The organism is Micrococcus sp. MS-ASIII-49, assembly GCF_000946635.1.
Classification (GTDB): Bacteria; Actinomycetota; Actinomycetes; order Actinomycetales; family Micrococcaceae; genus Micrococcus; species Micrococcus luteus.
Window position 1 is genome coordinate 1 of sequence record NZ_JXSP01000028.1, and the last position, 43,759, is coordinate 43,759.

Sequence of the window (43,759 nt, forward strand, 5' to 3'; positions counted from 1 at the left end):
CTATTCTCAGACACGCCCTAGGTGTGGGTGCTGCTTCAGTCTTCATGGGCAGGGGTCGCCGGTGGATCGGTCGTGGTCTAGGTTTCTTTTGGCGTACTCGTAGAGCCCTCGTAGCTGGGCTCTCGTGCCCAACCCATCCGCCCTTGAGCTTCGGAGATCACCCGATGATCGAATCCACCCCAGCTGGCCGGGTCTCGGGGCGGTCCGCAGCGCAAGTGGTCCTGGGGCTCGTGCTGCTGGTGCTCATCGTTCCCGTGGCCATAGCCGTCTTCATGGCCGCCTACGCCGTCGCGGAGTTCGCCCAGGGCAGCCACGCTCCCGTGGGGGCGCCTTCCTTGCTCGTCAGCGTGGGGCAGCTCCTCGTCGTCGCATGCGCGGCCGTCTGCGGCGTCCGGTTCGCTCGATCCAGATCCCCTCGCTCTCGGTGAGGCTGGACGGCCGCGGTGGTTGCTCTGTTGGTGCTGGCCGCCTGGCCTGTCCTGGTGGGAGGGATCGGCCTGGTGGAGCGAGAGGCGTGTGAAGTCCGCCCGGCGCCGTTCTGGTGTGAGTGAGCCTGCAACCGCAAGGGGCCGGCGCCAGGGCGCAGCTGTCCCCAGGGGGGCTATCCGGGTACGAGGACTCGTTCCTACCCTGGGGCGATGACTGCACCGGATGCCCTGCCGCCCTCAGAGTTGCCGTCCACGCCTGAGGTGCGCCGGGTGATGTCCGCGCTGGTCCAGAGGTACTTCAGTCGTGAGACTCACGCGCGTCTCCTCGACGCCGACGTGACCGGGGAGGTGCTCACGGTGGTGGCCTGGCAGGCCGGACCTTCCCCGGAAGACCCGCGACGGGTGATCGCCCACCGCACGGACCTGGGGATGCGTCTGGCCGAGTGCGAGGGGGATCTGGAGGCGGTGCTCCTGGATGCATTGCAGTTCCAGGTATTCGAGCCGAGCGCGCCGGGCTGGGCGGCGTCCAGGCGGGTATACCCCAGCGGGGTGGCACAGAACGTCGTGCCGTCCCGCTGTTTGCTCATCGGACGACGGAGAGCTCGATCAGTTGCGGGCTGCTGCAGCAGGCGTCGCCGGCTGGGGCTGGGGCGTCGCAGCTGCCGCCGAGGTCGGTGGTGCATACGCCGGTCTCGGGTAGTTCGAGGTGGACTGCGTCGGCTGCTTTGCGGTCGCCGGCCAGGGCTGCTGCGATGGAGCGGACCTGTTCGTAGCCGGTGGCCATGAGGAAGGTGGGGGCGCGGCCGTAGCTCTTCATCCCCACGATGTAGAAGTTCGTCTCCGGGTGGGCGAGGACTCGCTCACCGTGAGGCTCGACGGATCCGCAGGAGTGGAACTCGGGATCGATCAGCGGCCCCAGCTGGGACGGTGCTTCGACGGCCGGGTCCAGGGCCAGGCGGAGTTCGGAGAGCATTCCGAGATCAGGGCGGAACCCGGTGGCGGGCACCAGCACATCGACGCTCACTTCTCGCTCCCCGTCCGGGGTCACAGCGTGGACGGTCAACGTGTCGTCGGCTCTGAAGCGAGTGATGGTGAAGGAGGTGAGGACCTCGATGCGTCCGGAGTCGACCAGCTGGCGCAGTCGCGAGCCGAGCGCTCCTCGGGCTGCGAGTTCGTCCTGGTCGCCGCCCCCGTAGACGCGGGTGAGGTCTGCGGTGCGAGCGGCCCAAATGATGGTGGTGTCGGCCTCCAGGCCTGCGAGGTCCAGCAGGGTATTGGCGGCTGAGTGGCCGGCACCGGTCACCATGACTCGCTTGCCGGCGAAGCGGTCACGGTCGCGGCCCTGCACGTCAGGCAGCGGCGCGGTGATGTGGCCCGCGGCGCGGGCCTGCTGCTCGCCGGGAGCAAGGAGCCCGGCCTGTCCGAGGGGGTTGGGCGTGGACCAGGTGCCGGAGGCGTCGATGACCGCGGAGGCGAGCACGTCTTCGCTGTGCCCGTCGGTGGTCTGGATCCGGACGAGGAAGGGGGTCTCCTCGCGGCGTGCGGTGCGGGTCTTGTCGATGCCGGCGCGGGAGACGGCGGTGACCCGCGCCCCGCAGCGGATCGACTCGGCGAGCTGGGGAAGCTGCGCGAGCGGTTCGAGGTAATGCTCGCGCAGTTCGTGACCGGTCGGGAGAACGTCGGCGTCGGGTGCGGTCCAGCCGGCAGCTTCGAGGAGACGCTGTGCGGCGGCGTCGAGGCTGTACTGCCACGGCGAGAAGAGCCGCGTGTGCCCCCACTCGGCGATCGCGGCTCCTGCCGCGGTCCCGGCCTCGAGGATCAGGAACGGCAGGCCGCGCTCAGAGAGGTGGGCAGCGGCGGCAAGGCCGATGGGGCCAGCGCCGATGACGACAATGGGATGTGAGTTCGTTGCGGTGGTCAAGATGATGAGTCTCCTTGCTGCGGGGCGGTCAGTTCGCGGTGCCGGTGAGGTCGGTCAGGAGCTTGCGGACGTGGGTGTCGATGTCGTCGCGGACCAAGCGCATCCGCTCCATCCCTTCGATGCCGCGCTGAGAGGGCTCATCGGTGTGCCAGGTCGTGACCGGCGCGGTCATGCCCTCGACGGGTTTGATGACGGCTTCGTCGCCGATGACGATCACGTGGTCGACGCTTCGCAGCAGCTCGGGGGTGACCGGCTGCGGGACGGCGGAGGACATGTCCGCGCCGACCTCGGCGATCGCCTCCGCGGACTGGGCGTTGATGGCGGTGCCCGGGCGGGTGCCGGCGGAATGCACGTCGACCTCATCCCCGGCGTGATGGCGCATGAGGGCGGCGGCCATCTGGGACTTGCCGCCGTTCTTCACGCAGACGAACAGGACTGAAGGGCGCTTCGTGGTCATGGCGAGGGGATCCTTCTGTGGGGTCATCGGGTGGGGGCGGTGGTGTCGCCGGGGAACAGGCGCCGCCCCATAGCGAGGGCGACGTAGACGAGGGCGACGAGGACGGGGACTTCGATCAGCGGGCCGACGACGCCGGCGAGGGCCTGGCCGGAGGTGACTCCGAAGGTGCCGATGGCGACGGCGATGGCGAGCTCGAAGTTGTTGCCCGAGGCCGTGAACGCGACGGTCGTGGACTTCGCGTAGTCGAGGCCGATCGCGCGGCCGAGCAGGAAGGACCCCAGGAACATGACGACGAAGTAGACCAGCAGCGGCAGGGCGATGCGGGCCACGTCTCCCGGTGCGGAGATGATCGCGTCGCCCTGGAGGGCGAACAGCAGCACGATGGTGAACAGCAGCCCGTACAGCGCCCAGGGACCGATCTTCGGGAGGAACCGCTCCTCGTACCAGGTCCGGCCCTTGGCTCGCTCACCGAGGATGCGGGTCAGGAACCCTGCGACCAGCGGGATCCCGAGGAAGATCAGCACGCTGAGGACGATCGCACCGATCGAGAACTCGGCCGACGTGGTCGGCAGCCCCAGCCAGGACGGCAGCGCCTGGAGGTAGAACCAGCCCAGGGCACCGAAGGCGATCACCTGGAAGACGGAGTTGATCGCGACCAGCACCGCGGCTGCTTCTCGGTCACCGCAGGCGAGGTCGTTCCAGATGAGGACCATCGCGATGCAGCGTGCGAGCCCGACGATGATCAGGCCGGTGCGGTACTCCGGAAGGTCGGCCAGGAAGATCCAGGCCAGGGCGAACATGAGTGCCGGGCCGACGATCCAGTTCAGCACCAGCGAGGTCACCAGCAGGCGTCGGTCCGCGCCGATACGCCGGGTCTCGTCGTAGCGGACCTTCGCCAGGACCGGGTACATCATCACCAACAGTCCGATCGCAATGGGCAGGGACACGGATCCGATCTTCACCGCCTCCAGCGCGGTGTTCAGGCCGGGGATGAACCGCCCCAGCAGGAGACCCACTGCCATGGCGGCCAGGATCCACACCGGGAGCCAGCGATCGAGGAAGGACATCTCCTTCATCACGCGGGGCTGCTCCACATCCTTGGTGGTCGTACTCATGAGGGGGGCCGAACCTTCCATCGACGGATATCGATGCGAACGCTATGCTTCACATCGATGACTGTCAATGTAAGGTGGGGGCATGTCCACGACGACCGCGATCACAGCTGCCGGGCTCGAGACGATGAACGGCCCTGAGGAGTGCTGCAGGCTCTCAGCGGGGCCCGTCGACAGCGTCGAGGCCGAGAGGATCGCGTCCTTGCTCAAGGCGCTTTCCGACCCGACCCGTCTCCGGCTTCTGTCCCATGTCGCTGCTCAGGGCTGCAATTCGGTCTGCGCCTGTGATCTCACCGAGCCGCTGGGCATCAGCCAGCCGACCGTGAGTCACCACATGAAGAAGCTCGTCGACGCTGGCCTGCTCACGCGCGAGCAGAAGGGCCGCTGGGCGCACTACTCCGTCGTGCCGTCGGCCTTCGCCGAGCTCCGTTCCTTCCTCGACATCGCCTGAACCCCCGCCGCCGACTTTGGAGATCCTCCTGACCGCACGGCCCAGTGTCCAGGTCGTCTGCGTCCACAACGCCGGTCGCTCGCAGTCCGGTTAGCCGGCGACGCGTTGGTCCGCTGCCACCGCCGGGTCCAGCAGGACCTGCATGGCCACCGAGTTGAGTCCCGCATAGTGGTGTAGCGCCCGGTGGTCGGGCACGTCGTCTCAGACGTGGACGCGGCCACCGTGTGATCCTTCGAGTGAACCTCTCACAGCACCCTCGAATGGAGTCATCACGATGACCGCTCCTCATATTCTCGACCCTGCCGGCCTGCTGAGCGAAGCCCTGTCCGAAGCGTCCCCGGACATGATGCGCCACTTGCTGCAGACCATGATCAACACCCTGCTCTCCGCCGATGCCGACGCGGTGGTCGGCGCCGAATGGGGCAAGCCCACCCCGACACGGTCCGCCCAGCGCAACGGGTACCGGCACCGGGACCTGGACACCCGGGTCGGCACGGTCGATGTAGCCATCCCGAAGCTGCGCTCTGGGACGTACTTCCCGGAGTGGCTGCTGGAACGCCGAAAGAGAGCGGAGTCGGCGCTGATCACCGTGGTGGCGGACTGCTACTTGGCCGGGGTGAGTACCCGGCGGATGGACAAGCTGGTCAAGACCCTGGGGATCAATGCCCTCTCCAAGTCCCAGGTCTCCAGGATGGCCGCGGACCTGGATGAACACGTGGAGTCCTTCCGCCACCGGCCCCTGGATGAGGCCGGTCCGTTCACGTTCGTGGCCGCGGACGCGCTGACGATGAAGGTCCGCGAGGGCGGGCGGGTGGTCAACGCGGTGGTGCTGCTGGCTACCGGGGTCAACGGTGACGGCCACCGCGAGGTCCTGGGGATGCGCGTGGCGACCAGTGAGACCGGTGCGGCGTGGAACGAGTTCTTCGCTGACCTCGTGGCCCGGGGCCTGGCCGGGGTCCGCCTGGTCACCAGTGACGCCCATGCCGGGCTCAAGGACGCCATCGCCGCCAACCTGCCCGGCGCCACCTGGCAGCGGTGCCGGACCCACTACGCGGCGAACCTGATGGGCATCACCCCGAAGTCCATGTGGCCGGCGGTGAAGGCCATGCTCCACTCGGTCTACGACCAGCCCGACGCCACGGCGGTGAACGCGCAGTTCGATCGGCTGCTGGACTACGTAAGCGAGAAGCTCCCGGCGGTGGCCGAGCACCTCGGTGATGCCCGGGCGGACATCCTGGCCTTCACGACGTTCCCGAAGGACGTCTGGACGCAGATCTGGTCGAACAACCCGGCCGAGCGGCTCAACCGGGAGATCCGCCGCCGCACCGACGCGGTGGGCATCTTCCCCAACCGGGCAGCCATCGTCAGGCTGGTCGGGGCGGTGCTGGCCGAGCAGACCGACGAATGGGCCGAAGGGCGCCGCTACCTCGGCCTCGAGGTCCTCGCCCGCTGCCGCCTCACCCCCGTCGAGGACACCGGAAGCGAGGTGGGCACCGACACCGACACTGCCCTCGAGCTCAGCGCCTGACAGCCCCAACGAAGGATCCAACCGCTACACCACCACAAGGGGCTTGACCGGCCACCGCGGCCGCACGGGCGACCCGCTCTACTCCGCCCGTCGAACCCTGCACGCCGGAACCGGGTTGCTCACCGACAAGCAGAGGGCCCGGCTCGAGGCCACTTGGGGGACCTGCCAGCGGATGATCAGCGCCTACCGCGAACCCGACAGGGCTCGAGGAAAGGAGTCGATGGATGGCGTGCACAGGTTCAGGAGGAGGTGACAGGCAGGTCCTTCGGAGACTTGCGCTGACCGGAGCGCTGCCCGGACTGCCCGGACCGCCCGGACCGACCGGGCTGCGCCCTTGGGCAGGGTCACAGCATTTCCAGTGGTCGCGGTCCGCTCGGGGGCGGAAACGCACGGTCCAGAGCATCCAGGTCTTCGCGGGTCAGCTGCACGTCCAGTGCTGTGGCGTTGTCGCGCACGTGCTGCGGGCTGCTCGCCTTGGGGATCGTGCAGAGCGAGTCGCGGCGCAGCACCCAGGCAAGGGCCGCCGCCGCGGGGCTGACGCTGTGACGGGCCGCGACGTCGTTCAGCGTCGTGTCGTCAAGGATGCGGCCCTGCTCGATCGGCGAGTACGCCATGACCGGCAGCTGGTGGTCGGCGCACCACGGCAGGAGGTCGTACTCCGGTCCTCGCCGCGACAGGTTGTACAGCACCTGATCCGTGGCCAGCCCGCTGCTGCCCGGCACGTCCTGCAGCTCGGCGAGGGCCCGGTGGTCGAAGTTGCTGACGCCCCAGTATCGGATTTTCCCGTCCTCGACGAGCTGGTGGAAGGCCGCGACGGTGTCCTCCAGCGGGTACCGGCCCTGCCAGTGCAGCAGGTAGAGGTCGATCCGATCGGTGCCCAGGCGTTTCAGGCTGCGTTCGCAGGCCGCGATCGTGCCGGAACGGGAGGCGTGGGACGGCAGGACCTTGCTGACCACGAACGCCTCGTCGCGGCGACCCGCCAATGCTTCACCGACCACCTCCTCCGCGCCGCCGTCGGCGTACATCTCGGCGGTGTCGACCAGCGTCATGCCCAGCTCGAGGCCGGCGTGCAGCGCGGCGACCTCGTCGCCGCGGCGGCCGGGGTCCTCACCCCAGCCCCAGGTGCCCTGGCCCAGCACAGGGATGGACTCCCCGCTCGGCAGCGTCATCCGTCGCATCCGCGATCACTTCCTTCTGGTTGTCCTGAGGTGGGACGTGGGCTGAGATCCTCGAAGGGCCGGCGCGTCCCCGGCCGGTGCTGGCTTATAGGAGGGTGGCGGGTACCGAGGTGCCGGGTGTCGAGCCGGTAGTCAGCCCCGCCTGTGCCATGTGGCGTACCGGGCTGCTCAGGAGCGGTTTCCGGCGCCGGTGGGCTGGACGGTACCACCACGGCGGAACAGAAGGCAGAGGTCATCGGGTGAGCGGCTGGTGGCCAGGTTCCCGTCTCGGGCGGCCTCTTGGTCCACCACGTTCACGCCGGCGTTGCGCAGGTCGGTGCGGATGCTGGGGAATGAGGTCAGGGCCCGGCCGGTCACGAGACGTCATGGCCCGGGCGTGTCAACTTGTCTGTGTAAGCGGGGTGGTCACAGGTAGGGGTTGATCCGGTCGGGGTAGGCCGCGGCGAGCTGGGCGAGGGCCTGCTTCCAGTTCGTGACGGCCTGACCTTCGACGAGCCGGCCCTGGGCTTTGCGCTGGCCGGCGGGTTTGCCCCGGTCCCGAGCGCGTTCGGCGGCGCGTTTGTCTTCGATGTTGCAGATCGCCAGCCAGAGCAGCTTCACCGCCGCCTCGGTCGAGGGGAAGTGGCCGCGGTTCTTGGTCACCTTCCGTAGCTGGAAGTTCAGCGACTCGATGCTGTTGGTCGTGTAGATGACCTTGCGGAGCATGGGTGGGAACTGCAGGAACGGGATGAACCGCTCCCAGGAGTTCGCCCAGGTCGCGGCTGCAGACGGGTACTTCGTGCCGAGCTCGGAGGCCTCGAACTCGGCCAGCGCCTTCCTCGCGGTCTCTTCGTTGGGGGCGGTGTAGATCGGCTTCAGCGCGGCGGCGACCTTCTTGCGGTCCTGGTAGGCCACGAACCGCATCGCGGCCCGGATCAGGTGAACCACGCAGGTCTGGACCATCGAGTCCGGCCACGTCGCCTCGACCGCCTCCGGCAGGCCCTTGAGCCCGTCGCAGCACACGATCAGCACGTCCTGCACGCCCCGGTTGGCGAGATCGGCGCAGACGTGGGCCCAGAACGCCGAGCCCTCGGTGTCCTGGACCCAGATCCCCAGCACGTGCTTGATGCCCTCGAGGTCCACGCCGACGGCGATGTAGGCGGCACGGTTGAGGACCTGGCTGTTCTCTCGGATCTTGATCCGGATTGCGTCGAGATAGATCACCGGATAGAACTCCTCCAGCGGCCGCGACTGCCACGCCAGGACCTCTTCGCTCACGGCGTCGGTGATGTTGGAGATCGTCTCGTGCGACAGGTCCGTGCCGATCGTGGAGGCCAGGTGGTGCTGGATGTCCCGGATCGTCATTCCGCCGGCATAGAGGCTGATGATCATGTCATCCAGGCCCCCGAGGCGCCGCTGGCCCTTGGGCACCAGGCGCGGGGTGAACGACCCGCCCCGGTCTCGCGGGACGTCCAGCTCGATCGGCCCGACCTCGGACTCCACGGTCTTCGGGGTGGTCCCGTTGCGGGAGTTGGCGTGCTTCAGCGCCTCGCTCGAGCCCTTCTCGTAGCCCAGATGGCTGGTCAGCTCGGCCTGCAGGCCCCGCTCGAGCGCGGCCTTGACCAGCGCGGGCACGAACCCGCCGTCACCGGTGAGCTCGACGCCGCCCGCGTCGATCTGCGCGAACAGGGCATCAAGCTGCCCTGAGGCTTTCAGCTGCTCGACCAGGTCCTGGCCCGAGGGCTCGCCTGGGTTCTTCTCGTCGATCATGGTCATGATTCTTACCGTTCCTCTCGGTACGGCTTACACAGACCATCTGACACGCCCCATGGCCCTGCCCGGACTGCCCGGCCACCCCGCCTTACGCCCCCGCTCGCCAGTACTGGCCGCGGTCCGCGAGATGCTCGGCGGGCCGCAGACCTCGTTCCTGCTGATCGCCGGTCAGCACAACGCCCAAGCCGACCGCTGCCTCGGTGTCGCCCCGGGAACGCACCCCGGCCGCCCACACCTCCGCCCCTGCAGTAGACTCCTGAACACTGTTCAACGTTCAACTCGTCGGGCACTCGCCATGCGCCCCGCGCCTCGGCTGAGCGCCCCCTCGCACTCGCTTCCGCACCAGGAGTCCCTCCATGAGCACTTCCGTGCCCTCGTCCCACGACGGCCACGTCCGCCCCGCGGCCACCACGACGGCGGACCGCCCCACCGACGCCGGCCGCCCCCGTCGCGGTTCCGCCGGCGGCAGCCTCGCGCGCATCGCCGTCATGACCGCGTTGATGGCCGTCCTCGGTCTGGTGCCGCCGATCGCCGTCGCCGGTGTGCCCGCCCCGATCGTGCTGCAGAACATCGCCGTGATCCTGGCCGGTGTGATCCTCGGCCCGTGGCGCGGGGCCGCCTCGATGGCGCTGTTCGCCGGCCTCGTGGCGCTCGGCCTGCCGCTGCTCAGCGGCGGCCGCGGCGGCCTGGGCGTGTTCGCCGGCCCGACGGCCGGCTTCATCCTCGGCTGGATCCCGTCCGCGCTGATCGTCGGCCTGATCTTCTGGGCCCTCACCTCCCGGGCCCGCCCCGGCCTCGGCGCCGGACGGGTCGCGCTCGGCGCGGCCGTCGCCGGGCTGATCGGCGGCGTCGTGATGGTCTACTTCTTCGGCGTGCTCGGCTTCGTCGGGATCGCCGGGATGGAGTTCGGCGCCGCCGTCCTCTCCATGGCCCCGTTCGTGCCCGGTGACCTGATCAAGCTCGTCGTGGCCGTCATCCTCATCGTCGGCCTGTGGAAGGCCTACCCCCGCGCCTTCCGATGAGCCCGGACCGTTCCGTCACCCTCACGGGCGTCCGCGTCGAGGCCGACGGCCCCGAGGGCGTCGTCGTGCTCCTCGACGGCGTGGACCTCACCCTCACAGCCCCGCGCGTGGCGGTGATCGGGGAGAACGGCTCCGGCAAGTCCACGCTGGCCCGCGCGATCGCCGGACTGGCCGACGTCGTCGCCGGGGAGGTGAGCGTGCACGGGGTGGACGCCGTCCGGGACGTGAAGGCGCTGCGCCGCACCGTCGGCTTCGTGTTCGCGAACCCGGCCGCGCAGGTGGTCATGCCCACCGTCCGGGAGGACGTGGAGCTGACCGTGAAGTCGCTCAGGGACGACGCCGGCCGCCGCCTGACCAAGGACGACGTCGCCGCGCGCGTGGCCGCGGCGCTTGAGGAGCACCGGCTCACCGCGCTCGCGGACCGGGCGTGCCTGTCCCTGTCCTCGGGGCAGGCGCAGCGGCTGGCGATGTGCTCGGTGCTGACCGCCGGGCCGTCCCTGGTGATCGCCGACGAGCCGACCTCCCTGCTGGACGGCCGGCACCGGCGGATCGTGGCCGACCGGCTGCTGGCCGCCGACCCCTCGGCCCCGGACGGGTTCCAGCTGCTGCTGGTGACCCACGACCTCGAGCTGGCCCGTGCGTGCGACGAGGCGGTGTGGATCCACGGCGGCCGTGTGGAGCGGACCGGCCCGGCCGAGGACGTGGTCGAGGCGTACGAGCGCTTTCTGGACCACGCCGTGGCGGCGGAGCTGCGCTGATGCTCTCCCTGTACATCCACGGCGACTCGCCCCTGCACCACGCCCGCGCCGGCCTCAAGACGGGCCTGTTCGCGGTGTGGGTGCTGGCCCTGACCCTGCTGCCGCTGTCCCTGTGGGCCGCGGGCGCCGCCGTCGTGGGTGCCGTGACCGCGTATCTCGTGGGCTTCGGGCTGCGGCGCGGTGCGGCGATGATCGCCTCCGACCTGCGCGCTCTGTGGCTGTTCTACGTGGTCCTGTTCGCGGCGCAGTGGATCTTCACCGACGCGTTCGCCGCCGGACTCATGGTGGCGCGCGTGCTCGGGCTCGTGCTCACCGCGCAGGTGCTGACGCGCACCACCCGGATCGCGGACATGACCGGGGTGGCCGAGGCGGTGCTGCGGCCGGTCGAGCGGATCCCGTGGGCGGGGCCACGCCTGGCACGGGCGGGGTTCCGCGCCGACCGCGTGGGCCTGGCGATGGGCCTGGTGCTCTCCTCGATCGGCCACCTGCGCGCCCTGGCTGAGCAGATCCGGCATGCGCAGGCCGCCCGCGGGGTGCGGATGGCGCCGTGGGCCTGGGCGCTGCCGCTGCTGGTGCTCAGCTTCAAGCACGCCGACGACGTCGGGGACGCCCTGGCCGCCCGCGGCATCGACTAGAGCCGCCCGCCCTCCCGCGTGGGGTGGCGGGCCGGCTCAGAGGGGGCCGTCCAGGGGCAGACGGTCGCGGTCGTAGGTGATCTCGGTGAAGCCGTGGGGCACGGGCTTGCCGTCCTCGCCCAGGGACACGAACACGATCTTGTCGATGGTCAGGATCATCTCGCCGGTCACGATGTTCCGCACCTTCGCCCGCATGGTCAGGGACGTGCGCCCGAACTCGGTGGCGCGCAGGCCCATCTCGATCATGTCGCCCTGCTTCGCCGAGGCCAGGAAGTTGATCTCCGAGATCAGCTTCGTCACGCACCGCGGGTTGCCCAGCTGCAGGGTCGCGTAGATGGCCGCCTCCTCGTCGACCCAGCGCAGCAGCGACCCGCCGAAGAGGGTGTTGTTCGCGTTGAGGTCCTCCGGCTTGACCCACTTGCGGGTGCGGAAGTTGACGTCGTCGTGGGCGGCGCGGTCGGCCGAACGGGTGAAGAGCGTGGAGTCCATGGCCCCACGGTAGAGCGACGCCGACGCCGGCACGAGGGAGGGCGCCCGATGCGGAGACGTGCTCGACCGGGCCGTAGGGTCGCCGGCAGGGATCCGCAACGGACCACACAGGAGGGACCCGACCGATGACCATCCGCCCCCACCCCGACCCCGCCACACCCGACGCCACCTGGCGCGATGTGCCGGTGGTCGGCTTCACGGTCGCCGCCGGCATCGCCGTCCTGTTCTGCCTGGTCTGGCTGCTCCGGGACGGGCTCACCACCGACTACACGTGGGGGCTGCTGCTGGCCCCGGTGCTCATGGGCATGGCCGGGGTGGCGGTGATGGTCCTCTGGGAGCGGCTCCTCGTCCGCGTCCCGCGGCTGGCCGCCACGCTGGTGGCCGGCGACGCCCTCCTGGCCTTCGTGCTGGTGCTCGCCTGGTGGCTCGTGGAGGTGAACGCGCAGACGCACCTGTTCACCGGGAGCACGTTCTGGCTGCTCGCCGTCGCCCCGGTCTGCGCGGGCCTCGCCTGGCTCGCGCACCGGCTGCTCCCGGCGGCCCGCCGGCCCGTGGGGGAGCCCCCCGCCGCCCTCGACGACGACGCCTGGGCCCGCCGCCTCGCCGGCGTCCTGCGGCTGCGCAAGGACCTGCCCGACGCGCGGGTGGCCGAGATCGTCCGTGACGCGCGGGTACGTGGGGCCGCGGCCGGGCGCCCGCTGGCCGAGGAGCTCGGCTCCCCGGAGTCGTACGCCGCGGGCGTCCAGAAGGACCTGGTCATCGCGCCGCGCCGGCGGGCCTGGGCGGTCACCGCGCTCGTGCTGCTCATCCTGGCCACCCGTCTCCCGGGCGTGGTGGCCGGGGAGCGGCTCAGCGTGTGGGACGTCGCGTACCTGCTGCTCGCCGTCGTCGTGCTGGTGTCGGAGTGGCGCGACTACCGGGCCGCGGTGCGTCGCGCCCGCCGCTGAGGGGTCTCAGACCCCCGCGGCGGCCAGCACCCTCGCCACGTGGCGGCGGTGCACCTGGTGGATGATTTCGATCAGTCCGCACCCGACGGCCGCGATCACCAGCGCGGCCACGAGCACGTCCGTGGGCGGGACCTCCATCCGGTGGTACCAGCGAGAGGCCGGCACCAGCACGACGGCGGCCAGCACCGCGTACATCGCCAGGATCAGCAGCGCCACGCGCGCGTTCAGCGGGCGGGACATCACGCTGAGCACCCACAGGCCCAGCAGGGTCAGGGTGATCATGAACGCGGCCTGCTGGCGGGCCAGGTCGACGTCGCCGGCGGTGAGGCGCACGTACGTCTGCAGGGCCACCATGGACAGCAGGATCACCGCGCCGGAGGGGATCGCGAACCGCAGCGCCCGCCCCAGGAAGCCGGGCACATAGCGGCGCGGGTTCGGCAGCAGGGCGAGGAAGAACGTGGGCGCGCCGATCATGATGAAGTCCACGGTGGAGGCCTGCCGCGGCAGCAGCGGGAACTGCCACGCGAACAGGGAGAACACCACGCCGAACAGCAGCGCGTACGTCGTCTTCGTCAGGTAGATGTGGGCGAGCCGCTCCATGTTCGCGATCACCTGGCGGCCCTCGCCGAGCACGCGCGGCAGGCGGTCGAAGCGCCCGTCCAGCAGCACCATCCGGGACACCGCCTTGGTGGCCGGGGCCGCGTTGCCCATGGCGATGCCCAGGTCCGCGGTCTTCAGGGCCAGGGCGTCGTTCACGCCGTCGCCGGTCATGGCCACCACGTGCCCGCGCGACTGCAGCGCCTGCACCATCGCCTTCTTCTGGTCCGGGCTGACGCGGCCGAACACGTCGTGCTCGGCCATCACGTCGGCGAGCGCGCCGGGGTCCTCCGGCAGGGTGCGCCCGTCGTAGGCCTGGCCCGCCACCTCGAGACCCACCTCGCGCGCCACGGCGGCCACGGTGCGCGGGCTGTCCCCGGAGATCACCACGGTCCGCACGCCCTGCGCGTGGAAGTAGTCGAGGGTCTCGGCGGCGTCCGGGCGCACGTTCTCGCGGAACGTCACGACGGCGACCGGGACGCCTCCGGCGGGCAACGCATCCCCGATCAGGGGCTCGTCCGTGCGGGCCAGCAGCAGCACGCGGCGGCCGGCGTCCGCGTCGGCGTGGACCTGGGCGCGGACGGCCTCGGCGGCGTCGGGGCCCAGGAGCCGCTCGTCCACGAGGGCCTCGGGCGCACCGAGCAGCCACGTGCCGGCCGCGGCCCCGGCCTCCGGGCCGAACGCGACCGCCGACCACCGGCGCGCGGAGGAGAACGCCACCTGGGCCGCGGGGTCCACCGCCGGGACGGCCGTGAAGGGCTCGCGCAGGGCCGCCGCGGTGGGGTTCACGTCCGGGTCCGCGCCGAACCAGGCGAGCACGGCCCGAGCCCCGTCGCCGACCTCGGCCGGGGCGCCGTCGTCGTGGGCGTCCGGGGACGCGTCCACCGAGGCGGGCGCGGTGAGCCGGTCGAACCGGACGCCGCCCTCGGTGAGGGTGCCGGTCTTGTCCAGGCAGACGGTGTCCACGCGGGCCAGGACCTCCACGGCGGGCTGCTCCTGGATGAGGACCTCCTGCTGGGCCAGCTTGAGCGCGGCCACGGCGAACGCGATGGTCGTCATGAGCGCCAGGCCCTGCGGGATCATGCTGGTCACCGCCGCCACGGACGCGATCAACGCGGGCTCCAGGGCGGCCTCGCGCGGCTGGGAGAGGGCGAGGGACCAGCCGCCGACCGCCGTCATCTGGCCGTGCACGATGACCGCGATGATCGGCACCAGGGCGATCGTCAGCCAGCGGGCCACCTTCTCCAGGGCGCCGCGCAGCTCCGAGTGGATGGCGGAGTAGCGGCGGGCCTCGGCGCTCAGCCGGGCCGCGTGCGAGGCCGAGCCCACCGCCGTCGCGCGCACCAGGCCCGCGCCGGCCACGACGGCCGAGCCCGAGAGCACGGCGTCCCCGGGGGTCTTGGGCACGGGGTCGTTCTCGCCGGTGAGCAGCGCCTCGTCCATGTCCAGGCCGTCCGAGACGAGGACCTCGCCGTCCACGGACACCTGGTCGCCGCGGCGCAGCACCACGACGTCGTCCCGCACGATCTGCGCCATCGGCAGGGGCACGCGCGCCCCGTCCCGGATGACGACGACGTCGTCCTGGTGCAGCAGCGCGATCCGGTCCAGCTTCCGCTTGGCCGAGTACTCCTGGACCACGCCGATCACCACGTTGGCCACGGCCGCCAGCGAGAACAGCAGGTCCAGCCAGCGGCCCATCAGGATCACGACGACGGCACACAGCGCGATCGCCAGGTTGAACAGCGTGAACACGTGCACGCGCAGGATCTCCCCCAGCGAGCGAGACGTGTCCCGCGACTGGACGTTGACCAGGCCCGCGCCCTCCCGCTCGGCGACCTCGGCGGCGGTGAGCCCGGTGATCCCCTCCACCCCGGTGAACCCCAGGCCCGTCCCGCTCTCGGGGGCGGACGGGTGCGCGGACGCAGGGGAGGGGGAGGCCATGGCACAGAATCTACCCAGCCGGTGCGGGGCCGGGCATCCGACGAGGGGATGAACCCGGGTGCGACCGCAGGAGGGACTGCGGGTGGGGCGGGCTCACTCGCCGGTCTGGCCGTCGATCCCCTCGCGCAGCAGGTCGGCGTGGCCGGCGTGGCGGCCGTACTCCTCGATCATGTGGGTGAGGATCCACCGCAGCGAGACCGGGTCCCGCCCCTCCCGGATCCGGTGGGCGCGGGCCAGGGCCGCGGCGCCGTCGTCGCCGTCCGCCGCGAGCAGGTCCACCACGATCTGCCGGGACCGCTCCACCTGGCCCTGCCAGAGGGCGCGCAGGTCCGCCGCGGAGTCCTGCGCCGCGCTGTGCCAGTCCCAGTCGGGGTCGGCGTCGAAGTCCGCGCCCACCCAGGGGGCCGAGGTGGGCTCGCCGAGGGCGACGGCCTCGAACCACCAGAACTCGACGAACGCGAGGTGCTTGAGCAGGCCGCCGAGCGTCATCGCGGACGGGTGCCCCGGCAGCCGACGGTGCAGCGCGGCCGTGTCCAGGTCCGCCGTCTTCCACTCGATCGTGGCGCGCAGGAAGTCGAGGAAGCCCAGCAGGGTGGCGGCCTCGCCCGCGGCGAAGGGCGGCTCGGGGCGGCCCTGGTCGTCGTAGAACACGGTGGTCATGGCGGCCAGGCTACGCCCCACCCGCGTTTTCGTTCGGGAAACGGCGCGTCCGGGGACGGGGCGGGGGCGGGTGGGAGCGGGGCGCCAGCGGACCTGGAACGTGTGCAGTCGCTCTGAGCCTGAAAAGTGCGCCCATACCGACCGCAGGCGTTCCCGGAAGGGGCGGGCCGGCGTCGTGGCCACCCAGGAGGACCCGGAGGAGCTCGTCGGGGTCAGCGAGGACTGGGCGGCGCAGGCGTACGCGGACGCCGCCGCGGTGGGCGGCGATCCTGCTCACCGCGGCGGATCCACCACGAGCCGCACCCGCGGGCTCGCCTGTTCGGCGGCGCCCTCCTGGGTCTCGGCGATCCGGCGCCAGATGCGGTCCGCCGACGGGTCGACCATCAGGTGCCCCATCTGCCGGATGACGGTGCCGAACACGGACGTCGGCATGCTGCGCCGCGGGGCGAAGCCGGACCGGCGCAGGCGCTCGGTCTGTTCCGTGGTCAGGTCCACGAGGCGCTCCAGCAGGGACTCGGTCTCCCCGCCGGCCTCCAGCAGCGAGCGGCGCACGTAGGCCCCCACCACCGGGTGGTCGGCCAGCAGGTCCGCGAACGCCGCGTCGCGGGCCGCGGACACCTCCTGTGGGGTGCCCACGAGCGGGACCTCGTCGAGGGTCGCGGCGATCAGGCGCAGCACGTCGTCGTCGACGGCGCGGGTCAGCCCCGCCTTGCTGCCGAAGTGGTGCCGCACCAGCCCGGGGGCGACGCCGGCCCGTTGCGCTATCTCGCGGACGCTGGCCATCTCGACCCCCCGCTCGGCATACAGCTCGAGGGCCGCCAGGCGCAGGCGCGCGGGGGAGGAGAGATCGTCCTGGTCGAAGGGCAGGGGGGTGTTCATCGGGTCCTCGGGGCTGGGTCGGCGGATGGGATGGCCCGTGGTCGGGAGATGAGGATGCGGGGGCTCGCTGAACCCTACGGCAGGGATCGAAACGCCCCCCGCACCCTTCTTGCACGCTAGTGCAACATCGTGCTTGAGTGTGCAACATCAGCTCAGTGAGGCATGTCACAGACGACTGCCGCCCGCCTCCGCGACCACCACACCTCCCAGGGGGACCCATGCAGACCACCGACACCGTCCTCGGCACCCCGTCCACCATGGGCGACGACGAGCAGCTCACCACCACCCGCCTCCTGCGGGACGCCGCCCGGACCTTCGGGGATCAGCAGATCATCCACACCCGCGGCGGCGGCTCCCCGTGGCAGACCACCACCTACGCGGCCGTGTGGGAGCGGGTGCGCCGCATGGCCGCGGCCCTGCACGCCGAGGGCGTCGGGCCGGGGGACCGGGTCGGCCTGCTGCTGTGGAACGACGTCCGTCACCTCGAGTCCTACTTCTCCGTCCCGCTGCTGGGCGCGACCATGGTGCAGCTCAACCTGCGCCTGGCGCCCATGGACCTGGCCTACGTGATCACCCACGCGCAGGTGGGGACGATCATCGTGGACGAGACCCTTCTGGAGCTGGCCACCGCGCTCGAACCGCACCTGCCCGACGGCATCCGCTGGATCATGGCCGGCGACGGTGAGCTCCCCGCCGACTGGGCCGGTCGCGACGACGTCCTCTCCTACGAGGCCCTCCTCGACGGGCACGAGCCGCTCGAGACAGCGGGGCTGCCGAACGTGAGTGAGCGCTCCGCCTCCGGCGCCTGCTACACCACGGGCACCACCGGCCGTCCCAAGGGCGTCTTCTACTCGCACCGGGCCACCTGGCTGCACGCGCACGCCGTGGTGTCCACCCTGGGCATGACCATGGCGGACACCGCCCTGCTGCTGACCCCCATGTTCCACGCGCAGTGCTGGGGCCTGCCGTTCGCGGCCGTCGCCGTGGGCGCGCGCCTGGTGCTGCCGGGCCGGTTCAACCTCACGGACACTCCGTGGCTGACCTCCACCCTCGTGGACCACGGCGTCACCGTGGCCCCGGCATCCCCCGCGATCCTCATGCCGATGCTCCACCACCTCCGCACCCTCGAGACGCCCCCACGGATGGACGGCGTGCGCCTGCTGTGCGGCGCGACCGAGCCCCCCGTGGCCATGATGCGCGGCTTCGACGAGCTCACCGGCGCGGAGGTCATCCACGCCTACGGCGCCACGGAGACCTCGCCCATCGTCTCCCTCAACCGCATGAAGCCGAGCCTCATGGACACCCTCTCCGAGGATGAGCGGTGGAACCTCAAGCGGTTCCAGGGCCTCGTCGTCGTCGGGGTGGACGTGAAGATCACCGACCCCCTGGGCGAGCTGCTGCCGCCCGGCGAGGAGAACGTGGGCGAGATCCGCCTGCGCGGGCCCTGGGTGACCACCTCCTACGCGGACAACGCCGAGGCCACCGAGGCCGGCTTCGACGACGAGGGCTACTGGCGCTCCGGGGACCTGGGCTACCTCTCCCCGGAGGGCTACCTCAAGGTCACCGACCGCCTGAAGGACGTGGTCAAGTCCGGTGGCGAGTGGATCTCCTCGATCGACCTGGAGAACCACATCATGACCGTCCCCGGGGTCCGCGACGCCGCCGTGATCGGCGTCCCCCACCCCCAGTGGGAGGAGCGTCCTCTGGCCCTCGTGGTGCGGGACGAGGACTCCGACGTCGACCAGGACGCCGTCCTCGCCGCACTCGCCGAGCGCTTCGCCACCTGGCAGCTGCCGGACGAGGTCCGCTTCGTGACGGAGATCGACCGGACCGGCGTCGGGAAGGTCAACAAGCGCAAGCTGCGCGCCGACTACGCCGACGCCCTCACCTCCGGCCGCTGACCGGCCCGCCACCTCCCCAGACCCACCCCGACCCCAGGAGACCCCGTGACCCAGGACGCCTTCCTCTACGACGCCCTCCGCACGCCGCGCGGTGCCGGCAAGCCCTCCGGCTCCCTCCACGAGGTCAAGCCGATCGACCTCGTCGTCGGCCTGACCCACGCGCTGCGCGACCGCCATGAGGGGCTCGACCCCGCCGACATCGAGGACATGATCCTCGGCTGCGTCAGCCCGGTGGGCGACCAGGGCGCGGTCCTGCCCCGGGTGGCCGCCCTCAAGGCGGGCCTGCCGCAGACCGTGGCCGGCGTGCAGCTGAACCGGTTCTGCGCCTCCGGGCTCGAGGCCGTGAACCAGGCCGCCGCCCGCATCCGCTCCGGCTGGGAGTCTCTGCTCGTGGCCGGCGGCGTGGAGTCCATGTCCCGCGTGCCCATGGGCTCCGACGGCGGCGCGTGGGCCATGGACCCGGCCACCTCCCTGGCCACCGACTTCGTCCCGCAGGGCGTCTCCGCGGACCTGATCGCCACCCGTGAGGGATTCAGCCGCGCAGAGCTGGACCGCTTCGCCGCGCAGAGCCACCGCCGTGCTGCGGCGGCGTGGCAGGAGGGCCGGTTCGCCCGCTCCGTGGTCCCGGTGACGGACATGAACGGGATGACCGTGCTGGACCGGGACGAGACCATCCGCCCCGACTCGTCCGTGGAGACCCTGGCCACGCTCAAGCCCTCCTTCGAGGCGCTGGGCCGGGAGGCGGGCTTCGACGCCGTGGCGCTGGAGAAGTACAGCTCGCTGGCGGGGATCGAGCACCTGCACCACCCCGGCAACTCCTCGGGCATCGTCGACGGCGCCGCGCTGACGCTGATCGGCTCCGAGGAGGCCGGCCGGCGGGCCGGGATGAGTCCGCGGGCCCGGATCGTCTCCGCCGCCGTCGTCGGCTCCGAGCCCACCATCATGCTCACCGGCCCCACCCCGGCGTGCCGCAAGGCCCTCGAGGTGGCCGGCATGACCGCCGCGGACATCGACCTCGTGGAGATCAACGAGGCGTTCGCGGCCGTGCCGCTGCTGCTGATGAAGGAGATGGGCTGGACCGAGGAGCAGACCAACGTCAACGGCGGCGCGATCGCCATGGGCCACCCCCTGGGGGCCACCGGCGCCATGATCCTCGGCACCCTCGTGGACGAACTCGAGCGGCGCGACCTGCGGACCGGCATCGCCACGCTCTGCATCGGCGCCGGCATGGGCGTCGCCACGATCGTCGAGCGCGTCTGAGCGCCCCACCCACCCGACCGACCAGCACGGCAGGAAGAGCACCGGCATGAGTGAGCACATGATCACCTGGGACCAGGACGCCGACGGCGTCGTCACGCTGACCATGGACGACCCGCAGGCGCGGGTCAACACGATGAACGAGCGGTACCAGGACGCGATGGACGCCGTCGTGGACCGCCTGGAGGCGGAGCGGGACACGGTGACCGGCGTCGTCCTGACCAGCGCGAAGAAGACCTTCTTCGCCGGCGGCGACCTGGACTCCCTGGCCCAGGCCGGCCCCGAGGACGTGGAGTCCGTGTTCGCGCTGACGCAGCGGGTCAAGGGCCAGCTGCGCCGCCTCGAGACCCTCGGCCGCCCCGTGGTCGCCGCGATCAACGGCACGGCGCTCGGCGGCGGCCTGGAGATCGCCCTGGCCTGCCACCGGCGCATCGCCGTGGACGACCCGGGGCTGAAGGTCGGCCTCCCGGAGGTCACCCTGGGCCTGCTGCCCGGAGGCGGCGGCATCACCCGCCTGGTGCGCATGGTGGGCGTGGAGCGCGCCCTGATGGAGTGGCTGCTGCAGGGCACCGCCCGCGACGCCCGGGCCGCGATGGAGAAGGGGATCATCGACGAGGTCGTGACCGACCCCGCGGACCTGGTGCCCGCCGCCAAGCGCTGGATCCTGGAGCACCGCGACGACGCCGACGCCGCCGCGAAGCCCTGGGACGTCAAGGGCTTCAGGATCCCCGGCGGCACCCCCGCCCAGGCCTCCTTCGCCTCCCGCCTGCCCGCGTTCGCCGCCACCCTGCGCCGGCAGCTCCACGGCGCGGACCTGCCCGCCCCGAAGGCGATCCTCAGCGCCGCGGTGGAGGGCTCGCAGGTGGACTTCGACACCGCCTCGCGCATCGAGACCCGGTACTTCGTGTCCCTCGTGACGGGCCACACCTCCTCCGCCATGATCCAGGCGTTCCACTCGGACATGCAGGCGCTGCGCTCCGGCGCGGCCCTGGGCGGTCCCTCCCGCGAGCGCAGCACGATCACCACGGCGGCGGTGCTGGGCGCCGGGATGATGGGCGTGGGCATCGCCCACGCGCTCGCGCTCAACGGCGTGGACGTGATGCTCAAGGACGTCAGCCTGGAGGCCGCCGAGCGCGGCCGTGAGCGGGTGGGCGCCCTCCTCGAGGGGCGCGTGGCGAAGGGGCGCATGAGCCGCGAGGACGCCGACGCCGTCCTGGCCCGCGTGCAGCCCACCGAGGACTATCAGGACCTCGCGCACGTGGACGCGGTGATCGAGGCCGTGTTCGAGGACGTCGAGCTCAAGGACTCGGTGTTCGCCGAGGTGGAGAAGGTGGTCGGCCCGGACACCCTGCTGTGCAGCAACACCTCCACGCTGCCGATCACCCTGCTGCAGGGCCCGCGGGAGCGCTCCCAGGACTTCATCGGCCTGCACTTCTTCTCCCCGGTGGACCGGATGAAGCTCGTGGAGATCATCCGTGGTGAGCAGACCTCCCCGCGCACGGTGGAGCGCGCCTACGACCTGGTGCAGCAGATCCGCAAGCTGCCCATCCTGGTCAACGACGGGCGCGGCTTCTACACCTCCCGCGTCTACGGCACGCTCGTGCTCGAGGCCGCGGCCCTCGTGGAGGAGGGCGTGGACGCGCAGCGGATCGAGCGGGCGGCCCGCCACGCCGGCTTCCCGGCCTCCCCGCTGGCCATGATGGACGAGGTCTCCCTGACCCTGATCCAGCACATCCGCCGCGAGGAGGAGAAGGCCGTCGCCGAGGCCGGCGGTGAGCGTCCGGTGCGTCCGGGCGAGCGCGTGGTGGAGCGCATGGTGGACGAGTTCGGCCGCCCGGGCCGCGCTCAGGGCGCCGGCTTCTACGAGTACCCGGAACAGGGCCCCAAGCACCTGTGGCCAGGCCTGGCCGAGCACTTCGCCACCGGGGCGGACGTGCCCGAGCAGGACCTGCAGGACCGCCTGCTGTACCGCATGGCCATCGAGACGGCCCGCTGCTTCGACGACGGCGTCCTCACCGACGCCCCCTCGGCGAACCTCGGCGGCGTGTTCGGCATCGGCTTCCCGCCGCACACCGGTGGGCCAGTGACGTTCATGACGCACCGCGAGGGCGGACCGGCCGCGTTCGTGGCCCGCGCCGACGAGCTGGCCGACCGCTACGGCGAGCGGTTCCGTCCCGGCGGCACCCTCCGGCAGCTGGCCGAGCGAGGCGAGGGGCCGGGCCGATGAGCGCCGCACCGCTGGCCGGGGTGCGCGTGGTGACCATCGCGCTGAACCTGCCCGGGCCCGTCGCCGCGGCCCGCCTGCAGGAGCTGGGCGCCGACATCGTCACGGTGCTCCCGCCCAGCGGGGACCCCGTGGCCACCCTGGTGCCGGCCCTCTACGAGGAGCTGCACCGCGGGCAGTCGGTGCGCACCGTGGACATGAAGTCCCAGGCCGGGGCTGCCGAGATGGAGCAGATCCTGGCCGAGGCGGACGTGTTCCTCACCTCCCACCGCTCCGGGGCGCTGCGCCGGCTGGGCCTGGACGCCGACGCCGTCCGCGCCCGCCACCGGCGGATCTGCCAGGTGGACATCACCGGATACGACGGGGACCGCACGGACGTGCCAGGCCATGACATCAACTACCAGGCCGCGGCGGGCCTGCTGGCGCCGGGGGCTCCACCGCGGATCCTCGCGGCGGATCTGCACGGTGCCGAGCGGGCCGTCTCCGCCGCGCTGGCCCTGCTGTGGGCCCGCGGCGCGGACGGGGACGGCGGGCATGCCACGGTGGCGCTCGCCGATGCGGCGCACGCCCTGGCCCTGCCCAACCGGCACCGCATGACGGGCCCGCGCAGCCCCCTGGGCGGGGCCCTGCCCCACTACGGGGTGTATCCGGCGGCCGAGGGCCATGTGGCCGTCGGCGCGCTCGAGCCGCACTTCGCGGCCGCGCTTGTCGAGGGCCTCGGGCTGGACGCGGACGGGGACGTCCGCGCGCAGCTCACCGAGGCCCTCTCCCGGCACGACGCCGCCCACTGGCAGGCATGGGGGGAGGAGCGGGGCATCCCGCTCACCGCCCTGGCCAGCCCCACCGCCTGACCCCCACGACTCAGCACCCCCCTCGAACGACCTCCAGGAGCCCCTCATGACCACCACGGATTCCCGCACCCGCTCGCTGATCGACGTCGACGTCCTCGAGTACCACCGCCTCCTGACGCCCGAGCAGCAGGAGGAGCTCACGGAGATCCGCGCCGCCCTGGCCGAGATCGTCACCCCGCACGTGGCGGAGGCCTGGAGCCGGGACGAGTTCCCGCACGAGATCGCCCGCCGCGTCGGGGAGCTGGGCTACAACCACATCAGCGGCATGACCGAGGACCCGTTGTTCCGCGGGCACCTGATGGCCGAGCTGGCCCGCGCGGACATCTCCCTCAGCGTGTACTTCGCCCTGCACAACGACCTCGTCGGGGCCACCCTGGAGGCCCTGGGCTCGGAGGAGCAGAAGCAGACGTGGCTGCCGGGCCTGTACGCGATGGAGTACACCGGCTGCTTCGCGCTGACCGAGCCGGAGCACGGCTCCGACGTCGCCGGCGGCATGGCCACCACGGCCCGCCGGGAGGGGGACGAGTGGGTGATCAACGGGGCCAAGCGGTGGATCGGCAACGGCACCATGTCCCGCATCGCGATCGTGTGGGCCCGGGACGAGGAGGACGACCAGGTCAAGGGCTTCATCGTGGAGACCGACACCCCCGGCTACGAGGCCACCAAGATCGAGCACAAGACCGCGGTGAAGATCGTCCAGAACGCGGACATCACCTTCACGGACGTCCGCATCCCGGCGGGGAACAAGCTGGAGAAGGCCGACACCTTCGCGGACACCAACGTGATCCTGCTGGGCTCCCGCAACGGCCTGGGCTGGCAGGCCGCGGGCGCGCAGCAGGGCATCCTCGACGCCGCCCGCCGCTACGCGCTGGAGCGCACCCAGTTCGGCCGTCCGATCGCCGGGCACCAGCTGGTGCAGTCCCTGCTCGTGCAGATCGCGGCCAACCTGGCGGCCACCCTGGGCATGGCGCACCGGGCGGTGCAGCTGGAGGCCGCCGGCGAGGTGTCCATGACGCAGGCCTCCCTGGTGAAGCTGAAGACCTCCCAGATGTGCCGCGAGTCGGCCGCGCTGGGCCGGCAGATGATGGGCGGCAACGGCATCCTCGCCGACGTCGGGCTCGGCCGGTTCTTCTGCGACGTCGAGGCGATCTTCACGTACGAGGGCACCTACGAGGTGAACTCGCTGATCGTGGGCCGCGGCCTCACCGGTCACTCCGCCTTCCTCTGACCCTCCCCTCCGACGACCGCCCCACCAGATCAGGAGCCACCGTGACCACCTCCGAGACCACCTCCGAGACCCATGACACCTCCACGACCACCCCCGGCCGGCCCACCGAGCGCCGGGGCCATGTGGCCGAGCTGCTCTCGGCCACCGTGGCCCGGCAGCCGGATGCCACGGCCCTGCGGATCGGCGAGGCCCGCATGACCTACCGCGAACTGGACCAGGTCACGGCCGCGACGGCCGGCTGGCTGCGCCACCGCGGGGTGGGTCCGGGGGACCGGGTGGCCGTGCTGCTGCCCAACGTCCCGGCCTTCGTGGCGGTCTACGAGGCGCTCATGCGTCTGGGTGCGGTGATGGTGCCGCTCAACCCGCTGTTCACCGCCCGAGAGCTGGAGTACTTCCTCGAGGACTCCGGGGCGCGCATGCTCTGGGCCATGCCCGGGCTGCCGGCCGTGGACGAGGTGGCCAGGAACGTCGACGTCGAGGTGGTCACCCTGGACCTCGAAGCGGTCGGGCGGGAGTGCGCCGCCGAGGGCATCGCCCCGGTCACGGAGATCACCCCGCGGGACCCCGACGACGACGCCGTCCTGCTCTACACCTCGGGCACCACGGGGCGGCCCAAGGGTGCCCGACTGACGCACACGAACCTGCGTTCCAACGCCATGGCGACGGCGACCGGCCTGGGCCGGCTCGGCCCGGACGACGTCGTGTTCGCGGCGCTGCCGATGTTCCACGTGTTCGGGCTCTCGGTGGTGCTCAACGGCGCGGTGTTCGCCGGGTCCACCCTGTCCCTGATGCCGCGGTTCGTGCCGGAGGCCGCCTACGACCAGCTGCAGGACCACGGCATCACGTTCCTGCCCGGCGTGCCCACCATGCACGGGGCGTTCCTCTCCGTGGCCCGGGCCCGCCGTGAGGCCGGGGCCGAGCCGGCGGACTTCTCTCGGCTGCGCATGCCCCTCTCCGGCGGTGCGAGCCTGCCGGTGGAGACGCTGCACGCCGCCGAGAAGCTGTACGGCGTGCCCGTGTTGGAGGGCTATGGGCTGTCCGAGAACGCGGGTGCGTGCTTCTTCAACCCCGTGGACGCGCCGACCCGCCCGGGCACCGTGGGCCGGCCGGTGGACGGCTTCGAGTTCCGGATCGTCGCGATGGACGGCACGGAGGTGCCCGAGGAGGACCTCGAGACCTCCGGTGAGCTGCGCATCCGGGGCGAGGGCATCATGGCCGGCTACTGGGGCCGCCCGGAGGACACGGAGGCGGCGTTCGACGAGGACGGCTGGTTCCGCACCGGGGACATCGCCCGCCGGGACGAGGCCGGGTACGTGATGATCGTGGACCGGCTCAAGGACGTGATCATCCGCGGCGGCATGAACGTGTACCCCCGCGAGGTGGAGGAGGTCCTCTACGAGCACCCGGATGTGGTCGAGGCCGCCGTGGTGGGTGTGCCGGACGAGCGGCTGGGCGAGGAGATCGCCGCCTTCGTCTCGCTGGCCCCGGGCAGCGCCGTCACGGGGGAGGAGCTCCAGGCGTTCGCGGCCGAGCGGCTGGCCCGCTACAAGCAGCCGCGGGAGGTGACCGTCCTGGACGGGCTGCCGAAGAACGCCACGGGCAAGATCCTGCGCCGCGAGCTGCGCCAGGGGTGAAGGGCGCCGGGCGGTCCGGGCGCAGGTCGTCTGGCCTGAGCGAGAGGAACGACGGACAGATGGCCTCTCGCTACGCTCCCGGTATGACTCAGCCGCTCGTCCACCCGCCCAAGGCCCAGCCGGGCGACAGGATCGCCGTCGTCTCGCCGTCGTTCGCGGCTCCCGGCTTCGCGCCCGCGGTGCATGAGCAGGCGATGCGGCGCCTGCCCGAGGTGACCGGACTGGAGCCGGTCGAGTACCCCACCACCCGGCAGCTCGGGGCGAGTCCTGAGAGCCGGGCGCGGGACCTGAACGCGGCGTTCGCGGACCCGCAGATCCGGGCGGTGATCGCCACGGTGGGCGGGGAGGACCAGATCACCGTGATCGGCCACCTGGACGCGGACGCAGTGCGCGCGGACCCCAAGCCGTTCCTCGGCTACAGCGACAACACCAACCTGCACCAGTGGCTGTGGGGCAACGGGGTGGCGAGCTTCTACGGCGGCTCCACCCAGGTGCACCTGGGGCCGGGGCCGGCTGTGGACGAGGTGCACGCCGCGTCCCTGCGGGCCGCCCTCCTGACAGGAGGGCGGCTGGAGATCACGGAGCCGGGGGAGTCGGAGGACCACGGCGTCGACTGGCTGGACCCGCGGGCGCTCACCGAGTTCGGGACGCGCGAGCCGGTGCCGGGCCCGCACGACGACGGCGCGCCCGGCGTCGGCGGCGGCGCCTCACCCTGGCGCTGGGCCGGGCCGCGGCGCGCGGTGACCGGCCGGACATGGGGCGGCTGCCTCGAGGTGCTGCCGTGGGTGATGGCGGCCGGGCGTGGTCCGTCCGATCTGAGCGCGCTGGAGGGCGGGGTGCTGCTGATCGAGACGAGCGAGGAGCTGCCGTCGGCGGGGGACGTGCGGCGGCTGCTGCGCATCCTGGGTGAGCGGGGCGTGCTCGGTGCCGTGGACGCCGTGTTGGCGGCCCGCCCGCCGACGTGCTCCTTCGAGGTCCCGCGCGAGGCGGACGAGCGGGCGCGGCTGCGCGCGGAGCAGGCCGATGTGGTGGTGGAGGAGGTCGGGCGCTACAACCCGGACGCAGTGGTGTGCGTGGGCGTCCCGTTCGGCCACACCCGGCCGCAGTGGGTGCTGCCGCACGGCGGCGTGATGACCGTGGACGGCGTGGAGAAGCGGGTGTGGGCGGGGTTCGGGTGAGCGGGCCACCTCACGATGACCCGCTCCCGAAGGGCATGTGGAGTCGTCAGAGGCCCGTGTCTTCTTCTCCCTCCTTGTAAGTGGCCTTATCGTCGTCCCCCTTCACCTTCGCGGTGAAGGCGATGCGCCCGCTTGGCGCGGACTTGTACGGCATGGCCAGGGAGAACAGCGATGCGATGTCGCCCGCGGGCACCGGGTCCGGCAGATCCTTCGGCTCGGTTCCGGCCCCGTCGTCGGCTGCGAACGTCAGTAGGAGCGCCCCACGCGTGCCGGCGCCCGAGATCAGCTCGTGCTTCATGAAGGCGAATTCGCTATGGGTCTTCAGCAGTTCCTTCACCTGGTTCCGCCGTGAGTGCGTCGGGGCCATCGCTCCTCCGGAGATGATCTCCAAAGCGAGGCGCTGGCGAGGGGACGAGCCGGAGAACATGTCGTCGCGCTCTTCCCGGCGCGTACGGCGCAAGACGTCGACCTTGCGACCGTCGACATATCTGGTCGCCACCGATGTGTTCCCTGGGCTGGCCAAGTCGGGGACGATCACGGCCCAGTCCTGCAGTGTCTCCTCCGCCATGGCGTGTTGGATGAAGTCCAGTGTCGGTTCGAAGGAGAAGTTCTTGCCCCAGGAGAACCTGGCGAGGATCTGCAGCATCGTCTCGGTGTCGACGATGCCGTAGCGCCCGGACCATCGGCTGACTCGATCGGTGGCGGATGCTGTGGGCTTCGGTGGATTGATGGTGAAGAAGGTCCCGCGGGCCACGGCCGCGTCCAGCAGAGGGGACACGGCGTGGAAGTGACGCGCGTTGATGTCGGGGTCGCGTCGCGGGTGCTGGAAGAAGTCACGCACCTTCCCGCCTTCGCCCTTCATCGTCAGCTCGGCGTTGAACATCTTGTTCCGGCCGGTCGGGGTCAGCCAAGGCAGGCTCTGGAAGACCAAAGGTGGGACGTCGATCGGGCGGACACGGGGCCGGCCGTCGGCATCGAGCCCCCGATATTGCCTGAGCTGCTCCCGGAAGTCCTCCTCGTCCCGCACGACGGCCTCGAAAGCCTTGTACAGGTCCACTGTCGTCCCCTTCCTCGGCCCGGGGACGTTGCGACCGATGTACAAACGGACGAGGTCACCGTAACCCGGCCGATAGCCGAACCAGCGACCCATCTGCATCAACGTGTCCGCAGTCGTGGTGCGTCGGGTGTAGTACGTCGTGGTCAGGCCCTCCACGGTGAACCCGCGGCTCAACTTGGCGCCTCCCACAAGGACTTTCCAGACGTCGTCCGCTTGGAAGTCGAGGTCGGGCTGCGTGTAGTCCTTCTCAGCGGCACCGTTGACGATGATCACGGGGCGGGTTCCGCCGTTGATCCGAGTGACGGATTCCCCGATGAATGGAAGGAGTTCCCTGAAGTCCGCCGGCGTCGGTGCCTGGGGCGCACGGGCCGCCGTCACAGGGGCGAAATCGTCCTTGTACAGCTGGTGGAGGCGGCGCATTCCTTCGGGCGTCGAGTAGCCCGCGGACTTCCACACGTCTTCGACGGTGTCCGCGAGCTCCTTGTGGTCCTGCTGCCGGACGGACTCGTGGACGAGCATCGTGTGGTGTCGATAGTCACCGGGATGCCCGACCGAACGTCGGTGGAGCTTCAAAGCACCGCTCAGGACGAAGGAGTCCAGGGCCGAGCGGAGCTCGTCGCGTCGCTTCTGGTGGTCATTGTCCAGGTCGGCGGTCAGGTCCCTGATGTAGGCGCGTTCGTTGGACAGCGCCAAGCTGTTCTCCGGAGCCGAGACATCGACCTCGTCGAGGCCGTCGGGATCCCGATCCAAGTCGTGGAATGCCTTCCCACCCATGTATGCCGTCGGCGGCTCGAGGCTGACGATGAAGTCCTTCGGGAAAATGTCATCCACATCGTCCGGGTCGACGAAGACATTGGCGAACGGTGTCGCGGTGTAGGCGACGTATTGTGCCCGCGGCAGTTCATGGAGCAGTTCGGCGATCAACCTGTTGATGGTGGTCCTCGCCCGGTCTTCAGGCGACTTCTTCCGGTTGTCCTTGGTGTTGACCGAGGCCTGGTCGGCCTCGTCGTCGATGATCAAGGTGGGGATCTCGGCGAGTTTTACGCGCGTCGCCTTCAGGTCCTTGATCAGCTTCTCCAGGACGTTCTTCTGCTTCTTGACGACTGCCAGCCGGATGTCCGTGCCGAAGAGGTTTGAGGAATCGTGAAGCGGTAGCTCCGGATGCACCAGATGGTCACTGTCCCGGAAATCCAGGTACCCGAGGCCGTTCCTGAGGCTCTTGTAGTCTCCCTTGGCATTGGTGAGCCTGCGGATGCCGGGCTTGCCGAGGTCCTTCGGATGTTTGCCATGACGGAGGAACTTCCCGTCACGCCAGTCCTTGTCCCCGATACCGGCGTAGTCGACGTCCTGGATCTGCTCGGGGTCGTCCTTGTCCCGTCCCCCGAGGATGTTCTCCTCACCCACCAGTTCCATGTCGATACGCCGCTGGGTCTGTCCACGCAGGAGCTCGATGGTGCCGGTCAAGACGATGACGAGGCGGTACCCGGCGTCGACGGCCTTCGCCAAGACTCCTGTGAAGTTGGCCGTTTTACCGGACTGGACATGACCGACGACCAGGCCCTTGGACTGGTACGGCTCCTTGCGAGTGGGATCCGCCAGCCGACGGACGACCTCATAGGTCACGCGGTCCAGTTCATTGGTAGCCGCGCCGCCGATCTTCTTCTCGACGACCTTTCGGTAGGCGGTCCAGTAGAACGCCCGTTCTGCGGCGACCTCTTCGGTGTACCAGGGGTCCCACTCCGCCGCCTTGGCGATCACCACCGCACCGACGTCGAGCGGATAGGCGGTGTCGATGCGTGCACGGGATTCCTCACCCAGCCCCAGCAGAGACATGATCAGGGCCCTCCGCTGCTCACCGTAGGGAGCAGTGCCGTCGACCCAGTTTTCGTCGTCGGAAGCGTCCCATCGACTGAGTTGCACGTGGAACGCGAGTCGGGCCTTGTCGTTCGGATCTGCGACGGTCACCATCTCGACCAGTTCCGACTCGGACACGGACTGGCCCGTCCTGCGCAGGTAGTGGTCCACGTCCTCCAGCAGCGGAGAGGGGCCGAACCCCTCCATCGCCCGCAGGGTCCTGACGATCGCCTCGGTGTAGCTGTCGTTCATCGCTCGATGCCTTCGATCTGGAGGAATGAATGGAGTTCGCGGCCTGGGTCGCCTGCAGTTCGATCGGAGACGTCAACCCGGTAGGTGATGTCACTGATCAGCTCCGGATGGGGGACGCCGGAACGGACCCGTTCGCTGGTGATGGCGGGGAAGTCGTCGTCCACGAGATAGGCTCTGGGCGTGGACCGGAGCATGTGGCCGCGGGTGTAGAGGTCTGCGTCCTCGTCCCGCCAGCCCACCTCCTGCAGCGCGGCGAGCAGCCGGTCGTCACCGGACGCGAGGCTGCGGACGCGGGCGACGAGCTCGGCGAGGGTGCGCCCTTCCGCTCCGCCGGCCCGGGTGACTTGGATGGAGACGAGCCAGAGGGGGCGCCCCGGGTTGGGCTTCAGCTGGTCGACCCCGGAGATGGTATGGCGTCGCTTCTCGCCGCTGGTGGTCTTCACCTCCAGGTCATAGGAGGGGCAGGCGAAGTCGTGTTGCTCGGCTGCCGGGCCCAGCCACCACTCGAGGGCCGTCGGCCCGTGCTCCAGGAGCAGCCTCTCCAGCAGGAGCAGTTCGCCCAGGAGCCCCCGCTGCTGTTCCTCACTCAACCGCGTGCGGGCAGCCAGGAGGTTGCGGAGGTTGGCGACCGCGGCGTTGACGGCACCTGCGAACGAGGCCCCGCCTCTGAGGGCGTCGACCACCGACATGGTGACGCCGTACGCCTCGTAACGCATCTCAAGCGTGTCGATGTGGACCAGGGACCACGTGGTGCCGTCCTCGTGGTCCTCCACATCCACCGACACGTGGCGGAGTTCCCGGAGGTCCGGGACGGACCCGTCGGCCGGCGTGCGCAGTGTGAAACGCTCGGCGGCCGGGTCGATGGTGAGGACCACCTCCGGATCCGTGCACTGGAGGTGCTGGCTTGGGACACCCGTGGCGAAGTACTCGTCCAGGGACTCTTGGCTCAGCCTGTCGTCGTTGAGGGCCATGCTGTCCTTCCGTCAGGCTTCGGCCGTCGGCTCAGGCAGTGTCCGCACCGCGGCCACGAGGATCGTCTGCCAGGCGGCCTGAAGACGGCGCTCTCGTGCACCCGTCACGCTACCTGAGAGATGGCTGTTCAGCAGCAGGAAGAGGAGTGACTTCACGAGCGCGGCGTCCCTGGGGTCCATGCTCTTCGTCCGCCCGACGACGACGGACCGGTACCTCAAGTTCAGGGTGAGACACCGTCCTTCGAGGTCGACCTCGAAGAACTCGTCCTCGGGTAGGGAGCGCCACCGGATGTCGAACGGGTCGGCGTGTTCGATGAAGCCGGTGGCCTCTTCGAACGCCTGGTGCACCGTGGCGGGCAGACCCCCGCGAGGCTCGACCACGGAGATGGGGCGGGGTCTCCTGCTGCGGGTGTCCTGTGCATGGCCGCTGGCAGCGTCGAGGAAGTCCTGGATGCTGCGACCCTCCGAGTCCTGGGCTGCCAGCATGGCGTCGGCCAGGGTCGCGTCGACGACGATGCCGGTCTTCTCCGGGTTGATGGTCGTGTGTGAAGCGAGGGGGCCGTCGACGTCCACTGAGATCCGGGCATAGGCGAGGTCCGGGTCTGCCCGGACGAGGTCACACCAACCGCCGGCTTGAAGCAGCCTGTCGTGGCGATAGACGTACAGCCCCTGCGTTTTGAGGGGGCCGCCGCCGTCGAGCACGAACTGCCGCAACGAGACCCCCGTCGACGGCCAGACATGCGCGCGCATCGAGGCGTGCCCTCCCGGGACGGTCAGAGCGAGGTCGGAGGGGAAGCCCGGAGCTCCGGTGTTCGGGTAATCGAAGGGGTCGAGGGCGTGAACGGGCCGGGGGGCGCCCGACGTGCCGCCTTCTGCGACTTCCACCGTGATGTCCACCGTGCCCCGTTCGAGGAGACGATGGAAGACCACCCCGAGGTGGCGGAGGACGGTCTCCACGGTCTTCTCGAGCCACCTGGTCTGCTCGGTCGGGTCGTCGTCGTGGAGGAAGGTGCGGACGTCCTCCCATTCGACGAGCGTCCCGGTCTGGGAATCGGGAAGGCCGTCCGTAGACGCGAGTCTGCGTTCGGCATCCTGTGTGGAGAAGGACTCGACGACCGGTCCCGAGTCCAGCGTGGACCGGCGGAGCCGTCTGCCCACCGCGGGGGCCCCGAACCGTCGGGACCAGACCAGGAGGGTCTCCGCCTGGCTGAGGGAGGCGGCCTTGAGGCCCACTCCGAAGTGGCCCAGGGCGGACTCGGCACGTTTGTGACGATGGGCATATCGCATGGCGGCGTCCACAGCCGTGGTGTCCATGCCGCAGCCGTCGTCCAGGACCTGCAGGCCGGCCGCCACGCCGCCCTCGAGCAGGAACCGGACCTGAACGGTCCGGGCTCCTGCGTCGATGCTGTTGTCCACCAGGTCCGCGATCGCCGTCTCCAACGAGTGGTGGCGGCCGATCGCCGAGGTGATCGCCGGGTCGGGCGGCACCTGGACGCTGGAGACGGGGACGGCGGTGCGCATGGCGGGTCAGCCCTCCTGGAAGTGGGTCTTGATGAACCCCAGCTGTCGGGCGTTCTCACTGACGGTGCGGGACGTCGCGGTGCTGAACCCGGAGAACTTCTCCGCCTGGACCTCCACCAGGATCTCGAGGGTGTCGGGGTCGGCGTTCTGGAGATGGGACAGGACCTCGTCGATGAGGGTCTGGAAGGTCGACGGCAGATCCGCGTCACCCGCGACCTCCACCCGTCCGGAATAGCGCGCATTGGGCACAGCCCGGGCAGAGGGCGCCGGCGCCTCACGAAGGGGCGTCCCGCCTGGTCCGGCGGGTGACGGTCCCTCCGTGGGGGAGGGCTGATCGCCGGGGCTTTGGCCCGGGGCGTCCGCCGGCGGCTCGGAGCGGTGTTGCCTCTCCTTCTCGCGCTGGGCGGCGGCGAGGTCCGGGCGCACCAACAACGTGCCGTCGAGGATCTCGCCGAATTCCAGGTCCTCCAGAGGGACGGCGAGCCCCTTGTAGAGGCCAGTCTCCTCGTCATATCCGGTGGCCAGGGCGAAGCCCTGCTGCATGAACGCGGGGTCATAGAGGGCCGAGGCGACGGCCTTGGCCAGGACGTCGCGGTCCCTGAGCCGGGACATGTAGGGGAAGCGGGTGTGGATGTCCCACAGCTCGCCGAAGCGAATGTGCCCGCTGTTCCACCGGGGGAGCAGGAACTCCTGCACATCCATGCGGACCAACGCCGCCGCGGATTCCACACGCAGCAGGTCCTCCTTCACGAACTTCCCACCCGTGCGCTCGGCCAGGGACTTCTTCATCTGCCCGTCGCACTTGACGTGGGCGACGTCGAAGGGGAGGCGGGGATCGGGCTGGACGGCGTGGAGTCCCCAGGTCCAGGTCGACGTGATCTGGTCCTCGATCGTCCTGTTGGTGGTCTCCACCTGACGCTGGGCCTGAGCCTCGTTCGTCGGCGTGAGGTCCAGTGCGGTTCGCTCCTCGTGGATCGAACGCCACGCCAGATGGGACCGGGCGGTCGACTCCAGGTCCTTCCAGCGCCCGGCGTCACCGGCCAGCATGATCAGCGTGTTCGGCATGGCCCGTGCCGAGGATCCCCGGGAGGTCAGCAGCTGCCGGGAGAACTCCGTGGCGGGGCTCGACGTGTCCTTGGCCTGGTGCAGATGTTCGGGGTGCAAGACGACGAGGCGGACGGAGTCGTCCTCCGGAACGTCCGCGGTGGAACGTGGGGCGACCACGACCGCGCCGAACTCGGGGGTGTTCCGCGGACTGGACCGTTTCAGCCGCCCGACGACCTCGTCCCAGACGAGGCTGATGTCCAGCTGCCTTGCCCGATCGGCCGCGGTCCGGTTGAGGGACGGCTGCGTGTCGTACCAGAAGCGGTCGTCGGCGGAGTAGAAGTACGACGATGCGTCGTGCAGGGCGTTCAGCGCCGACGACACGTTGCCCACCACGTCCTTCGGCATGGCCAGGGACAGCAGGAGCTGCTTTCTGGGCACACCCTTGTGGGTGGTCGTCACGGTCGGGGCGGACTCGATCAGCACTGCTCGGGAGACGCGCACGGTGAGGGACCGGTTCCCGAGGTTCGGGCGTTCCCGATCCACGCGGCGGGCCACCGACTCGTCGCCGTCCACGTCGTTCTGGACGACCGAGTCCCATCCGTGGGGGAGGTACTGCACCAGTTCGCGGCGGACGACGGCCGAGTCCAGCGGGACCGTGCCGGCGGTGATCAGCGGTGAGGGGTCCTCGGCCGTCCACAGCTGGTGGACCACCGTGCTCATCAGGCGGAGCACGCCCCGGGTGCGCTGGAACTTCTCCAACGTCGACCACTCGGCGTACAGGCGGTCCAGGAGCTCGGGGTGGACGGGGTAGGAGGCGCGGATCCGGGCCTCGTAGGCGCCGTCCAGGACGTTGGACGGGAACTCCCCGGGATGGCGCCGGTAGAACTCGCGGAAGGTCCTGGCGGTGGCCGCGATCTGCTCCAGCTGGTCCGCCGTCGGCTGCTCGAAGAGCCGGCGCCGCACGATCTCGTAGGACTCGTCCCGAGCCGCGGGGGCCCATTGGTAGGCGACGCGGCGGACCACGTTGTCGAGGCGGGAGAGCGCCTCGTGGCCGAAGTCGCCGCCGACCTCGAGGTCCGAGGCGTGTGAGGCGCCGTCCTCCGTCCCGTCACCCTTGCGGGTGCTCGCGGGGATGGAGACGAGGAGCAGGATCCCCGGCACGGCCGCGGCCGCTTGGGTGAGCGCCTGGGCGAAGGTGAACTGCGTCTCGAAGTCACCGGCCGGCAGGGGGGAGCGGGTGCCGTCGTCGTGGACTCGGTGGGTGTTGAGCTGCCGCGCGTAGGCCACCCACTCGTCGATCAGGACGACGGCGGGCCCGAAGGCGGTGAAAAGGTCGCGGAGGGCTCCGCCCGGGTTGGTCCCGCTACGGTCCGCCTCGGCCACGTGGGCGTAGGCGGCGGCGCCGTCTCCGGTGGCGTCGCCCAGCTGCCAGGCGATCTCGCCCCACAGCGTGTTGACCACTGTGCCGTCCGGCTTGGTGACCGGCTGCCCCGGAGCGATCTCGTTGCCCACGACGGTGACCCGGCGGATAGGCGTCCCGACGGCCTCCTCGTGATGGCCCGCCAGGACGTCTTGGACGTCCTGGGGGAACTCGTGCAGCGGGCGCCCGGAGAACAGGTGCCACACGGCCAGCATGGAGTGGGTCTTGCCGCCGCCGAAAGTGGTCTGGAGGTTGATGACGGCGTCCGCGTTCCTGTCCCCGGACAGTCGGGCGGCCGCACGCTGCAGGAGCTCCCTCAGCCCTTCGGTGAGATAGGTGCGCCGGAAGAACTCGACGGCGTCGGTGTACTCGGTCGCCGGTTCATCGGGGGTCCCACGGGTGTCCTTGACGGCCACCCGGTACAGGTCGGCCGCGAACTCGGAGGAGGCGAAGTCCCCGCTGCGGACGTCCGGGTGGGGACGGAGCACCTCACGCCAGGGGCGGAGACCCGTGTCGTCCGTCCGCACCATGGTGGACTGGGCGCGGGTGGCCTGCCGGCTCTCCTTCTCGAACTCCGCCCGTTCGATCTCCCGCCGGATGAGGCGCACCCGGTCCGCCTCCGGGGCGGCGCCGACCGCGCGGAGCAGCAGTTCGATGGTCTCCAACGCCCGACGCGCCTGGTCCGCGGTGAACGGCTTGTGGTGGGCGACGGCATTGCGCACCTCCCTCAGCTCGCCTGCGTACCCCTGCTCGGTCCGCGAGAGCACTCCGTTGAAGGCGTAGCCGAGCGTGGGGAGGGGCTCCGTGAGGACACGGAACTGGCTCTGCGGGTCGGTGCGTTCGTGGATCGCGCCCGTGCGGCCGTTCTCCGCGTCCTTGGCTGTCAGGACGACCGTCCAATCATGCGCCCCGGCGGGGAGCTTGGGCAGGAGCACCTTGGTGATGAAGGGGTCCAGAGCGCCGGCGAGGACGCCGAGGGCCTTGTCGACGTGTTCCCGGTTACTGGCGGCCATCATTCTCCTCCGAGGTCGAACGTCCCCTGGGACGGGGTGACGGGGGTGGTGTGTGTTTCGTCCTGGATCTCCGTCCAGGTGCCGCCGAGGGCATTGAAAAGACGGGCATCCTCGGGGCGCCTGTCCTGCATCAGCTCATAGAGGCGATAGGCGAGGAGCTGGACTGCGTCCATGTCCACGTCGCCGCGTTCCTGCACAGCGGCGCTGAGCCGGGCGGCCGCGGCGACGCCGCCGTCCTCAGCGGAGAGGACCCGCGCGAGCTGGCACGTGACCTCCCAGACCGAGATGCGGTCGTCCTCTGCCGGGTTCCAAGTCTCGGGGAGTGCCGACGGACGCACCAGGCCCACCTTCCCCGAACCCGAGGTCAGGACGCCGGCGGACCGGAGCCCGTCCACGGAGGTGTTGGTGGCCGTGGCCAGGACGTCCGCGGCCCCGTAGGGGGCCGCTTCCCAGCCGTACTGGAGGTACCACTTGAGGCAGAAGCGGCTGTCCGCGTCAAGGTCGCTGTCGTTCTCCGAGAGGACCTCGTCCAAGACCTGGTTGATGAGGCCGAGGGCGGTCTTCACGGTCATCGGGGTCCCGTCGTTCTCCAGCACGGAGCTGTACCGGGAGAAGATCGCCATGCCCGGGCCGATGGTGGCCTGGGCCAGGTCCACGGGGGCGATGGCCCCCTGCTGCATCTCCACCAGGGCGGCCGGCAGCTCGGACTTGAGGGCGGAGATGAAGCCGCGCCGGCTGGTCGGTGCGGCGGTGACCGCACGGGGGCGGAGGGATAGCACGATGGACGACGCGAGGGCGTTGGTCCCCACGCTGACCATGCGGCCCGCTCGCTCTGAACGCACAGGCCAGGTGGCGGTGATGGTCCAGCCGGCGCCGATCATACCCTCGAGGAGGGTGGCCCAGCCGGTGGAGGTCACACCCTCGGACGCGAGCTCCTGCTGTTTGAACGCGTAGTAGACGGTGATGGGGAAGTCCTCAGAGGCGCCCTCACGGGCGCGTGCGAAGACGCGCTGGAAGCCCTCCTCGAAGAATTTCGACGCACCTTCCTTCCCGTCGTGGCGGTAGGGGTTCGCGACGAGCTCCTCCGTCTTCGGCACCAGCATGGTTGAGAACAGCCCGGGGTGGACGTCCCGGATGGAACGGCGTAGCCAGACGTAGAAGAAGTCTGACAGGTCGGAATAGCCGATGTTGTCGTAGTAGGGAGGATCCGTGGCCACGAGGACGTCCGAGTAGGACCGGCTGGACGCGTCGGCCTGGGTCACTTCCGCATGACCTGCTCCAACCGGACTGAGGCGGTCCACGGCAGATGCCACCCAGACAACATGTGACTCGAAATTCCCGACCGATGAGGAGAACGGATTGATCTCGGTGTAGTCCCACACCATCGGTATTGCCTGGCGGGCGAAGGTGCTGCGCACACCCTCTATCGGGGAGATCCATGAGCAAATGGTCGATGACCAATCCGCCAGTTTGGAAATCGCGAACGCGAGGTACGTGGTGACGGCGTCCGCGTAGGCGGCGGCGTCGGACCCGCCGTCGGCGAGGCGTTCACCTTCGGGCCTGCCGCTTTCGAGTGCATCTGCGAGCACCTGTTCACGGGCCTCAGTGACAAGGTCACTGAAGGTCGTCAGCGCGACCAGCTGCCGGTTGGTGAACAGGTCGGGCCATTCCTTCATCCCATAATTCGGTGTCTTGAAGTCCCTGGGATGGGCGGGCAAGGACCCTTGGGGCGAGCGGGGAGGGCGGCTGACGTCAGCAGCCTTGGACTGGAGCTCATGCGGTGCCAAGTAGAGACGTCGGCGATTCCCTGACCCGACCACTGCCATCAGTACTTGACGCATTCGCCCTGATTTGCCTTCGGCGCGGATGTACTTCAAAGGGACTGCCGTCCCGCAAGCAATGCACTGAGCGCCGGTTCGCCCCACAGTCCCGTCGGTCTCCGTCGTCGGGCCCGTGCTCGGATCATGCCCGATGGAGAACTGCACGCTACGACCCGAGGGGGCATCGGGGTCATCCACGACACTAGGGACCACGTACGCCTGCTTACCCTTCTTCTTACCCAGCCACCAGGAGCGGACCAGGGGCATCTCGATGCCACAGGCGGGGTTGGGACAGGTGACCGTCCGCGCCCAGATCCAGGCGATGGCCGTGGTCTCCGACGTCGCCCCCGTGCGCTCATCGGTGACCGTGACCGTGGGGTAGAGATGCCCGATGCGTTCGAGTGCGCGCTCACGCATCCAGGCGCCGTAGCGGCGTACGTCCTCCGCCAGGCCGCCGGCCCCGGGCCAGTCGCCCAGACGTTCCTCGGCGGCGCCGGGGTGGACAGGGGGAAGGCCTGCGAATCTTGGGGGGATCTCGACCTGGGCCTTATTGATCAGCACGGCCACGGGGTTGAGGTCGCTCGCGTGGGCCTCCAAGCCCAGTCGCTGCGCCTCAAGGGGGATCGTGCCACCGCCGGCGAACGGGTCCAGAATCGCCGGGGGGTTCCCATCCGTCGAGGCGAGGATCTCCGCGTGGGCCTCGCTCATGAGCTCGTGGTCGTCGATGTTCTCCCAGCGCACCAAGCGTCGGATGATGTCGTGGAGCCGCTCCCGTTCCCGGCGCTGGTCCTCCTCCGTGGGGAAGCGGTCCGGATGGGAGGAAGGGTCGTCCACGAGCTGGGCGAACAGTATGGCGCGGGCAGAAGCCAACGGGCGGCGCGCCCACCAGAGGTGCATGGTCGCCGGATGTCCCTTGCGGGGCACGGATTTCTCATGCGCGGAGGCCTGATTGACGTCCTCGAGGGGGAGGGAGACCTCGATGAGCTTCCGCCGCGGGACGGCTCCTGCTCCGGCGGGGAACGTGTCCGTGGTCATCGAAGGGCTCCAGACGAATCGTGCTCGGGCGCCGCCGGCCGGCGACGCTCCGAACCACTATAGAAGTCCTGTGCCGGGGTCCTTCGGGGTGGGCTGGATGTCAGTGGTCGGCCCAGTGGGGCAGCAGCAGTCTGCCGATCGCGGCTCCGAGCGGGATCGGCACGGCATTGCCGATCTGCTTGACGATCTGCGTCACCGACCCGACGAACAGGTACTCCTCCGTGAACCCCTGGAGCAGTGCCCCTTCCCGCGGGGTGATGGCCCTGTCCAGTACGGGGTGGAGATAACGCCCCTTCTCCGGCTTGGTGAACTCGGTCCGGATGGTCACCGAGGGCTGGTCCCAGTGGAGGCGCCCCATGACGTCACCGCTGCCCGTGGTGTGTTTCTTCCAGGCTTCGCATTGGAGTTCCGTGGGTAGTTGGAATCGGTTGCCCCCCTCTTTAATTTTTTTGAAACGTTTACGAGATAGGTCGCTGTAGTTGCGGTCCACGTGCAGCTCGGAGGTCTGGAAGGGTCCACGGAAGGTCTTCCCCTCGAACTCGTAGGTCCGCCCCTCGGGGAGGGGCGTCGTCGCCGGGAGCCCGCCGATGACGTTCCGGACGGTCCTGTACGTGGCCCGTGCGGTGGGACCGTGCGTCACGACCGGCCGTCCAGGGTCCCCCACGTCCTTCCTATATCCGATGACGATGGCGCGACGCCGCTTCTGTGCAGCCCCGTAGTCGGCGGCGTTCACGACCTCCGCCGTGAAGTCGTACTCCTTCAGCGGGCCATCCTCCTCCACTAGCTCCTTGAACAACGCATACTCCGGGGAGGTCATGAACTGGGGGACGTTCTCCATGACGAAGAAGCGGGGCCTCGCCGCGGCGACCGCCGCGGCGTAGTGACGCCACATCGAGTTCCGCTCATCGTCGAGCGCCTGTTTCCCCAGCGCGGAGAACCCCTGGCACGGTGGCCCCCCGACCACCAGATCGACCTGGGGGACACTCTCCTCCTGCAGCCAGTCCTCGATGCGGCCGCAGTGGACGTGCGCGCCGGGGTGGTTGGCCTGGAACGTCGCGGCAGCCCGCGGCTCCATCTCCACGGCGGTGACGGTCCGGAACCGCTTGGACGCCGACTCGAGACCCGCACTCAGCCCGCCTGCCCCGGCGAACAGATCCAGGACGGTGATGATCGACCTGTCCTCTGGCGTGGGCGAGGAGTCGGAAGAGGGGGCCACAGGCATGCGGAATACCTTAGCCGGCCCGTGGCGTCCCGTCGGCGAACGCCCGTGCCGACGGCGTGCCGGCTACCATCTCCGGTATGACTTCGACTTGGGCGTCGACTCCTGGCGTGCGGGCATCGATGCAGTCGAACAAGGGCCGCGACACCAAGCCCGAGCTCCTCGTCCGGCGGCTCGTCCACGCAGCCGGCCTCAGGTACCGCGTCAACGCTCGCCCGGAAAAAGATCTCCGTCGCACGGCCGACCTCCTCTTCCGCCCGGTGAAGATCGCGGTGTTCATCGACGGCTGCTTCTGGCACGGTTGTCCCGCGCACTACACGCGGCCGAAAGCGAACAACGCCTACTGGGCCGAGAAAGTGCAACGCAACCGGGATCGCGACACCGAGACCACACGCGTCCTCACTGAGCGCGGCTGGCTGGTCCTCCGGTTCTGGGAACACGAAGACCCGGCCGATGTCGCCGCCCGCGTCATCAGTTCTGTGGAAGCCAGGAGGCTCCGACGCATCGCAGGGGCCACCTGAACCGCTCTCCCGGGGCCAGGGGCTTCTCCTGGCCCGTTTCGCGAACGAAATCGCCTCTGCAGCCCCCGTTTCGTCAACGGGAGTGTTCTCCGGAGGCTCCCGTCTGCTTCGGGGACGGTCCTTCCTCAAGAACTCCGGCCCATTGTCACGGGCACCCGTGGGCTCGCGGGACCGACTCGCCCACGGGCTGCTGCACCGCAGACGCTATTCGTCCGGCGGCAACTCAGTCGGACGCCCACCCTGGCCAAGCCCCGGCCACGGGGGATGGACTGAAGCAACTGGCATCCCCGCCGAACCGCAGCACCCAGGGAGGGCTCCCATGAAGACCACTGCCGCCGTCGCCACCGCCGCCGAGACCCCGCTGACCCTCATGGAGGTGGAGATCGACGAGCTTCGCCCCGATGAACTCCGCGTTCGCATGGTCGCTTCGGGCGTCTGCCACACAGACGCCATCGTCCGCGACCAGTGGTATCCCACTCCGCTGCCGGCCGTCCTCGGACACGAAGGTGCTGGCGTCGTCGAGGAGGTGGGGGCCGGCGTCGTCGACTTCGCCCCCGGAGACCGGGTGCTTTTGTCCTACAGCACCTGTGGTCACTGCCGCGCATGCATGGAGGGCGCGCCGGCTTACTGCAAGGATTTCTTCAGCCTCAACTTCGGGGGGGCGGCGCACCGACGGTTCGTCCGCCTTCACGCGCGACGACGAGCAGGTCTCCTCCCACTTCTTCGGTCAGAGCTCGTTCGCGGCCCTGGCCAACGTGCCGGTTCGCTGCGCGGTCAAGGTCGGCGCGGACGCCCCTCTCGAGACCCTCGCGCCTCTGGGCTGTGGCATCCAGACCGGCGCCGGCGCCGTGCTGAACGTGCTCCGCCCCGAACCTGGCGCCACCGTGGTCGTGTTCGGCGCTGGTGCAGTCGGTCTCTCAGCGGTGATGGCCGCGAAGGTCGCCCGCGCGGGCACGATCATCGCCGTGGACATGCACGAGGACCGCCTCCGCCTCAGTGAGGAGCTCGGGGCCACCCACACGTTCAAGGCCGGCGACCCTGTGGCCGCACGCATCCAGGAGATCACCGGCGGCGGTGCCGAGTACGCCGTGGACACCACCGGCGTCGCCGCGATATTCGGGGACGTCGTCGACTCCTTGGCCCCGCGCGGCGTCCTCGCCGTGGTCGGCGCGGCCGCACTGGGCACCCAGGCCTCCTTCGACATCGGCACGAACCTGCCCAAGGGCGTCACCATCCGCGCGGTCGTGGAGGGCGACTCCATCCCCCAGGTCTTCGTGCCGCGATTGATGGCCCTGCACGCCGCGGGTGAGTTCCCGTTCGACAGGCTCGTGAAGACCCACCCGTTCGAGCAGATCAATGACGCTTTCGAGGACTCCAAGTCCGGCGTCACGCTCAAGCCGGTCGTGGTCTTCGGCCAGGACTGACCGGACCCCAGAACCTAGACGCCCACCTCCAAACGATAGGAGCACCTCATGACCCCCACGACCTTTACCCCCGCCACGTTCCACGGCAACCGTGTGGACCAGCAGTTCATCGCCGGCCAGTGGCGTGATGGCGCCACCGGTGACCGTGCGTCGGACATCAACCCCTACACCGACGACGTCGTCGCCGAGTTCGCCCTCGCCACCGCGGAGGACCTCGACGAGGCCTACCGCGCCGCCGCCGCGGCCCAGGAGGAGTGGGCCGCCACGCCGCCGAAGGACCGCGCCGCCGTCCTGCGTCGTGCGGCCGAGATCCTCGAAGAGCGCCGCGACGAGGTCATCGACTGGCTCGTGAAGGAGGCCGGCTCCACCCGCATCAAGGCGGACACCGAGGTCAACCTCGCGATCGCCATCACCCAGGAGGCTGCGAGCTTCCCCACCCGCGTGCACGGGAAGATCTTCGATTCCAACACGCGGAACCGCGAGACGCGCGTGTACCGCAAGCCGGTCGGCGTCGTCGGGGTCATCTCACCGTGGAACTTCCCGCTGCACCTGTCCCAGCGCTCCGTGGCTCCCGCGCTCGCGCTGGGCAACGCGGTGGTCCTCAAGCCTGCGTCGGACACCGCGGTCACGGGCGGCACCCTGATCGCCCGCGTCTTCGAGGAGGCAGGACTGCCCGCCGGCGTGCTGTCCGTCGTGGTGGGCTCCGGCTCCGAGATCGGTGACGCCTTCGTCACGCACCCCGTGCCGCGCCTGATCTCCTTCACCGGCTCCACTGCTGTGGGCAAACAGGTGGCCGCGAACGCCGTCACCGGGGACACCATCAAGAAGGTGGCGCTCGAGCTCGGCGGGAACGCGCCGCTCGTGGTGCTCGACGACGCCGACCTCGACGCAGCGGTCGACCAGGCCGTGCTCGGCGGCTACCTCCACTCCGGGCAGATCTGCATGTCGGTGCAGCGCGTGATCGTGGACGAGTCTGTCTACGACGAGTTCCTGCCCAAGTACGAGGGCGCGGTGAAGGCGCTCAAGGTCGGCGACCCTGCTGAGGAGGGCGTCCTGGTGGGGCCGATCATCAACGACTCCCAGGTCGAGAGCCTCAGGAAGAAGATCGCGTCGGCGGAGGCGGACGGTGCCCGGGCGCTCGTGGGCGGCGAGATCCAGGGCCGTGTGGTGCCGCCTTTCGTCTGGGTGGACGCCACGGCCGACATGGACATCGCGCGTGAGGAGATCTTCGGCCCCATGACGGTGGTGCTCAAGGCCCGTGACGAGGCCCATGCGCTCGAGCTGGCCAACGACCACGAGTACGGCCTCTCCTCGGCCGTCTTCACGCAGGATCTGGACCGCGGGCTGCGTTTCGCGGACGGACTGGCGGCGGGCATGAGCTTCATCAACGAGATGACCGTGCAGGACGAGGCGCACGTGGCCTTCGGCGGCGCCCGGAACTCCGGTCTGGGGCGGTTCAACGGCGAGTGGGCCCTGGAGGAGTTCACCACCGACCACACCATCGGCGTGACGCGGGTGGGCTGACCCGGACCGGTTACGCGCAGACCCCCTGCTGAGTGACGAGCCCTGCGATATGG

At 70.2% G+C, this 43,759-nt stretch carries 32 protein-coding genes and 2 pseudogenes; 18 read left to right on the top strand and 16 right to left on the bottom strand.

The features are described 5' to 3' along the window. Nucleotides 1-1,011: 1,011 nt before the first annotated feature. Genes SJ20_RS01680 through arsB form a run of 3 tightly spaced genes read right to left on the bottom strand, consistent with a single transcriptional unit; the run spans nt 1,012 to nt 3,921 of the window. Nucleotides 1,012-2,349 carry an FAD-dependent oxidoreductase gene (locus SJ20_RS01680; RefSeq protein ID WP_044658722.1) on the bottom strand — a complete coding sequence of 446 codons (1,338 nt, stop codon included), beginning with the start codon at nt 2,347-2,349 and terminating at the stop codon, nt 1,012-1,014. A 28-nt stretch (nt 2,350-2,377) separates the two neighbouring features. Continuing rightward, nucleotides 2,378-2,806: a low molecular weight phosphatase family protein gene (locus SJ20_RS01685; RefSeq protein WP_002855764.1), complete on the bottom strand. Its 429-nt coding sequence runs from the start codon at nt 2,804-2,806 to the stop codon at nt 2,378-2,380. Between the two features lie 23 nt (nt 2,807-2,829). After that, a complete protein-coding gene (gene arsB / locus SJ20_RS01690; protein ID WP_036381392.1) occupies nt 2,830-3,921 on the bottom strand; it encodes an ACR3 family arsenite efflux transporter in 1,092 nt (363 codons plus the stop codon). A gap of 82 nt (nt 3,922-4,003) precedes the next feature. On the opposite strand from arsB, the gene SJ20_RS01695 reads away from it, so the two are divergent. The 3 genes and pseudogenes from SJ20_RS01695 to SJ20_RS01705 form a co-directional block, all read left to right on the top strand. Then, nucleotides 4,004-4,369, top strand: a complete 366-nt coding sequence (locus SJ20_RS01695; RefSeq protein ID WP_044658723.1) for a helix-turn-helix transcriptional regulator — start codon at nt 4,004-4,006, stop codon at nt 4,367-4,369. Nucleotides 4,370-4,643: 274 nt separating this feature from the next. Next, entirely contained in the window at nt 4,644-5,897 is a 1,254-nt protein-coding gene (locus SJ20_RS01700) for an IS256 family transposase (protein ID WP_044658653.1), read from the top strand. 46 nt (nt 5,898-5,943) lie between these two features. After that, nucleotides 5,944-6,123: pseudogene (locus SJ20_RS01705) on the top strand (ISL3 family transposase); the annotation flags it as partial. Nucleotides 6,124-6,241: 118 nt separating this feature from the next. Here the strand turns inward: SJ20_RS01705 and SJ20_RS01710 are convergent. The 3 genes and pseudogenes from SJ20_RS01710 to SJ20_RS01715 all read right to left on the bottom strand — a co-directional run bounded on the left by SJ20_RS01710 (nt 6,242) and on the right by SJ20_RS01715 (nt 8,824). Next, nucleotides 6,242-7,066: an aldo/keto reductase gene (locus SJ20_RS01710; protein WP_233437106.1), complete on the bottom strand. Its 825-nt coding sequence runs from the start codon at nt 7,064-7,066 to the stop codon at nt 6,242-6,244. 177 nt (nt 7,067-7,243) lie between these two features. Further along, nucleotides 7,244-7,435 (bottom strand): annotated as a pseudogene (locus tag SJ20_RS11665) (DJ-1/PfpI family protein); the annotation flags it as partial. A 45-nt stretch (nt 7,436-7,480) separates the two neighbouring features. Next, nucleotides 7,481-8,824: an IS256-like element ISMlu11 family transposase gene (locus tag SJ20_RS01715; protein WP_044658726.1), complete on the bottom strand. Its 1,344-nt coding sequence runs from the start codon at nt 8,822-8,824 to the stop codon at nt 7,481-7,483. 359 nt (nt 8,825-9,183) lie between these two features. Here SJ20_RS01715 and SJ20_RS01720 point away from each other — a divergent pair, with 359 nt between their 5' ends. From SJ20_RS01720 to SJ20_RS01730, 3 genes are read left to right on the top strand one after another with little or no spacing between them, the layout of a single operon-like run. After that, nucleotides 9,184-9,849 (top strand): biotin transporter BioY, encoded by a 666-nt coding sequence (locus SJ20_RS01720; RefSeq protein ID WP_044658727.1) that lies wholly within the window; start codon nt 9,184-9,186, stop codon nt 9,847-9,849. Further along, complete coding sequence (locus SJ20_RS01725) at nt 9,846-10,607, top strand: energy-coupling factor ABC transporter ATP-binding protein (RefSeq protein ID WP_044658728.1); 762 nt, start codon at nt 9,846-9,848, stop codon at nt 10,605-10,607. Before SJ20_RS01720 ends, SJ20_RS01725 begins: the two co-directional genes overlap by 4 nt. Then, entirely contained in the window at nt 10,607-11,242 is a 636-nt protein-coding gene (locus SJ20_RS01730; protein WP_044658729.1) for a CbiQ family ECF transporter T component, read from the top strand. Before SJ20_RS01725 ends, SJ20_RS01730 begins: the two co-directional genes overlap by 1 nt. Nucleotides 11,243-11,278: 36 nt before the next feature. Here SJ20_RS01730 and SJ20_RS01735 read toward each other — a convergent pair whose 3' ends face one another. Then, a complete protein-coding gene (locus tag SJ20_RS01735; RefSeq protein ID WP_010080066.1) occupies nt 11,279-11,731 on the bottom strand; it encodes an acyl-CoA thioesterase in 453 nt (150 codons plus the stop codon). 125 nt (nt 11,732-11,856) lie between these two features. Between SJ20_RS01735 and SJ20_RS11970 the strand changes: the two genes are divergently transcribed. Further along, on the top strand, nt 11,857-12,678 hold the full coding sequence (locus tag SJ20_RS11970) for a hypothetical protein (protein ID WP_044658730.1): 822 nt from the start codon (nt 11,857-11,859) through the stop codon (nt 12,676-12,678). 6 nt (nt 12,679-12,684) lie between these two features. Here the strand turns inward: SJ20_RS11970 and SJ20_RS01745 are convergent, their stop codons facing one another. From SJ20_RS01745 to SJ20_RS01755, 3 genes are all read right to left on the bottom strand, one after another. Further along, complete coding sequence (locus SJ20_RS01745; protein WP_044658731.1) at nt 12,685-15,216, bottom strand: HAD-IC family P-type ATPase; 2,532 nt, start codon at nt 15,214-15,216, stop codon at nt 12,685-12,687. Nucleotides 15,217-15,309: 93 nt separating this feature from the next. After that, nucleotides 15,310-15,876 (bottom strand): DinB family protein, encoded by a 567-nt coding sequence (locus tag SJ20_RS01750; RefSeq protein WP_010080071.1) that lies wholly within the window; start codon nt 15,874-15,876, stop codon nt 15,310-15,312. Between the two features lie 273 nt (nt 15,877-16,149). Beyond that, nucleotides 16,150-16,755 carry a TetR/AcrR family transcriptional regulator gene (locus tag SJ20_RS01755; protein WP_044658732.1) on the bottom strand — a complete coding sequence of 202 codons (606 nt, stop codon included), beginning with the start codon at nt 16,753-16,755 and terminating at the stop codon, nt 16,150-16,152. Nucleotides 16,756-16,973: 218 nt separating this feature from the next. On the opposite strand from SJ20_RS01755, the gene SJ20_RS01760 reads away from it, so the two are divergent. From SJ20_RS01760 to SJ20_RS01790, 7 genes are all read left to right on the top strand, one after another. Continuing rightward, on the top strand, nt 16,974-18,656 hold the full coding sequence (locus tag SJ20_RS01760) for a long-chain-fatty-acid--CoA ligase (protein ID WP_044658733.1): 1,683 nt from the start codon (nt 16,974-16,976) through the stop codon (nt 18,654-18,656). A gap of 45 nt (nt 18,657-18,701) precedes the next feature. Then, a complete protein-coding gene (locus SJ20_RS01765) occupies nt 18,702-19,916 on the top strand; it encodes an acetyl-CoA C-acetyltransferase (protein WP_036336657.1) in 1,215 nt (404 codons plus the stop codon). A gap of 46 nt (nt 19,917-19,962) precedes the next feature. Next, nucleotides 19,963-22,140, top strand: coding sequence for a 3-hydroxyacyl-CoA dehydrogenase NAD-binding domain-containing protein (locus tag SJ20_RS01770; protein WP_044658734.1), 2,178 nt, complete (start codon nt 19,963-19,965; stop codon nt 22,138-22,140). Next, nucleotides 22,137-22,988, top strand: a complete 852-nt coding sequence (locus tag SJ20_RS01775; RefSeq protein WP_044658735.1) for a CoA transferase — start codon at nt 22,137-22,139, stop codon at nt 22,986-22,988. The genes SJ20_RS01770 and SJ20_RS01775 overlap by 4 nt, the downstream gene beginning before the upstream one ends. A gap of 46 nt (nt 22,989-23,034) precedes the next feature. After that, the gene (locus SJ20_RS01780; RefSeq protein ID WP_044658736.1) at nt 23,035-24,216 is read left to right on the top strand and encodes an acyl-CoA dehydrogenase family protein; all 1,182 of its coding nucleotides are present in this window, start codon (nt 23,035-23,037) and stop codon (nt 24,214-24,216) included. 41 nt (nt 24,217-24,257) lie between these two features. Further along, nucleotides 24,258-25,850, top strand: a complete 1,593-nt coding sequence (locus tag SJ20_RS01785) for a long-chain fatty acid--CoA ligase (RefSeq protein WP_235281214.1) — start codon at nt 24,258-24,260, stop codon at nt 25,848-25,850. 83 nt (nt 25,851-25,933) lie between these two features. Then, nucleotides 25,934-27,028 carry a S66 peptidase family protein gene (locus SJ20_RS01790; protein WP_044658737.1) on the top strand — a complete coding sequence of 365 codons (1,095 nt, stop codon included), beginning with the start codon at nt 25,934-25,936 and terminating at the stop codon, nt 27,026-27,028. Between the two features lie 46 nt (nt 27,029-27,074). Here SJ20_RS01790 and SJ20_RS01795 read toward each other — a convergent pair whose 3' ends face one another. The 6 genes from SJ20_RS01795 to SJ20_RS01820 form a co-directional block, all read right to left on the bottom strand. Then, nucleotides 27,075-30,191 (bottom strand): Z1 domain-containing protein, encoded by a 3,117-nt coding sequence (locus tag SJ20_RS01795; RefSeq protein ID WP_044658738.1) that lies wholly within the window; start codon nt 30,189-30,191, stop codon nt 27,075-27,077. Beyond that, the gene (locus tag SJ20_RS01800; protein ID WP_044658739.1) at nt 30,188-31,162 is read right to left on the bottom strand and encodes a PD-(D/E)XK motif protein; all 975 of its coding nucleotides are present in this window, start codon (nt 31,160-31,162) and stop codon (nt 30,188-30,190) included. The genes SJ20_RS01795 and SJ20_RS01800 overlap by 4 nt, the downstream gene beginning before the upstream one ends. 12 nt (nt 31,163-31,174) lie before the next feature. Further along, complete coding sequence (locus SJ20_RS01805) at nt 31,175-32,683, bottom strand: ATP-binding protein (RefSeq protein ID WP_044658740.1); 1,509 nt, start codon at nt 32,681-32,683, stop codon at nt 31,175-31,177. Nucleotides 32,684-32,689: 6 nt separating this feature from the next. Then, nucleotides 32,690-36,163, bottom strand: a complete 3,474-nt coding sequence (locus SJ20_RS01810) for a Swt1 family HEPN domain-containing protein (RefSeq protein ID WP_044658741.1) — start codon at nt 36,161-36,163, stop codon at nt 32,690-32,692. Continuing rightward, nucleotides 36,163-39,018 carry a DUF1156 domain-containing protein gene (locus tag SJ20_RS01815; RefSeq protein ID WP_044658742.1) on the bottom strand — a complete coding sequence of 952 codons (2,856 nt, stop codon included), beginning with the start codon at nt 39,016-39,018 and terminating at the stop codon, nt 36,163-36,165. The genes SJ20_RS01810 and SJ20_RS01815 overlap by 1 nt, the downstream gene beginning before the upstream one ends. 100 nt (nt 39,019-39,118) lie before the next feature. Continuing rightward, the gene (locus SJ20_RS01820; protein WP_044658743.1) at nt 39,119-40,240 is read right to left on the bottom strand and encodes a DNA cytosine methyltransferase; all 1,122 of its coding nucleotides are present in this window, start codon (nt 40,238-40,240) and stop codon (nt 39,119-39,121) included. Nucleotides 40,241-40,347: 107 nt separating this feature from the next. Here SJ20_RS01820 and SJ20_RS01825 point away from each other — a divergent pair, with 107 nt between their 5' ends. The 4 genes from SJ20_RS01825 (at nt 40,348) to SJ20_RS01835 (ending at nt 43,706) form a co-directional block, all read left to right on the top strand. Beyond that, complete coding sequence (locus tag SJ20_RS01825; protein ID WP_309225922.1) at nt 40,348-40,758, top strand: very short patch repair endonuclease; 411 nt, start codon at nt 40,348-40,350, stop codon at nt 40,756-40,758. Nucleotides 40,759-41,176: 418 nt separating this feature from the next. Further along, nucleotides 41,177-41,758: an alcohol dehydrogenase catalytic domain-containing protein gene (locus SJ20_RS12105; RefSeq protein WP_235281218.1), complete on the top strand. Its 582-nt coding sequence runs from the start codon at nt 41,177-41,179 to the stop codon at nt 41,756-41,758. Beyond that, a complete protein-coding gene (locus SJ20_RS12110) occupies nt 41,685-42,182 on the top strand; it encodes a zinc-binding dehydrogenase (protein WP_235281216.1) in 498 nt (165 codons plus the stop codon). The genes SJ20_RS12105 and SJ20_RS12110 overlap by 74 nt, the downstream gene beginning before the upstream one ends. A 48-nt stretch (nt 42,183-42,230) precedes the next feature. Continuing rightward, the gene (locus SJ20_RS01835) at nt 42,231-43,706 is read left to right on the top strand and encodes an aldehyde dehydrogenase family protein (RefSeq protein ID WP_044658745.1); all 1,476 of its coding nucleotides are present in this window, start codon (nt 42,231-42,233) and stop codon (nt 43,704-43,706) included. Nucleotides 43,707-43,759 lie beyond the last annotated feature (53 nt).

What these genes read in the sequence shown, in the direction of transcription:
- SJ20_RS01685 (WP_002855764.1), bottom strand. Translation starts at nt 2,806, where the DNA reads ATGACCACGAAGCGCCCTTCAGTCCTGTTCGTCTGCGTGAAGAACGGC.
- arsB (WP_036381392.1), bottom strand. Translation starts at nt 3,921, where the DNA reads ATGAGTACGACCACCAAGGATGTGGAGCAGCCCCGCGTGATGAAGGAG.
- SJ20_RS01695 (WP_044658723.1), top strand. Translation starts at nt 4,004, where the DNA reads ATGTCCACGACGACCGCGATCACAGCTGCCGGGCTCGAGACGATGAAC.
- SJ20_RS01700 (WP_044658653.1), top strand. Translation starts at nt 4,644, where the DNA reads ATGACCGCTCCTCATATTCTCGACCCTGCCGGCCTGCTGAGCGAAGCC.
- SJ20_RS01710 (WP_233437106.1), bottom strand. Translation starts at nt 7,066, where the DNA reads ATGACGCTGCCGAGCGGGGAGTCCATCCCTGTGCTGGGCCAGGGCACC.
- SJ20_RS01715 (WP_044658726.1), bottom strand. Translation starts at nt 8,824, where the DNA reads ATGATCGACGAGAAGAACCCAGGCGAGCCCTCGGGCCAGGACCTGGTC.
- SJ20_RS01720 (WP_044658727.1), top strand. Translation starts at nt 9,184, where the DNA reads ATGAGCACTTCCGTGCCCTCGTCCCACGACGGCCACGTCCGCCCCGCG.
- SJ20_RS01725 (WP_044658728.1), top strand. Translation starts at nt 9,846, where the DNA reads ATGAGCCCGGACCGTTCCGTCACCCTCACGGGCGTCCGCGTCGAGGCC.
- SJ20_RS01730 (WP_044658729.1), top strand. Translation starts at nt 10,607, where the DNA reads ATGCTCTCCCTGTACATCCACGGCGACTCGCCCCTGCACCACGCCCGC.
- SJ20_RS01735 (WP_010080066.1), bottom strand. Translation starts at nt 11,731, where the DNA reads ATGGACTCCACGCTCTTCACCCGTTCGGCCGACCGCGCCGCCCACGAC.
- SJ20_RS11970 (WP_044658730.1), top strand. Translation starts at nt 11,857, where the DNA reads ATGACCATCCGCCCCCACCCCGACCCCGCCACACCCGACGCCACCTGG.
- SJ20_RS01745 (WP_044658731.1), bottom strand. Translation starts at nt 15,216, where the DNA reads ATGGCCTCCCCCTCCCCTGCGTCCGCGCACCCGTCCGCCCCCGAGAGC.
- SJ20_RS01750 (WP_010080071.1), bottom strand. Translation starts at nt 15,876, where the DNA reads ATGACCACCGTGTTCTACGACGACCAGGGCCGCCCCGAGCCGCCCTTC.
- SJ20_RS01755 (WP_044658732.1), bottom strand. Translation starts at nt 16,755, where the DNA reads ATGAACACCCCCCTGCCCTTCGACCAGGACGATCTCTCCTCCCCCGCG.
- SJ20_RS01760 (WP_044658733.1), top strand. Translation starts at nt 16,974, where the DNA reads ATGCAGACCACCGACACCGTCCTCGGCACCCCGTCCACCATGGGCGAC.
- SJ20_RS01770 (WP_044658734.1), top strand. Translation starts at nt 19,963, where the DNA reads ATGAGTGAGCACATGATCACCTGGGACCAGGACGCCGACGGCGTCGTC.
- SJ20_RS01775 (WP_044658735.1), top strand. Translation starts at nt 22,137, where the DNA reads ATGAGCGCCGCACCGCTGGCCGGGGTGCGCGTGGTGACCATCGCGCTG.
- SJ20_RS01780 (WP_044658736.1), top strand. Translation starts at nt 23,035, where the DNA reads ATGACCACCACGGATTCCCGCACCCGCTCGCTGATCGACGTCGACGTC.
- SJ20_RS01790 (WP_044658737.1), top strand. Translation starts at nt 25,934, where the DNA reads ATGACTCAGCCGCTCGTCCACCCGCCCAAGGCCCAGCCGGGCGACAGG.
- SJ20_RS01795 (WP_044658738.1), bottom strand. Translation starts at nt 30,191, where the DNA reads ATGAACGACAGCTACACCGAGGCGATCGTCAGGACCCTGCGGGCGATG.
- SJ20_RS01800 (WP_044658739.1), bottom strand. Translation starts at nt 31,162, where the DNA reads ATGGCCCTCAACGACGACAGGCTGAGCCAAGAGTCCCTGGACGAGTAC.
- SJ20_RS01805 (WP_044658740.1), bottom strand. Translation starts at nt 32,683, where the DNA reads ATGCGCACCGCCGTCCCCGTCTCCAGCGTCCAGGTGCCGCCCGACCCG.
- SJ20_RS01810 (WP_044658741.1), bottom strand. Translation starts at nt 36,163, where the DNA reads ATGGCCGCCAGTAACCGGGAACACGTCGACAAGGCCCTCGGCGTCCTC.
- SJ20_RS01815 (WP_044658742.1), bottom strand. Translation starts at nt 39,018, where the DNA reads ATGACCACGGACACGTTCCCCGCCGGAGCAGGAGCCGTCCCGCGGCGG.
- SJ20_RS01820 (WP_044658743.1), bottom strand. Translation starts at nt 40,240, where the DNA reads ATGCCTGTGGCCCCCTCTTCCGACTCCTCGCCCACGCCAGAGGACAGG.
- SJ20_RS12105 (WP_235281218.1), top strand. Translation starts at nt 41,177, where the DNA reads ATGGTCGCTTCGGGCGTCTGCCACACAGACGCCATCGTCCGCGACCAG.
- SJ20_RS12110 (WP_235281216.1), top strand. Translation starts at nt 41,685, where the DNA reads ATGGCCGCGAAGGTCGCCCGCGCGGGCACGATCATCGCCGTGGACATG.
- SJ20_RS01835 (WP_044658745.1), top strand. Translation starts at nt 42,231, where the DNA reads ATGACCCCCACGACCTTTACCCCCGCCACGTTCCACGGCAACCGTGTG.